This is a genomic window from Acinetobacter sp. 826659, assembly GCF_000588515.1.
GTDB lineage: Bacteria > Pseudomonadota > Gammaproteobacteria > Pseudomonadales > Moraxellaceae > Acinetobacter > Acinetobacter pittii.
On record NZ_JFYD01000001.1, the window covers coordinates 1 to 57,671 of the forward strand.

At 37.2% G+C, this 57,671-nt stretch carries 58 protein-coding genes and 2 pseudogenes (1 of these 60 running past the window's edge); 18 read left to right on the forward strand and 42 right to left on the reverse strand.

What is annotated here, in order from left to right:
- The 4 genes from J663_RS19520 to J663_RS00020 all read right to left on the reverse strand — a co-directional run.
- Positions 1 to 3,882 (reverse strand): Ig-like domain-containing protein (locus J663_RS19520; RefSeq protein WP_033847115.1); only part of this gene is annotated, 3,882 nt, incomplete at its 3' end.
- Positions 3,883 to 4,156: 274 nt separating this feature from the next.
- Positions 4,157 to 4,345: a type II toxin-antitoxin system Phd/YefM family antitoxin gene (locus J663_RS00010; protein ID WP_033847116.1), complete on the reverse strand. Its 189-nt coding sequence runs from the start codon at positions 4,343 to 4,345 to the stop codon at positions 4,157 to 4,159.
- Between the two features lie 61 nt (positions 4,346 to 4,406).
- A complete protein-coding gene (locus tag J663_RS00015; RefSeq protein WP_033847117.1) occupies positions 4,407 to 5,675 on the reverse strand; it encodes a DcaP family trimeric outer membrane transporter in 1,269 nt (422 codons plus the stop codon).
- Between the two features lie 156 nt (positions 5,676 to 5,831).
- Positions 5,832 to 6,509, reverse strand: coding sequence for an RraA family protein (locus J663_RS00020; RefSeq protein ID WP_033847118.1), 678 nt, complete (start codon positions 6,507 to 6,509; stop codon positions 5,832 to 5,834).
- Positions 6,510 to 6,708: 199 nt separating this feature from the next.
- Here J663_RS00020 and J663_RS00025 point away from each other — a divergent pair, with 199 nt between their 5' ends.
- Both J663_RS00025 and J663_RS00030 read left to right on the forward strand, forming a co-directional pair.
- Positions 6,709 to 7,698: a hydroxyacid dehydrogenase gene (locus J663_RS00025; RefSeq protein ID WP_081404584.1), complete on the forward strand. Its 990-nt coding sequence runs from the start codon at positions 6,709 to 6,711 to the stop codon at positions 7,696 to 7,698.
- 75 nt (positions 7,699 to 7,773) lie between these two features.
- Positions 7,774 to 9,093, forward strand: a complete 1,320-nt coding sequence (locus tag J663_RS00030; RefSeq protein WP_005074254.1) for an MFS transporter — start codon at positions 7,774 to 7,776, stop codon at positions 9,091 to 9,093.
- A gap of 61 nt (positions 9,094 to 9,154) precedes the next feature.
- Here J663_RS00030 and J663_RS00035 read toward each other — a convergent pair whose 3' ends face one another.
- From J663_RS00035 to J663_RS00045, 3 genes are all read right to left on the reverse strand, one after another.
- Positions 9,155 to 9,853 (reverse strand): IclR family transcriptional regulator, encoded by a 699-nt coding sequence (locus J663_RS00035; RefSeq protein WP_002113797.1) that lies wholly within the window; start codon positions 9,851 to 9,853, stop codon positions 9,155 to 9,157.
- 203 nt (positions 9,854 to 10,056) lie between these two features.
- Positions 10,057 to 10,515, reverse strand: a complete 459-nt coding sequence (locus J663_RS00040) for a DMT family transporter (RefSeq protein ID WP_033847120.1) — start codon at positions 10,513 to 10,515, stop codon at positions 10,057 to 10,059.
- Between the two features lie 9 nt (positions 10,516 to 10,524).
- Complete coding sequence (locus J663_RS00045) at positions 10,525 to 10,959, reverse strand: DMT family transporter (RefSeq protein ID WP_033847121.1); 435 nt, start codon at positions 10,957 to 10,959, stop codon at positions 10,525 to 10,527.
- A gap of 99 nt (positions 10,960 to 11,058) precedes the next feature.
- Between J663_RS00045 and J663_RS00050 the strand changes: the two genes are divergently transcribed.
- Positions 11,059 to 11,991, forward strand: coding sequence for a LysR family transcriptional regulator (locus tag J663_RS00050; protein WP_033847122.1), 933 nt, complete (start codon positions 11,059 to 11,061; stop codon positions 11,989 to 11,991).
- A gap of 82 nt (positions 11,992 to 12,073) precedes the next feature.
- Here J663_RS00050 and J663_RS00055 read toward each other — a convergent pair whose 3' ends face one another.
- Positions 12,074 to 12,289, reverse strand: coding sequence for a hypothetical protein (locus J663_RS00055; RefSeq protein WP_033847123.1), 216 nt, complete (start codon positions 12,287 to 12,289; stop codon positions 12,074 to 12,076).
- A 351-nt stretch (positions 12,290 to 12,640) separates the two neighbouring features.
- Between J663_RS00055 and J663_RS19395 the strand changes: the two genes are divergently transcribed.
- Positions 12,641 to 12,817, forward strand: a complete 177-nt coding sequence (locus J663_RS19395; RefSeq protein WP_171071502.1) for a hypothetical protein — start codon at positions 12,641 to 12,643, stop codon at positions 12,815 to 12,817.
- Between the two features lie 254 nt (positions 12,818 to 13,071).
- Here the strand turns inward: J663_RS19395 and J663_RS00060 are convergent, their stop codons facing one another.
- The 3 genes from J663_RS00060 to J663_RS19270 all read right to left on the reverse strand — a co-directional run bounded on the left by J663_RS00060 (position 13,072) and on the right by J663_RS19270 (position 14,398).
- Positions 13,072 to 13,308, reverse strand: a complete 237-nt coding sequence (locus tag J663_RS00060; RefSeq protein WP_033848005.1) for a hypothetical protein — start codon at positions 13,306 to 13,308, stop codon at positions 13,072 to 13,074.
- Between the two features lie 171 nt (positions 13,309 to 13,479).
- Positions 13,480 to 14,193 (reverse strand): DUF2314 domain-containing protein, encoded by a 714-nt coding sequence (locus J663_RS00065; protein ID WP_081404585.1) that lies wholly within the window; start codon positions 14,191 to 14,193, stop codon positions 13,480 to 13,482.
- Between the two features lie 91 nt (positions 14,194 to 14,284).
- On the reverse strand, positions 14,285 to 14,398 hold the full coding sequence (locus J663_RS19270) for a hypothetical protein (RefSeq protein WP_014206862.1): 114 nt from the start codon (positions 14,396 to 14,398) through the stop codon (positions 14,285 to 14,287).
- An 83-nt stretch (positions 14,399 to 14,481) separates the two neighbouring features.
- Between J663_RS19270 and J663_RS00070 the strand changes: the two genes are divergently transcribed.
- Positions 14,482 to 14,877: a putative four-helix membrane protein gene (locus tag J663_RS00070; protein ID WP_329958953.1), complete on the forward strand. Its 396-nt coding sequence runs from the start codon at positions 14,482 to 14,484 to the stop codon at positions 14,875 to 14,877.
- 92 nt (positions 14,878 to 14,969) lie between these two features.
- Here the strand turns inward: J663_RS00070 and J663_RS00075 are convergent, their stop codons facing one another.
- The 14 genes and pseudogenes from J663_RS00075 to J663_RS00135 all read right to left on the reverse strand — a co-directional run bounded on the left by J663_RS00075 (position 14,970) and on the right by J663_RS00135 (position 27,930).
- Positions 14,970 to 15,416, reverse strand: a complete 447-nt coding sequence (locus J663_RS00075; RefSeq protein ID WP_033847125.1) for a hypothetical protein — start codon at positions 15,414 to 15,416, stop codon at positions 14,970 to 14,972.
- Between the two features lie 128 nt (positions 15,417 to 15,544).
- Positions 15,545 to 15,685, reverse strand: coding sequence for a hypothetical protein (locus J663_RS18640; protein ID WP_000770264.1), 141 nt, complete (start codon positions 15,683 to 15,685; stop codon positions 15,545 to 15,547).
- Positions 15,686 to 15,954: 269 nt separating this feature from the next.
- The gene (locus J663_RS00085) at positions 15,955 to 16,272 is read right to left on the reverse strand and encodes a hypothetical protein (protein WP_033847126.1); all 318 of its coding nucleotides are present in this window, start codon (positions 16,270 to 16,272) and stop codon (positions 15,955 to 15,957) included.
- Positions 16,273 to 16,372: 100 nt separating this feature from the next.
- Positions 16,373 to 17,410, reverse strand: coding sequence for a hypothetical protein (locus J663_RS00090; RefSeq protein ID WP_033847127.1), 1,038 nt, complete (start codon positions 17,408 to 17,410; stop codon positions 16,373 to 16,375).
- Positions 17,411 to 17,508: 98 nt separating this feature from the next.
- Positions 17,509 to 18,096: a TetR/AcrR family transcriptional regulator gene (locus tag J663_RS00095; RefSeq protein WP_050598799.1), complete on the reverse strand. Its 588-nt coding sequence runs from the start codon at positions 18,094 to 18,096 to the stop codon at positions 17,509 to 17,511.
- A 234-nt stretch (positions 18,097 to 18,330) separates the two neighbouring features.
- Positions 18,331 to 18,492, reverse strand: a complete 162-nt coding sequence (locus J663_RS19275) for a hypothetical protein (RefSeq protein WP_154020721.1) — start codon at positions 18,490 to 18,492, stop codon at positions 18,331 to 18,333.
- 368 nt (positions 18,493 to 18,860) lie between these two features.
- Positions 18,861 to 19,763 (reverse strand): annotated as a pseudogene (locus J663_RS00100) (bile acid:sodium symporter family protein).
- Positions 19,764 to 19,836: 73 nt separating this feature from the next.
- Positions 19,837 to 21,477, reverse strand: a complete 1,641-nt coding sequence (locus J663_RS00105; protein ID WP_033847128.1) for an AMP-binding protein — start codon at positions 21,475 to 21,477, stop codon at positions 19,837 to 19,839.
- A gap of 137 nt (positions 21,478 to 21,614) precedes the next feature.
- Entirely contained in the window at positions 21,615 to 22,988 is a 1,374-nt protein-coding gene (locus tag J663_RS00110) for an outer membrane protein transport protein (protein ID WP_033847129.1), read from the reverse strand.
- Positions 22,989 to 23,144: 156 nt separating this feature from the next.
- A complete protein-coding gene (locus tag J663_RS00115) occupies positions 23,145 to 24,968 on the reverse strand; it encodes an acyl-CoA dehydrogenase (protein WP_033847130.1) in 1,824 nt (607 codons plus the stop codon).
- 9 nt (positions 24,969 to 24,977) lie between these two features.
- The gene (locus J663_RS00120; RefSeq protein WP_017399682.1) at positions 24,978 to 25,439 is read right to left on the reverse strand and encodes a MaoC family dehydratase; all 462 of its coding nucleotides are present in this window, start codon (positions 25,437 to 25,439) and stop codon (positions 24,978 to 24,980) included.
- Positions 25,440 to 25,441: 2 nt separating this feature from the next.
- Positions 25,442 to 26,353 (reverse strand): SDR family NAD(P)-dependent oxidoreductase, encoded by a 912-nt coding sequence (locus tag J663_RS00125; protein WP_033847131.1) that lies wholly within the window; start codon positions 26,351 to 26,353, stop codon positions 25,442 to 25,444.
- A 44-nt stretch (positions 26,354 to 26,397) separates the two neighbouring features.
- The gene (locus tag J663_RS00130) at positions 26,398 to 27,153 is read right to left on the reverse strand and encodes an SDR family NAD(P)-dependent oxidoreductase (protein ID WP_033847132.1); all 756 of its coding nucleotides are present in this window, start codon (positions 27,151 to 27,153) and stop codon (positions 26,398 to 26,400) included.
- A gap of 12 nt (positions 27,154 to 27,165) precedes the next feature.
- A complete protein-coding gene (locus tag J663_RS00135; protein WP_000190710.1) occupies positions 27,166 to 27,930 on the reverse strand; it encodes an SDR family oxidoreductase in 765 nt (254 codons plus the stop codon).
- Between the two features lie 179 nt (positions 27,931 to 28,109).
- Between J663_RS00135 and J663_RS00140 the strand changes: the two genes are divergently transcribed.
- The 3 genes from J663_RS00140 to J663_RS00150 all read left to right on the forward strand — a co-directional run bounded on the left by J663_RS00140 (position 28,110) and on the right by J663_RS00150 (position 30,868).
- Positions 28,110 to 29,045, forward strand: coding sequence for a LysR family transcriptional regulator (locus J663_RS00140; protein WP_032056047.1), 936 nt, complete (start codon positions 28,110 to 28,112; stop codon positions 29,043 to 29,045).
- 93 nt (positions 29,046 to 29,138) lie between these two features.
- Positions 29,139 to 29,708, forward strand: a complete 570-nt coding sequence (locus tag J663_RS00145) for a TetR/AcrR family transcriptional regulator (protein ID WP_017481053.1) — start codon at positions 29,139 to 29,141, stop codon at positions 29,706 to 29,708.
- Between the two features lie 140 nt (positions 29,709 to 29,848).
- A complete protein-coding gene (locus tag J663_RS00150; protein ID WP_033847133.1) occupies positions 29,849 to 30,868 on the forward strand; it encodes an MBL fold metallo-hydrolase in 1,020 nt (339 codons plus the stop codon).
- Positions 30,869 to 30,925: 57 nt separating this feature from the next.
- Here J663_RS00150 and J663_RS00155 read toward each other — a convergent pair whose 3' ends face one another.
- Entirely contained in the window at positions 30,926 to 31,294 is a 369-nt protein-coding gene (locus tag J663_RS00155) for a hypothetical protein (RefSeq protein ID WP_033848011.1), read from the reverse strand.
- Between the two features lie 408 nt (positions 31,295 to 31,702).
- Here J663_RS00155 and J663_RS00160 point away from each other — a divergent pair, with 408 nt between their 5' ends.
- Together J663_RS00160 and J663_RS00165 are read left to right on the forward strand one after the other, a co-directional pair.
- Positions 31,703 to 32,251: an RrF2 family transcriptional regulator gene (locus J663_RS00160; protein WP_033847134.1), complete on the forward strand. Its 549-nt coding sequence runs from the start codon at positions 31,703 to 31,705 to the stop codon at positions 32,249 to 32,251.
- Positions 32,252 to 32,409: 158 nt separating this feature from the next.
- Positions 32,410 to 33,615, forward strand: a complete 1,206-nt coding sequence (locus tag J663_RS00165) for an NAD(P)/FAD-dependent oxidoreductase (protein WP_033847135.1) — start codon at positions 32,410 to 32,412, stop codon at positions 33,613 to 33,615.
- Positions 33,616 to 33,709: 94 nt separating this feature from the next.
- Here J663_RS00165 and J663_RS00170 read toward each other — a convergent pair whose 3' ends face one another.
- Positions 33,710 to 34,402, reverse strand: coding sequence for a type 1 glutamine amidotransferase domain-containing protein (locus tag J663_RS00170; RefSeq protein WP_033847136.1), 693 nt, complete (start codon positions 34,400 to 34,402; stop codon positions 33,710 to 33,712).
- A gap of 156 nt (positions 34,403 to 34,558) precedes the next feature.
- Here J663_RS00170 and J663_RS00175 point away from each other — a divergent pair, with 156 nt between their 5' ends.
- On the forward strand, positions 34,559 to 34,975 hold the full coding sequence (locus J663_RS00175) for a MerR family transcriptional regulator (RefSeq protein WP_017481049.1): 417 nt from the start codon (positions 34,559 to 34,561) through the stop codon (positions 34,973 to 34,975).
- 232 nt (positions 34,976 to 35,207) lie between these two features.
- Here J663_RS00175 and J663_RS00180 read toward each other — a convergent pair whose 3' ends face one another.
- The 3 genes from J663_RS00180 to J663_RS00190 form a co-directional block, all read right to left on the reverse strand.
- Positions 35,208 to 36,275, reverse strand: coding sequence for a saccharopine dehydrogenase family protein (locus J663_RS00180; protein ID WP_033847137.1), 1,068 nt, complete (start codon positions 36,273 to 36,275; stop codon positions 35,208 to 35,210).
- A gap of 15 nt (positions 36,276 to 36,290) precedes the next feature.
- Complete coding sequence (locus tag J663_RS00185) at positions 36,291 to 37,529, reverse strand: NADH:flavin oxidoreductase/NADH oxidase family protein (protein WP_033847138.1); 1,239 nt, start codon at positions 37,527 to 37,529, stop codon at positions 36,291 to 36,293.
- A gap of 197 nt (positions 37,530 to 37,726) precedes the next feature.
- Positions 37,727 to 38,149 (reverse strand): MarR family winged helix-turn-helix transcriptional regulator, encoded by a 423-nt coding sequence (locus J663_RS00190; protein ID WP_033847139.1) that lies wholly within the window; start codon positions 38,147 to 38,149, stop codon positions 37,727 to 37,729.
- 191 nt (positions 38,150 to 38,340) lie between these two features.
- Here J663_RS00190 and J663_RS00195 point away from each other — a divergent pair, with 191 nt between their 5' ends.
- Positions 38,341 to 39,351 carry an alpha/beta hydrolase gene (locus J663_RS00195; protein ID WP_033847140.1) on the forward strand — a complete coding sequence of 337 codons (1,011 nt, stop codon included), beginning with the start codon at positions 38,341 to 38,343 and terminating at the stop codon, positions 39,349 to 39,351.
- A gap of 77 nt (positions 39,352 to 39,428) precedes the next feature.
- Here the strand turns inward: J663_RS00195 and actP are convergent, their stop codons facing one another.
- The 10 genes from actP to hchA all read right to left on the reverse strand — a co-directional run bounded on the left by actP (position 39,429) and on the right by hchA (position 50,147).
- Positions 39,429 to 41,081 (reverse strand): cation/acetate symporter ActP, encoded by a 1,653-nt coding sequence (gene actP / locus J663_RS00200; protein WP_033847141.1) that lies wholly within the window; start codon positions 41,079 to 41,081, stop codon positions 39,429 to 39,431.
- Complete coding sequence (locus J663_RS00205; protein WP_005131622.1) at positions 41,074 to 41,385, reverse strand: DUF485 domain-containing protein; 312 nt, start codon at positions 41,383 to 41,385, stop codon at positions 41,074 to 41,076. Before J663_RS00205 ends, actP begins: the two co-directional genes overlap by 8 nt.
- Positions 41,386 to 41,412: 27 nt before the next feature.
- Positions 41,413 to 43,044, reverse strand: a complete 1,632-nt coding sequence (locus J663_RS00210) for a long-chain-fatty-acid--CoA ligase (protein ID WP_033847142.1) — start codon at positions 43,042 to 43,044, stop codon at positions 41,413 to 41,415.
- Positions 43,045 to 43,188: 144 nt separating this feature from the next.
- On the reverse strand, positions 43,189 to 45,072 hold the full coding sequence (locus J663_RS00215; protein ID WP_033847143.1) for a sigma 54-interacting transcriptional regulator: 1,884 nt from the start codon (positions 45,070 to 45,072) through the stop codon (positions 43,189 to 43,191).
- 23 nt (positions 45,073 to 45,095) lie between these two features.
- Complete coding sequence (locus J663_RS00220) at positions 45,096 to 45,863, reverse strand: SDR family NAD(P)-dependent oxidoreductase (protein ID WP_033847144.1); 768 nt, start codon at positions 45,861 to 45,863, stop codon at positions 45,096 to 45,098.
- 18 nt (positions 45,864 to 45,881) lie between these two features.
- Positions 45,882 to 47,042 (reverse strand): acyl-CoA dehydrogenase family protein, encoded by a 1,161-nt coding sequence (locus tag J663_RS00225; RefSeq protein WP_033847145.1) that lies wholly within the window; start codon positions 47,040 to 47,042, stop codon positions 45,882 to 45,884.
- On the reverse strand, positions 47,039 to 47,767 hold the full coding sequence (locus tag J663_RS00230; RefSeq protein ID WP_033847146.1) for a histidine phosphatase family protein: 729 nt from the start codon (positions 47,765 to 47,767) through the stop codon (positions 47,039 to 47,041). The genes J663_RS00225 and J663_RS00230 overlap by 4 nt, the downstream gene beginning before the upstream one ends.
- Positions 47,760 to 48,104: a hypothetical protein gene (locus J663_RS00235; RefSeq protein WP_033847147.1), complete on the reverse strand. Its 345-nt coding sequence runs from the start codon at positions 48,102 to 48,104 to the stop codon at positions 47,760 to 47,762. The genes J663_RS00230 and J663_RS00235 overlap by 8 nt, the downstream gene beginning before the upstream one ends.
- On the reverse strand, positions 48,101 to 49,090 hold the full coding sequence (locus J663_RS00240) for a phosphotransferase family protein (protein WP_033847148.1): 990 nt from the start codon (positions 49,088 to 49,090) through the stop codon (positions 48,101 to 48,103). Before J663_RS00240 ends, J663_RS00235 begins: the two co-directional genes overlap by 4 nt.
- Before the next feature lie 178 nt (positions 49,091 to 49,268).
- Positions 49,269 to 50,147, reverse strand: coding sequence for a glyoxalase III HchA (gene hchA / locus J663_RS00245; protein ID WP_033847149.1), 879 nt, complete (start codon positions 50,145 to 50,147; stop codon positions 49,269 to 49,271).
- A gap of 323 nt (positions 50,148 to 50,470) precedes the next feature.
- On the opposite strand from hchA, the gene J663_RS00250 reads away from it, so the two are divergent.
- The 4 genes from J663_RS00250 (at position 50,471) to J663_RS00265 (ending at position 53,403) form a co-directional block, all read left to right on the forward strand.
- Complete coding sequence (locus tag J663_RS00250) at positions 50,471 to 51,364, forward strand: LysR family transcriptional regulator (RefSeq protein ID WP_033847150.1); 894 nt, start codon at positions 50,471 to 50,473, stop codon at positions 51,362 to 51,364.
- Positions 51,365 to 51,466: 102 nt separating this feature from the next.
- Positions 51,467 to 51,871 (forward strand): DoxX family protein, encoded by a 405-nt coding sequence (locus J663_RS00255; protein WP_033847151.1) that lies wholly within the window; start codon positions 51,467 to 51,469, stop codon positions 51,869 to 51,871.
- 75 nt (positions 51,872 to 51,946) lie between these two features.
- Positions 51,947 to 52,546 (forward strand): alpha/beta hydrolase, encoded by a 600-nt coding sequence (locus J663_RS00260; RefSeq protein WP_033847152.1) that lies wholly within the window; start codon positions 51,947 to 51,949, stop codon positions 52,544 to 52,546.
- A gap of 92 nt (positions 52,547 to 52,638) precedes the next feature.
- Positions 52,639 to 53,403 (forward strand): isochorismatase family protein, encoded by a 765-nt coding sequence (locus J663_RS00265; protein WP_033847153.1) that lies wholly within the window; start codon positions 52,639 to 52,641, stop codon positions 53,401 to 53,403.
- A 579-nt stretch (positions 53,404 to 53,982) separates the two neighbouring features.
- Here the strand turns inward: J663_RS00265 and J663_RS00270 are convergent.
- Together J663_RS00270 and J663_RS00275 are read right to left on the reverse strand one after the other, a co-directional pair.
- Positions 53,983 to 54,645, reverse strand: a pseudogene (locus J663_RS00270) (catalase); the annotation flags it as partial.
- A 75-nt stretch (positions 54,646 to 54,720) separates the two neighbouring features.
- Entirely contained in the window at positions 54,721 to 55,551 is an 831-nt protein-coding gene (locus J663_RS00275; RefSeq protein WP_033847154.1) for an alpha/beta fold hydrolase, read from the reverse strand.
- 422 nt (positions 55,552 to 55,973) lie between these two features.
- Here J663_RS00275 and J663_RS00280 point away from each other — a divergent pair, with 422 nt between their 5' ends.
- Together J663_RS00280 and J663_RS00285 are read left to right on the forward strand one after the other, a co-directional pair.
- The gene (locus J663_RS00280) at positions 55,974 to 56,867 is read left to right on the forward strand and encodes an acetoacetate decarboxylase family protein (RefSeq protein ID WP_033847155.1); all 894 of its coding nucleotides are present in this window, start codon (positions 55,974 to 55,976) and stop codon (positions 56,865 to 56,867) included.
- A 53-nt stretch (positions 56,868 to 56,920) separates the two neighbouring features.
- Positions 56,921 to 57,671: the 5' portion of a coniferyl aldehyde dehydrogenase gene (locus J663_RS00285; protein ID WP_033847156.1), read on the forward strand. Its footprint extends 695 nt past the window's final position; the window shows 751 of its 1,446 coding nt (coding positions 1–751); its start codon is at positions 56,921 to 56,923; the stop codon falls past the right edge of the window.

The following is a 57,671-nucleotide window of genomic DNA, read 5'->3' on the forward strand; positions in this document are numbered from 1 at the left end:
AAAACGTATTGTCGATGCTGAATCATTGAAAGATATTATGATGAGTGAATCCGACTGCTTAAGTGAAATATCACTAGAGGATACTGATTTTAATTGAAGGGTATTTTCTTCAGCTGCATTATCTAAAATATGAATAGAGCTTGATGAAGTAAGTAATGCTTTATCTACAATATAAGTATCATTCCCAGCTTGACCTTGTAAAGCCGTATACACATTGGAATTACCGCCATAAATCAACGTATCATTACCTGCACCACCATACAAATAATCCGAACCTATATTAGAAATTAATGTATCGTCTCCATCACCACCATACAGATAATCATTCTGTACACCACCTTGAATCGTATCATTGCCTCCCAAACCATAAATAGTTGAAATCTCAGCATCTGCTTGAAGATTATCTGCTGCATCAGTACCTAATAATTTACCAATAGTATTAGCTTCAATTTGTGCTTTATTCCAGACTGTTCCATCGTCAAATACAATAGAAGATAATTGTCCCTCACCAAAACGTATTGTCGATGCTGAATCATTGAATGATATTATGATGAGTGAATCCGACTGCTTAAGTGAAATATCACCAGAGGACACTGATTTTAATTGAAGGATATTTTCTTCAGCTGCATTATCTAAAATATGAATATAGCTTGATGAAGTAAGTAATGCTTTATCTACAATATAATTATCATTCCCAGCTTGACCTTGTAAAGCCGTATACACATTGGAATTACCACCATAAATCAACGTATCATTACCTGAGCCACCATACAAATAATCAGAGCCTGAATTAGAAACTAATGTATCATTCCCATTGCCACCATAAAGATAATCATTTCCTATAGATCCTTTAATAATTTGAATAAATGTAGGATCAGTTGGCTTATAAGTTCCCGATGCAGTATTAATTATAGTGGTTAGTGGTTGAGAGCTATTCCCAGCTAGATCTTTAGCAGTTACCCTATATTCTACATTTAACCAATCGAATTTTTCCTCAACATTTACCTGAACCCAAGCATCACCAATTTTTTGTTCAACAATATAACTATCACTTGGCGCATTAAAAATAATTTTATCTGTACTAACATCATAATTAAACAAATTAGCTAATATAGGTGCTGTAGTATCAGGTGCATTTATATTAATTGAACTTTCATTACCTTTAGCATCCGCAGCAATTACTTTTAATAGTTCACCATCTTCATAAACTGTATTCAAAATTACATTATAATACCCGGATGCATCAGCTATTGCCGAACCGATTACATCACCTGCATTATTTTTAACAATTATTGTGGCATTTGCTTCAGTTGTACCTTGTACTGATTGCCCTTCAGTCCATCCACCTTGAATAGTTGGTTGATGCAAAATTGGTGGCGTACTATCTGGTGCAATAACCTCTTTCACTTCAGTTTTATTATCCGATTGATCTGCTGCCGTTACACTTAAGCTTTCGCCATTTAAGTAAGCTTTATCAAGAGTAATAGAATAATTTCCTGCCTCATCTGCATTAGCTGCGCCTACAACTGTTGTTTCGTAATGATCTACTTCTAAAATAGTTTTTGGCACTTCTTGCGTTACATTTACATTTATAACGGGGACTATTGAACTAGAATAATTTACTGTCAAAGTATAGGTTCCAGATGCTAATACTGAACCTTGTGCTAGATCAATACTGTAATTTCCGTTTCCAGCTTGAGAGATACTACCAGTTAGACTTGTATTTAAACTCGCACCAGAAAGTGTTGAGCTATAACTACCAGAAAGTGAATTAGTCGAAGAGCTCAAATTTAAAGAAACATGTGCATTTGTACCTGTAACTTCGAAAGAATATGTTTTCGATAAATAATTTGACTGTACTGTCTCATTCAAAACAGTTTGGGTTTCTAAAACAGTTACTTCTTTATAAACAGCAGTTACTTGTTCTACTGTCACTCTTGCACCTACTTCAGTCGTACCTGTAATCACTTTACCTGCAGCATCTATAAATGCAGTTAAACTTGAAGGCGCTGTAGTGTCCGGTGCAGCTATTGTTTTTGGTGCGGTAGCATTACCTGATTGATCTGATGCTGTAGCACTTAAACTTTCGCCATTTAAGTAAGCTTTATCTAGGGTAACTGAATATTTACCTGTAGCATCTGCTGTAGCTGTACCGACTACAGTTCCTGCAGCATTCTTAACCGTTACAGTAGCTTCTGCTTCAGTCGTACCTGAAACCAATTTACCTGATGAATCAATCGTTGCAGTCAGACTTGAAGGTGCTGTAATGTCTGGCGCAACTATTGTTTTTGGTACTGTAGCATTACCTGATTTATCTGCGACAGTAGCACTTAAGCTTTCACCATTTAAATAAGCTTTATCTAAGGTAACTGAATATTTTCCTGTAGCGTCTGCGGTAGCTGTACCGACTACAGTTCCTGCAGCATTCTTAACTGTTACAACAGCATTCGCTTCAGTCGTACCTGTAACCACTTTACCTGCAGCATCTATAATTGCGGTTAAGCTTGATGGTGCCGTGGTATCTGGTGCAACAAGGGGTTTCGGCGCTGTAGCATTACCAGACTGATCTGATACTGTAGTACTTAAGCTTTCGCCATTTAAATAAGCTTTATCTAAGGTAACTGAATATTTACCTGTGGCATCTGCGATAGCTGTACCAACGACAATTCCTACAGCATTCTTAACTGTTACAACAGCATTCGCTTCAGTCGTACCTGCAACCACTTTACCTGCAGTATCTATAATTGCAGTTAAACTTGATGGTGCCGTGATATCTGGTGCAACTATTGTTTTTGGTGCGGTAGCATTACCAGATTTGTCCGCAGCCGTTGCACTTAAACTTTCACCATTTAGATAAGCCTTATCTAACGTAACTGAATATTTTCCTGTAGCGTCTGCGGTAGCTGTACCAATTATGGTTCCTGTCGAATTCTTAACTGTCACAACAGCATTCGCTTCGGTTGTACCTGTAACCACTTTACCTCTAGTATCAATTGCTACCGTCAAACTTGTTGGGGCAGTTTTATCGTCAGCCAAAATTGTTTGAATTATTGATTTATTACCAAATAAATCTTCGGCAGAAATAGTAAGATTTTCACCATTTAAATAAGCTTTATCTAGTATGACTGTATATTTTCCATCATTATCAGACTTTGCAGTACCAATGATTTTTCCAGATAAATCTTTGACGGTGACAGTTGAATTAGCCTCTGTCAAACCTGTAATAGTCTTACCATTAGAAGAAATAGCATATGCTAAAGTAGGAGCCGTAATATCAGAAGCGATAAGCTCTTGTTTAACTGTACTATTACCAGCAGCATCTTGAGCAGAAACTTTTAGTGTTTCACCATTAATATACGCTTTATCCAAATTAATTAAGAATGTCCCATCTGCTCCAGCTTTAGCAGAACCGATCACTTGGCCAGCTATATTTTCAACTGTAACAGTTGCACCAGCTTCTGTTAAACCAGTTACCGTTTTACCATCTTTCGACAATATTTTAGTTAAACTTGCTGGAGGAGTCCGATCTGAAGGTGCTGAGCTATCACTACCACCACCACTTGATGCTGCTACCGCAATACCACCAAGGGCTATCGCAGCACCACCCCATAACATTGCTTGTGAATCCAACAAACTCTTTTCTTTTAAAACTTCGTCCTTTTCAACTTTCTCCTCAGCCTCAGAATTATTTTCTACTTGCTGACTAGAAACTTGCTCTATGAACTGTTTATTTGGACTAATACTATATGATTCAGCTTGAATTACCTCACCACTTTTAAGAGTAATTTCAAAACCATTTCCACTATCTTTTACACTTTGAACTAAAGAAGCATCTAAAGTAATTTTTTGACCATTTTTAATAAAAGTAAGTATGTTTTGCATTTTTGTAAAAACCTATTTATAACGCAAAAAATTTACCACAAAAAATAATAAAATCCATAAAAATTCATAATAATAATTTTATTAATCGATATAATTTACCTCACCAAGACTATATTTAATTAGCACAATAATTTGATCTTAATTTTAATAATTTGTAAAGCTACACTAGCTTTCATGGCTTAAAACAAAAGTAAATGATGATAGAAGAAAGGCAAAACCATAATATTATTTTTAAAACTTTTATGGAGATGCTTGAGAAGCGGATCATTGCGGGTTAAAAATCTTTGTTTTTTAATTTATTGAGCTCAAATATTGCATTTTTATATTCAAGGTATGCCTTTTCACTAATTAGAACCACAGCATCTTTCTCTTTTCGTGTAATTTTTACGGCATAACCTAACAGCACTCTTTCCATAACCTTTGAAAATTGTGATCTTGCATTCGCATAATTAATTTGTTCCACAATATTAGCCCATCTCAAATAAAAGAAAGCCACTTCTGATATTAAAGTGGCTGTGATTACATTAAAAATTGTATCGACCTAATAAGTTGATTCGAGATAATTTCCCTTCTAAATCTGAAAATGTTTCTCTCTTTCCATAGGTGTATTCAACACCAAGATCGACTTTCTCAACAGGCGTCCAAAATAAATTGACGCTTGCATTGATGAGCCTTTTATTTTGATCAGGGTTATTTTCTGAAAAATTTGAATCTTTATAGATAAGGCTACCAGCAGATAAAGAAGAGCGTAAATTTTCATTCCATTTACGCAGATACCCTAACTCAATAGAATCAAATTCACTTAAATACATTCGATTTTGATCAAAGTAGAAGGCATCATTATCTTTTGAATAAAGCATGTAACGGTTATCGCCAGCGATGTGATAGTAATTAAACACAACTGAGTCGTTTTCAGAAAGCTTATACTTTGTGCCTAATCCAGCACCCCAAGCAAGTTTAGTTTGCTCTTCATTCGTGTCAGAAACTGCTCGATTTTCATGAACCATACCATGCAATTGAACCAAGAAATCTGGATTCTTAAATTCATACCGCATAGTTAATGCAGGAAAACGGCTTCCACCTTCTACATTTTTATTTTCAACATCACCACCTTCCAAAGCGACTAATAATTTTTGTTTGGCATCAACGATGTGCTGATAACGGATTTGGATATTACGCTGAGTTCCAGTACCCATTGCTCCTGTAAAATCAACCAAACTTGGAGCTGTATCACTATTCACAAAAGGTGAAGTGGTTTGACCAATCAACCAATTTCCTAGTGAAATATAAGCATGTCTAACCCGAACAGAACCATTACCGTTATCTCCACCATTTCCCATGAAGTCGGCTTCTAGCTTTCCAACCAAATCTCCTTTCGAGGTCGGCTTAACGATATTCACCCCTACACGTGAAGTCGCAGCAGAAACATTTAATGATTTACTTGTTGAGTTTGAATTGTCTAATGGTATTGATCCTGTCTTATTCGCAATTGAACGCGTTGAACCTTCAAAATCATATGCAGCATCAACACGTATATTTCCATAAAATTTAATTTTAGTCTGATCAGTCGAAATAGGCTTGTCAGTGTTTAATGTTTTGCTTTGGCTCAATTCAGGAGCTTTATTCAATCCGTTATTTTGATTTAAATTCTGCCTCTCCATGAGATAGTCTATTTGCTGTTGTAATTTAATTATTTTTTCATTTAGCGCCGAGTTATCTTCGCTTTCAGCTTTGGCTTGCTGCAAAGTAATACTCATTAATAATGATAAAGAAATTATCCCTTTATATTTCATGTCCTTTTCCTTTAGACGAAATCACATAGACCGAATTGAAATTTCCTATTTTTCAATCAGTAAAATAATGATTATTGAATTAACTTTAGATAGGCTAACGAAGCTCAATCATTGACTTCGCTAGTTCCCTTTGTGTTTGAATGGTTTTGAATAACCTTATTCCGGTAATTCACATCCTTTTTGTTTTAAGCTGTTAATCACCCAACTACGATCATTTTCACCTACGGCGATTTGCTCTAATTGCTTTTGTTCAGCGGCATGTTTGGCGCTTGCTTTCAGATAAACTTCTTCAACTTCCGCATAAGGCACGCTTAAAAGCCCATCTTCATCACCTAAAATCAAGTCTCCAGGTTCAACCACCATTCCATTAATCGCGATAGGAACATTAATTTCCCCAGGTCCGTCTTTATAAGGTCCTCGATGTGAAATTCCTGCCGCAAAAAGTGGAAAATCTCCCTCTCCAATGACAACCGAATCACGTATAGCGCCATTAATAACGATGCCGGCTATACCTTTCTTAATGGCATACGCAACCATCATTTCTCCAATTAATGCATTGGTTAGATCGCCACCAGCATCAACCACAATGACGTCCCCCGGCTGGGCGATATCAATAGCATAGTGCAACATCAAGTTGTCCCCCGGACGAGCCTTAACTGTAATGGCAGGCCCACAAAGATATCCCTTTTTATGCATTGGTCTTAATTGAGTCCCACCTGAAGTCATTCGATTCATTGAGTCACTGACATTAGCGACTGGTAGATCTCGATATTGCTCAATCCATTTTTGCTCAACTTTTTTGTCGTTTTTTAGCACTCTAAAACCAATTGCCATAACTTTTCCCTTAGATCAGTTTTCTTGTGCAAATTAATATGACAGCATTTTTTTGAAATGTCATTTCATTTTTAATTAAATTTAAACTAAAATTTACACAATTTTTAAATTTAATTTTTTCTATTGACTATTTTTTTGAAATGACGTTTTAATAATGTGGATTATTAAGGACGTATTTTGCTCAAAATACTTAAATGGAGTGCAAGTCAAAATGAAACGTAAAGTTCTTATCACGGGGCCAACATTAACTTCAGATGCGTTACTGTATGCTCAGTCCCATGATATTCAGTTGATTCCAACTGAACCCTACATGGCAAAAGATGAAATGGAAAAACTCATCCATGATGAACAGCCTGATGCAATCATTGTTCGAACAGGCAAACTTTCTAGAGATATGATTTTTGCTTCTGATAATTTAAAAGTGATTGCAAAACATGGTGTTGGGTTTGACACAATTGACACTCAAGCTGCTGCTGAACGAAAAATTCCTGTCACTATTGCAGTAGGCGCAAATGCACAATCTGTTGCCGAACACGCTTTTGCACTCATGTTTAATGTTGCGCGACAAGTCACATGGTTAGACCAACGTATTCGAGAAGGTCATTGGGACAAAGCAAGTGCAAATGGTGTGGAGCTTTATGGCAAAACGTTGGGCTTAATTGGTTTAGGGGCAATCGGTAGCATACTCATGAAGTTAGTGGCTCCCTTAAACATGAAAGTAAAAGTATATGATCCGTTTTTACAAAATTTGCCAGAGCTCGATTATGTAGAACAGGAACACGAATTTGAAAAACTTTTAGAAACCAGTGACATTATTAGCCTACATTGTCCACTTACAGCAGAGAATAGACACTTATTTTCTCACGCCCAATTTGAAAAGATGAAACGCTCAAGCATCTTAATCAATACAGCACGTGGTGAATTAATTGATCAAGCTGCATTAGTTGATGCACTAAAAAATAATAAAATTGCTGGTGCAGGTTTAGATACCTTTTCTTCAGAACCGCCAGAAAAAGATAATCCACTATGGGAATTACCTAACTTGGTTGTGACTCCTCACATAGGAGCAAACACAACAGATTCACGTAATCGCGTTGGTCTTTTAGCACTTGAACAGATTGTGAGTATTTGGAATGGCCAATTACTAAACCCACGAGCTATCGCTAACTGGAAGTTACTCAATAGCTAATCATGGAACTCAATTGTTTCTAAGCTTTTAGATGCGAGAACAATTAAAATACTGAATATAAAAAAGGATTTTTTTATGTCTACAGAATACTCTCAACCGAGTGCGATTGAACGTGAAACAATGCGCAAGGTGGCGTGGCGATTACTGCCATTTTTAACACTTTGTTATGTCATCGCTATTATTGATCGTGGCAATATTGGTATGGCTTCATTACAAATGAATGAAGATCTTGGCCTAACAGCTACTGCTTTTGGTTTTGCCAGTAGCTTATTTTTCTTTGCATATTTTCTATTTGAAGTACCCAGCAACCTCGCCATGCAAAAATTTGGAGCAAAAGTTTGGATTGCTCGAATTATGGTGACGTGGGGAGTGATTACAGCCGCAACAGCTTTCGTTGAAAGCTCTACATCGTTATATATTATGCGATTCTTACTCGGTGCTGCCGAAGCAGGGTTTTTCCCGGGTGTCATTTTATATTTAACCTATTGGTTGCCTGCAAACTATAGAGCCAGAATGGTCGCAATATTTATGGTGGCGATTCCGGGTGCAAACTTTATCGGTTCACCACTATCGGGACTTTTATTATCGCTAGATGGCTGGATGGGCATGCGTGGGTGGCATTGGCTATTTATTTTAGAAGGTATCCCTGCCATTTTATTAGGTATTGCCTGCCTATTTGCACTCACAGATCGACCAGAACAAGCAAAATGGCTTAATAGCGAACAAAAAGCTTGGTTAGTTGAAAGATTACAGTTTGAACGTCAACAAAAAACCCCAATTGGCCATATTTCACTATGGCAACTTTTAAAGAATAAATATATCTGGTTTATGATCATTATTTATTCTGGTGCTTCTGCTGCTGGCAGTACAATGAGTGTTTGGGCGCCACAATTAATTAAATCATTTGGTTTGAGTAATTTAGAAATCGGTTTAGTGAATGCGATTCCTTATGGCCTAGCTTCTATTGCAATGATTTTTTGGGGTCGTAGCTCAGATCGTAAAAATGAACGCCGTTGGCATACAGCAATCACACTATTGATGATCTCATTTGGTTTATTAATTGCTTTGTTCACGTCTTCACTTATTGGCACAATCTTTTTACTCAGTGTCGTATTAATTGGTGCTTATTCTATGAAAGGTCCTTTCTGGGCTTTAGCATCCTCATGGATGTCACCGACTACAACGGCGGCAGGTCTAGCAGCCATTGGTGCATTTGCCAATCTGATTGGTGGCGGGTTGATGGTAAATATCTATGGCGCAATTCATGATGCAACAGGAAGCCACGCTATTGCCTTACTTCCACTTGCAGCACTAAACCTTGTGTCGGCTATTATGGTTTTCGTTATGTCTAGAAAAAAAGCTGTTTTGTTTAGCCAACCACAAAGTACTTCATAAACAATATACATAAAAAAGGGGCTAACGATTTAGCCCCTTTTTTATATCTACAATATTAGAATTAATTACGAATACTCTTACCACCTAAACTTTTCGTTAAATCATCTGCAATTTTGAAGAAAAAATCCCCCACAGATTTTGCAATTTCCGCAGTAAAACGACTTGATGGCCCCGAAACGACTAATGCTCCAACTACATCATTTTGAGCGTCAAATACTGGCAATGCCATTGAAGCAGCATGTGGCTCCGTTACACCTGTTGAATAAAAAGGTTCAGTTCTTGCTAAAACCTGTTCGTGTGTTGATCGCAATGCTTGAGCGCCTGCTGCCCCATCCATTGGTCGAACTTCGCCCGGCTGAATATGAACACGCAGTCGATGGGTAGAGTTCACTCTATATTGGCAAAGACGATATGCCCCATGTTTAACGTAAAATGAAGCAGTTTCACCAGTTTCATCAACAAGTTGCTGTAAACACGGCACCACATGTCTTTCTAGATCTAAAGCATCTTGATAAATTGTATTTAAACGCATAACTTCACTGGCAAGCGTATATCTGCCATCCGAAAGACGGTTAACAAAACCAAAATCTTCTAGCGAAACGATTAAGCGCATGATGGTTGCTTTATTTAATTCTGTTCGTTCTGCGAGTTCTGCTAGGGTTAAAGATTTATCACCTATTCTAAAAGCAGTTAACAAAGTTAAAAGGCGATCAGCCGATGCATTTCCGCTTGTTGCTGGGTGAGGTTTAATTTTAACCATGTTTTTCCTACAATAGCTTGATATCAATTTTAATGTATTGAATTAGGTTTTTAACTTTACCATATTTCTTATATTTTGATTCTATCTCTCGACAGCAACTTCTTTCATTTATCAAAGTACTTAAAATATGAAGCATAGCCTCATTATTAGTATGCTTTACGACTAACAATGAGACCTATATTAATTTCAATTTTAAGCCCGTATTACGCTTCTATCTTTTTGTCCTTACTACTTGAATAGATAAAATATAAAGCAATCGCTAGGCAAATTAGCGCTCCTAATCGATACAGTGAAAAAGGAAGCATTTCATTACCAAACCAGCCAAAGTTATCAATCAAGATACTCATCAAAAGTTGCCCAAAAATTACAGCTACCGTAGCAACCGCGGCTCCGATTCTTTGCACGGCCAGTACCATAATGACAATATAAGGCACTCCACACATAGCACCTAACAACTGCCATTTGGGAACATCTAACAAGGTTAAGGTTTGTTTTGGTTCAAAGTAAAAAATAAGGAGCGCCGTAATTAGAGCACCGACTGAGAAAGTCAAAAAAGCACTACGAAATACACCAACTTTTGCTCCAAGTTGACCATTAATTGCAGCCTGTACACTCAATAAAGCACCACCAATGACGGCGAGAAGGATCATTAAAATTGTCATGCGGGTCTCCTATGCTTTTGCGACAAGTACAAGTGCAGCAACAATAAAGATGAGTGCCAAAATTCGTTTACGGTCTACCTTTCGGTGTGGAGTCCCCAACAAACCATAGTGGTCGATGATCAGGCTTTTAGACACCTGACCCGCTAAAATGCCTATCATCGTCATGGCAATACCGATAATTGGAGTGGTAATGGTCAAAATAATGACGTAAGCAGGCCCAAGAACACCACCGAGTAATTGCCAAGATGGAAGCGTAAAAAATGAAGGGCTATTACGTGGACTAAAAAACAGCATGAGTAAAAAGGTAAGTGCTGCACCCACACCAAAAATACTAAAGGTGGCCCATAACTCACCCACTTCCTTTCCTAACGGCCCTAAAAGCCCTGCTTCAACCGATAGCCCCATACCCCCAAAAATGGTTAGGAGTAGTAATAGAATTTGCATCTATATTGCCTCATCTGTATCTAGGCAACGAATACTAAGGTAGCTAATTCATCTGAAAAACAGCATAATCCATGAATCACTTTTGCAGAAATTGCACAAATGGATTTAACAAATTCGATTGATATCCGCACGCTTCGCTTCTTTATTAGTGTTTACAATGCTCAAAACTTCTCGAATGTAGCGCGGAAAGAAGATGTGTCTGCATCTATGATTTCTCGAACCATCCAGCAGCTTGAAGATGCGTTGGGGCAACAACTTTTCTATCGAAATACACGAGCAATCACACCGACCGAATCGGGCAAATTATTTTTTGAATATGCAAAAAGAATTACCGAACAATTTGATGAAGCACAAAAGGCTTTACAAGATAAAACCATAGAACCATCCGGACTCGTCCGCATCAATGCCCCTGTATTTTTTGGTCAACGGCATATTGCGCCGTGGTTGGCAGGTTTATCAGAACGTTATCCAAGGCTTTTAATAGAGCTAATTCAAACCGATGAATTTATAGATCCGTTACGCGAAAGCACCGATTTAATATTTCGCATTGGAACGCTGACCGACTCATCATTTCATGCACGTATTTTTGGTACACAAAAATATCATTTGGCAGCGTCTCCTCAGTATGTTGCCAAATACGGTACTCTTAATCACCCAACAGAACTTAATCAACACAAATGCCTAGTCTATAAAGGTTTTGAAGGTCCTAACCGCTGGTTAGTGAGAAAGCCTGATGAAGAATGGGTACATTATCCTCTTACTCCCTTGCTGTCTTCAAACAATGCCGAGAGCTTAATGACAGCTGCGCTTCATGGTATGGGTATTGTTTTATTTCCTGATTGGTTGATTGGCGAAGCTTTAAAACAAGGTCATTTAGTCAAGCTTTTACCTGAATATGAAGTCGCGATTAAATCACAACCCCAGCATATTGCAGCCATTTATCCAAATGTCCGCCATCCGCCTTTAAATATTCGAGTAGTGATCGATTATTTTGCTGAAATCTATGGAGACACACCGTATTGGCAGAATTAATTTTTTTGAATAGAGTAAAAAGAGACCAATTAACTGGTCTTTATATATATAAGATCACTCATAAAAAACCCACAGAAGTAGGTCATTTATATTCTATATAATAGCTGTTGCCATCAGAACTGTTGAAAACCATATTTAAAGTAGGGTAAATAAATTCACCTCTTAACAAAATATATTCAACTTTAGTTCTCTGAACTCTAGATGAATGATTGATTTTATTAGTATTTTCCTCTGTATAGTTTGCCTGTGCCCTTGTTTCTTTTCCTTGGTAATCAATAATTGTAATATCTTTTAGCATTTATATGCTCCAATTTAATTAGACATATTATGCTTAACAAATTTTTTATACTATCAATATTTTGTAGGCAACTAATTTAAATTAATTTTTAAAATTTAATCATCTGTACCTTGAGAAAATTTATATATGTGTGCTTTATGTACCCCTACTTGAAATTGAGATAGGATATTTTCAAGTTTTAAAGGATAAGACTCAACAGGTTACATATAATTGATTTTATTTACGAAATATACAGTCGAAATAAAGTCCATTTCTATGACATATCAACACATATCAGTCTTAAAACAACCGTAATGTAAAGTGATTTAAAGCGTAGTATGAACTTTCCCTAGTGAAGATAAGAAGATAAAAATGTCAGGTTTTAAAAGTTTTTCTCAAAATACAACTAACAACGCTAATGTCATTAAAGCCCAAATGAATAAGCATTCTGCAACACAACCACCTACCGAAACTCAACCATCAGAAGTTCCTGGCACCGTAAAAGATTTGCCTGAGAATAATGATCAACCTGATCCAAATAACAAATAATTTCTTATTAACAGTGCCTTGGAAGTTATTTTGAGGTCCTGCTACTATTAAGAATAAATTAGTGCACTGATTTATTATATTATTAACTACTTTTATCAATTTGATTTGTTTAGTTATTTTACGAAATTTCAGCCATTCATTCCAGAAAATTGATATGACTAGTCTCTCAGATATGAGGGGCTTTTTTAATTGTATTTCTACTTAACCAGTACTTACCCACTCATTAAAAAGAGCACCTAAGTGCTCTCTCATCCTTATTGATTTTTGTATAAGGCAAAATTTATTGCCCTTTCATATGCCTGTTCCTGTAACTCCGTATATACATAAAAGTGCTGTTCTGCTTTGGTCACAGGGTTAATAAGTTTCATTGGTTCATAACTATGAGTATTTAAATCATTAGGATCAACATCAAAAGCTTCTAGTTGCTGCTCTTTCCATTCTCCACTTAGTACACCACCTACACAAAGCCATTTCGTTGTATTGTCTGACATATCTAATCCATATTTTTGGAGGTGTTTACATACCATATCACGCTGGTCTTTGAGCTGTATTATTTTTTTCATGACTAAAAATCGATCATCTAATTAAATGACTTCTTCAGTAAAGTGACTTTAGGATCCATCAAAACAATAAAGCCCTCCATTAGAGGGCTAGATTCAAAGCTACTTAAGTAAACTTACAATATTGGTCCAACCCATCTTATGAGCCAAATCTAAAGGAGTCATTGATTGATTATTTACCTCCAACTTATTCGTATTCAACCTTAAAAGCTCTTGAACAAATAAATAATTACCCGCTATAACTTCACGATGTAATAATTGATTACCACTTTCATCTTTTTCAGTAATGATTGCAGGGCCTGTCTTTATAATATTTATGAACTGATCCAAAATATTCTTACACATGGGGTGTTCATCTAGGTTTTCGGGACAATTTTTCTGCTCATAAACTAGAAAAATTTCATCAGGATTACCAAAATCAATCCCCCATGCCTCATCATATTCTTTACGATCTGATGCATTTAAGGTCTTACGATGTTCTTGAATCGTAAACCCACCATGAACAGTGCCATTAGATAAAAACATCCAATCAACTATAGACTCAAATTGAAGCCTTACAGTTTCACCAGCTTGCACATTATCAATAATATAAGGTTCGTTTAACAAAGTTCCTGAAATTGTACTCCCATCAAAATCAACTTGATCAATCCACATATACTCAATTAAAGGTTCATTTTTATCTTCAAGGTTTTCTTGGATAAATGCACACTTCACATAAGCCAGCTCTAGAGCAGGAACAATTCGTCGATATTCCCAATAAAGTTCACGCCAGAAATATTTAAATGTACTTTTAGCACTCTCAAAAGCTAGAATCATTTCTGGAGATTCATTCTTATGCAATTTATTCATATAATCCATATTACAGTTAATTAATATTGAACTTGCTTATAATAACACTATGATAAATTTAAATATCTTTAAATTTCTTAACAATGACACTAATATTTATAAAAAAATAACGGCCAAGGCTAAGACCAAGCCAAAGTAAGATTCTTGAGAAAAAACCTCTAGCAAAGCCCATTCAAACAGGTTACCTTTTATATAAATTAAATTTTGCAGTTAGTTAATTTCCTAAAGTTTAGGTTTAGTTCAGTTATATTTATTATGATCAAAAAATTAAGTACATTATTAATATTATTGTCTCTATCACTTCATGGATTAGCTGCAATACATATGAGTCCAAGAATTGGAAGCTCCTCTTATAGTGGCCCCCTCGACACACTTATATTAATGATTGTGGGGATTGGAGCTTTATATTTTTATTATAAGTCATTCTTAAAATGGATTAAACGAAAATCAACTGGTGAAAAACCAGAACGTAAACTTGGTCTTGATGACTGGGGCATTACACTTGCAGGATATGTAATGGTATCAATATTTGCATGTGGACCTATATTTGAAATACTACAAAGTATAGGCGACTATCAACTTGTAAGAGACACTTGGTATATTGTATTTATATTTTGTTTTGGATTATTGTTTTTTTTAAGAAGAACCTAAGAAGCTGTCTAATATATAAATTAAAAATCCCACTAATAATCAATATTCAGTGGGATTTCTATAGCGAAACATGTTCGACTAACTTAGATACTTCAGTACTGATACTTATAATTAAGATATAGAAAATAGAGAGCGTACATTACTCCCGCGACAATGAGAGTAAGAAAGAATGAAACTAAACATATGATTTTCATTTCAAATGATATATTCGCTTTAATTCCTGTCTCTTGCTCTCTTCTTTTTATAGAAAGATAACCTTTCATATTCCAAAAAGTGAAAAATATAATCGTAATAATTATGAGACAAAGCAAAAGATAGTATTCTGATGTGAAAGGATTATTGATAGCGTCATTGCATTTTTGCTTTTCTATTATTTCTGCTTGAGTTAATTCAGTTTTCACTGAAACACCCCATTTCTGACTATCAGGTAGAAAATACTTATATTCACAATAATCTATAAATTTTTCTTTCTGATCACGTCCGTCTCCTCTAGTGCCAGAAGATGAGGTGTGATTAAGCCTTACTGTAGTAGTTGTCATTTGCCATTAGTATTTAAAAATTTGGTGCAATTATAAATACCGACTAGCTCTAAACTCAATAAACACCACTACAACAAAAAAGCCCATCTTCCGATGAGCTTTTTATTTAATTAAGAATATTAAATGCATTAGGCTTTAAATTCTGCTAATACAAAGTTTTTTACTATTTCATCAAAATTTGGTTTTAGAAGAGTTGGCTTGCTATCTTTTATAGTTTTATACCAATAACTCGCTGCAACTCCCATACTAATCAAAGCTAACAATTTCATTGCTCACCTCACTTATTGGGAAGAGTGAAACTTAAAGTATCATTCGCGTTTGTAGCGTTCCAACTCGTTTTAACGAGGTTTCTGTATGTTTTTTAAGCAATGTGTAATAAAAAAAGCTCACATCTTTGTGAGCTTTTTAAGCTTCAGAATGAAAATATCTGTATATTAATTCAAATCATATTAACTGCACATTCTATAAATAACATACCAGAAACTAGCCTATTTGTAAGCTCATCCTTTCTACAAAGAATGTTCCCGTTCTATTTAAGTTAGTCTTTACACTTAACTTTTAAAATTGCCGCTTTCGTATTCACCGGAATAATCATTCCTGAATTGTAGGCAGTGTGATGGTTTACAATTTTGTTATTACTATCTAACTCATCAAAGCCTTTATTCTTACATATTTCTTCAGCCTTATTGATGAGCTTTGACCGTAAAGCATCCCTTGAACCAAATGCATTGCTTTGAGCATGAAGTTGATAAATTCCAGGATTTATCTCGGCTACGGTAGGCGGAAACATTTGTAAACAACCTGTCAGCATTAATGGAACTATACCCAGAATAGTTATTAATTTAGTCTTTTTCATTTATCTGATCTTCAAAAATAATTAAGCAAAATAAATCTTAAAAATGACAATATAATTTCAATAATTAAATTCTCATTTTTGAGAATAAAATCATCTGAAATTAATTCAATAAACTCTGATTAATCAATGATTCAATTTTTTGAGATGCAACTGAATTATAATAAGTACACTCATTCTTTGCTTCCTCAATTGCACTTTGGAATGAAATTACATCAATATTACTATTAAATGAATCAAGCGATCTTTCATAACCTGCAACTAGAGTCTCAATTGAAGTATTAGGATTTTTTTGCCAATAACCTGAAGCTAATTTATTGTCTATATTCATATAAACCGAAATCGTATAATACTTTGGATCATTTGCCTCAGTATTTAAATAAGCCCACTGTATATTGCCCCATTTTCCAGTAACGGCATTACTTCCAGCTAAAGAAATATAATTTGAAAGGTTATTAACACTGACACCATTAATAAAAGCCAAGCTGTCCTTATTTGTAATTACATAATAAGGTACTGAATAACTTGTTCTTTCAACTTGAAAACATTTCGCTCCTGCTGGAAATGTATTTTTCTTAGTTAACGCTAAAAAATCTTTAAACTGATCACCAATAAGTTCTGGATGAAAAAATACACTTGTAGGAATTTTCTCTACAAGAAGATTCCAATATACAGCGGTTCTGTCACTTATCCTGACATTTTTTAAATCAATCCAGCGTCCTTTCTCTTCTATAACAATATTTTTTAGACCATCTTTGTTATAAGGGGTTTTTCTAAGTGTCGTTCCATCTTGTGAAGTAGATCTCAAAATGTAACGTCTATAACCCAATGGATACTTCGTCTCATCTGGTCTATAAAGGCCATCTGTACTTAACATTAAGCGTCCAATATCTGGTTCTGTACCTTTATCTAACCTAGGATAATCAGTATACCAAATATTTCCATTTCTTGAATTCTTTGTAATCTCAACGAATGTTGTATCAAACTGAATAGATCCCCATTTATAAGAAGTAGTATTATCAAATTCTGTATTAAGAATTTCATCTTTTGTTGTGGCAACAGTTTCGTTACTTCCACCACCACCACAGCCCACTATAAGACCTGAAAGTAGAAAAAGAAAAATAGTTTTATTAAGTGTCATCAAATTTACTCTTTTTTATTGACTGGTATAAAATACTTTTAAATATAATAATTTAAAAATTTATTTTATGAAATAATTAATTCTCAGTTTTAACTTCTTTAATAGCAGACGTGATAATAGAAAACTATTAACGGCCTATCCCACCCAAAAAACCTCTCCACCACCACATCCCTTTCATCCAAACTCTTTGAGCTTAAAATCTGGAACATCAAGCCATCGATTAAGTTTAAAACCAAATTGGCATTGGGCTTTAATGAATGAGTTTCCAAACTAAAAACCAAATCAAAAAGTTCTTTAAGCAACCATTTTCTATATTCAAGCGCTATGCGGTAGGCCTGAGGGTAAATCTGTTTAGTTTCAAAAATGGCTTTAAGTAATAGATAGTACAGGCTATTAAAATTGACATGTAAAACAATAATCTCTTTAAGTTTGTCGCTTGAGGTTCGGTAACAGCTTGAGTAAATAATTGCCAGCACTTCTTCTTTGAGTTTGCTTTTTTGAAAAGATACGCACATTTCAATAAGCCGCTGTTTTGAGTGAAAGTAATTATAAAAAGTGGCCTTAGGAATTTTGGATTTTTTGACAATTAAGTCCACGCCCGTATTGTGAAATCCATAGAGATTGAACAACTCTATTGCTATATGAATAACCTGTAATTTTTTGGAAGATCTTTCTAAAGTTGGCATCGTTTTACCGTTATAAATTCTTGTTGTTGCTAAAAGAGATTAAAAAGCCTGTGCCTTTTCTGGGAGAAAAAAAGGCACAGCAAAGCCGTAAAGACTGTGCTTGGCACATCTCAAGTTTTATTGTTGCTAAGTTTTAGACGTAATGATTTAAAGCCTGAAAAGCCTATAGCTCATCAAACTGGTTTAAAACTTTAAGTTGTGTCGAGATAGTTTTTGACAGTGACTGCCAATAATTTATGAATGTGCATAGCCAACTCCTTCTTTTGGGAGTTCTGCCAAAGCATTATAAATTATGGTGGCAGAACGGAAGCAGGTTGACGGACTGGTTTGAACTCCAGCACACCCGAAGGTGTCCCACTCCCGCCCTACCGCTACGGGAGGGAACGAGGTGTGCACACAAGACTACTCCTCAGAAGAAATAATCCTGATGTGGTTCAAATAGCGGTCCGTCAAAACCGGCTGGCAATGTAGGCCAGCCCGCAAATGGTAATCTTCAATATTTGAGCTGTCAATGTGAAATTGGCTAGAAATTATTTAATTAAATTATTGTTTTTCATTTAATTACATAATTAAGGAAAACCTTAAATATTGGCTTAACAATTTGCTTTTATAACAGCATTCTAAAGCTTTCTTTTTATTGTGACCGCGCTTACTCGACCATAAATATTTTAAAATTTTGAGGCTAAAAAAGGAGGCATTGGCCTCCTCTTTTAATTCAAACTATAAACATCTGGTGGTAGTTAAATACCTTTATCTGTCCGATATTATTGAAGATTCTTTGAGTATGCTTTAGGTGATATTTGTGTGATCTCTTTCTTTTCTAGACGATTTAACAATGTGCCAAAGATAGCTGCAACAATGTACATAAATAATGAATAAACGGCTGCTGGCATAGCGGCCATACTGCTTGCCATTACTGTAAAAGCAATGGTCATGGCTAAGGTACTGTTATGAATTCCAATTTCAAATGCGCAAGCTTTTGCCTGAAAGCTATTTACACCTAATAATCTTGGAACAAAATAGCCAACCATTAAACTACATACGCAGAACAGCAAAGTTGCCAATCCAATTTGCCCAATATACGTCATCAGATTTTGGTAATCTCGTGCAACTGCTAATATGATGATTGATACGAGAAAAATGATAGCAAAGATACGCACAGGTTTATTGAGCTTTTCAGCCGTATGCGGCGCAAAATGACGGACTAGCATCCCGATCCCAACGGGAACTAAAATAATAAGAAAAACCTGTATGATTTTCGAGAATTGCAAACCTACATTTTGTCCATTTTCCATAAAGTGTTGTATTGCAAAATTCACAATTAATGGAAGTGTAAAGGCAGCAATGACCGAATTTATAGCCGTTAAAGTAATATTTAAAGCGATATCTCCTTTGTAGAGATAACTAAATAAGTTAGCTGTTGGCCCTCCCGGTGACGCAGAAAGGAGCATTAATCCAACAGCAAGCATGGGTGGTAAAGCAAGAACCTTACAAATAATAAATGCAATACCGACTAAAATAACCAGTTGGCAAAATAATGCGATAAAGACGGCTTTGGGGTGTTGTCGCACGTTTTAAAATTCTTTTATGGTCACCTCAAACCCCAACCCTGCCATAATAATTGCGAGTGCAATTGGTAAAAATACGGTAATTAATCCTGAACCCATAATCTCATTCCTTTTTCATTTATTTATGGAGCTTCTAGTCCCATACGCTTATGTTTTTAATTAAAAGTTCTTATTAAACCTTTAGTTCTTTTCTTAAAATTTTACCCACATTCGACTTGGGTAATTCATTGATAAATTGAATATAGCGTGGTTGTTTGTAGCCAGTCAGGTTTTCTTTTGCATAGATTTGGATTTCTTCAACCGATAAAGAGTCATCCTTTTTGACAATAAAGGCTTTCGGCACTTCACCCGATTTTTCATCTGCAATACCAACCACGGCGACTTCCAAAATTTTTGGATGTTGGGCTAAAACTTCTTCAATTTCGTTCGGAAAAACATTAAAGCCTGAAACTAAAATCATGTCTTTTTTACGGTCAATAATTTTGGTATAGCCTTTTTCATTCATAAAGCCAATATCACCCGTTCTAAAGAAACCATCAGCAGTCATGACCGCTTTCGTTTCTTCAGGTAAATTCCAATAACCTTTCATGACCTGCGGGCCACGAATTGCAATTTCTCCAGTTTCACCGGGTGCTAATTGATGACCTTCATCATCCAAAATTGCAATATCCGTGCTCGGTACAGGAATACCGATCGTGCCACTAAAAGTATTAGAGATTGGCGGGGTAAAGGTCGCAACAGGAGAAGTTTCTGATAAGCCATACCCTTCACGGATAATACGTCCTGTCAGTTTTTCCCATCCATCGGCAGTAGATTTCAAAATTGCCATACCGCCGCCTGTGGTAATTTCTAAACGGCTATGGTCCAGCTTATTAAAGCCTTCATGATTAATCAGTGCATTAAATAATGTATTTACAGCAGGAAAAACCGTAGGACGATATTTTTCAAAACAATGTACAAGAGCATCTAAATCACGCGGATTTGGAACTAAAACAGTGGCATAACCTTTATTCATTGCACTGTGCAATAAACAGACAGTAAAACCAAAAATATGATAAAGCGGTAAGGCACAGATCGCTATTTCATCTTCGAAAGCATCTCGGTCACCAAAGTAGCTTTTAAAAACCACATTATTTTGTAATAAGTTGGCGACAATATTTTTATGGGTTAATTCTGCGCCCTTGGATACACCTGTTGTTCCACCCGTATATTGCAAAAGCACAGTATCCTCAAGAACAAGCTTAGGACGTATATAGTCTTGTGCATTTGCCTTCAATAAGATTTGCCTAAAAGCGTGTTTTTTAGAATCTAAGGTGTCTAATTCAGTAGGTTGATCGACCAACATTTCAGTCATGGTGGTGGTAATAATTTGTTCAACCGCCACTTGCTCTTTGACAGCGTCATAAACAGGTAAAAGTTGTTCTAATATAAATAAGACTTTTGCGCCTGCATCATTTAATTGATGCTTTAACTCGCGGGCTGTATAGAGGGGGTTAATATTGACCAGAATGTAACCTGCACGAATGACGGCAAGTGAAATAATTGGGTACTGAATAATATTGGGCATCATCACGGCAACACGTGTACCTTTTTCTAGCCCTAAACTTTGCAAGAATGTTGCTACTTGTCGACTATATAAATCGATTTCAGCATAAGAAAAAGATTGATCTGCAAATATAAAAGCCTTTCTTTGCTGGAACTTATTAAAACTGTTGTCCCATAAATCGAGAAGTGAAGTTTGTTCATCCGGCAATGTAATCGTACTTTCTATATTCCATTGCTTATATTCGTCTAACCAGATCTGTTTTGTCATCTTATCGTCCTTTTATGAGAGGGAGAAATGGAACTGTTCCTACTCCACTTTTTATATTTTCTTTAATCTTTTAATCTGCTTACTTTCGTGCAGAAATAAACTGTTTATATAACTAAGCGATCCATCAAATAGTTGAATTAAAATTTATAACCAATTTTCAAACCGTAACCGATTGAATAGTTATTTTTATATTCACCCACATAATATTCACTGCCTGCCTGAGCACCAAGCTGACCTTTGGCGTCACCAAGCCATAGATACTTCATTCCACCTGAAATAAAGTATTTTGAAGTTGGACTATATTGCGCACCAAGACCAACACTGTAATAACCTTTAGCTGGTCCGCCTGTGGATACGCGCTCACCAGCTCCCGAGTCCCAACCTACAGAAACTGAACCCGACCATTTATCGCTTAGGCGTTGTCCAATTCCAAGATTGGCAGACCATTGATCATCATAATAACGAACCAGATTAAAACCGTTTGGACGACTTGGCGTTGATAGAACCCCAACAACTTCTGAAATTTCACCAAAACGGTATGGTTTAAACTCAAAATCATTCCAGTGAACCCAACGCACGTTACCGAACAATAAAGTACCTTTGCGTAATCCGGTCTGAAATTCCAAATTTACTGACTCCGGCGCTCTAAACTTAGTTGAGCCTGATGTGCCTGCTTCGGGTAAGCCCGCAACAATATGATTGAGTACCTCCCTCCGCGATTCAGTGAGTTGTCCTATAGAAACCATATACGCCAAATGCTGATCAAGAAAATCACGGCCTTGTTGTGTACTCAACATATCAACCAGTGGCGCATTTTCATTGGCAGTCACTTCATGCATAATTTCTGAACGATAGGTTAATGAGGCTTTTATGGCTTTTTCGGGAATTTGATAACCAAATCCTGCCAGCCATCCCCAATCTCCAACTTCTTTGGCATTAAAGTCATAGCCATTATATAAACTGAAAACTTGACCTCTTAAATTGACGTTACTTTTAAATGTCTGATAAACAGGACCTGCATAAAAATTCCAGTTCTTATCCGGTTGATAACCCAATATCAGACTAAAATTTTGCATAACAAAATTCGATTTGGTGTTCCCTGTTACGACTTCTCCACCGGTCTTTTGGGCAAGTGTTGCTGAATCAATGCCCGGTACTAAAATCATATCACTCGGCTTAGCAACAAAGCTGTTATTTCCATAATATTCAGAGTCGGAAGTAAATGGCTGATCGTAAAGAAAACCAAATGAAAACTGAGGTGCTAACTGTAATTTCAAAGCCGCACTGGGACGATAATCAGAGTTTGCAATATCAGAAATACTATTACGTGTTGGGTTTGTACCCGCTTCTTGTCCTTCTAACGAAGTGTCTGAAACAGATAAACTTGCCTCAAAATAATTACCAGGTTGTAGAAATGCAGAAATTGATTGTCCTGTTCGATCAAATGCTGCTGCATAGATTGGGCTCGTACAAAATGAAGCCATAACCATGACTAATGTTTTCTTTTTCATCTTTTAATCCGTCCTAGATTTTTATTTTTACTTATTAGGGCACTCTTTACTGAACGCCTGATGTTTATTTTTACATAGTGATTCTTATTAGGTATTTTCTATAAAATCAGGTTGTTCTCCTTTACATTCAACGGCGCGGTTAAGGAATGGTTCTTACTAGAACCATTCTTCTGACATATTGAGTGGAGTCGTCTCTACCGGATCAAGTACCGCTAACCAACTCATAATTTTCGGCATTTCCCAGCCAAAGAAATAATCACACGCGGCAAGCTTCCCACGTAGAAAATCAGGGTCTGTTGAGTTCGGCATGAGTTTATGAATGACTACCGCTTGATCAAGCCATAACCATCCCACCACAAGATGTCCAAAAGCTTCCAGATAATTGGCGGCATTTGCCAGTTGAAGTTCTACATCGGTTAAGGCATGTAATTTCTCTGTTACATTTCGGATGAGTTGCCACTTTTGGTCTAATTGATCTGCATGATCTTTTAAAGAAGGCTCTGCCTTGGCTTGTTCAACCGTCTTCATGATTTTTTCATGTAATAGCTTCATCGACAGTCCCTGATTAAGACGAGTTTTTCGTCCTAATAAATCGAACGCTTGAATGCCAAATGTTCCTTCATGAATCGGGTTAAGTCGATTGTCTCGATAAAACTGTTCAACATTATATTCACGGGTATAACCGTAGCCGCCATGAACTTGAATGGCTAAATCATTTGCCACAAGCCCCCATTCAGAAGACCAGCTTTTCACCACTGGTGTTAATAGATCAAGTAATTGATGGGCTTGATCGCGCTGCTCAGCATCTTCAAGCGAGTGGATATCATCGGTTAATCGGGCTGCATATAGACACAGTGCCAACGCACCTGAGACATATGCTTTTTGCGCCAAGAGCATACGGCGAACATCCGCATGTTGAATGAGCGGAATTTGTGGAGAACTTGGATTGCGTTCACTACGAGAACGACCTTGTACTCGAGTTTTTGCATAATCTAAAGCATGAAGATAACCTGTATATCCCAATGCTGCTGCCCCAAGCCCAACCGAAATTCGGGCTTCATTCATCATATGGAACATATAGGCCAGCCCTTTACCAGCTTCGCCGACTAGCTCACCAATAGCACCTGCTTCTCCTTCGGGTGTGAAACGACCTTCCCCAAAATTCAGCACACAATTCACTGTTCCTCGATAGCCCATTTTGTGGTTAATGCCAGCTAATACCACATCATTACGTTCACTTGGCTGTCCATTTTCATCGAGTAATTTGCGCGGTACGGTAAACAGAGAAATGCCCTGCACACCTGCTGGTAATTGTCCATTTTCATCTGGAATTTTTGCCAAAACCAAATGAACAATATTGTCAGAGATATCGTGCTCGCCACCTGAAATCCACATTTTGTTTCCAAACAGACGATAACGACCATCTTTTGTTTTAATCGCACGTGTACGAATATCAGCCAGACTTGAACCTGCTTGCGGTTCAGATAAACACATCGTTCCGAAGCATTTGCCTTCCATCATGGCGTTGACATAGGGTTTAACTTTTTCAGGTTCTCCATGAGCCATTAATAAATTTGCATTACCAATGGTTAAAAAGGCGTAGCCCGCTGTTCCTGAATTGGCACCGAGTAGATATGCCATACCTGCACGCTCGATGGTATTGGGTAAGTTCATCCCATTCCAATCTGACGGAAACGCTGCACTCATCAAACCTGCGTCAGCAAAGGCCTTTAGCGCTACCCCGACTTCAGGATTGACAGTTACACGTTCGCCATCAAAAACAGGTTCGTTACTGTCATTTTTTTTATTATGAGGAGCAAATAAATCGGTTGCCAAAGCCTCGTAAATGTTTAAAACAGACGTATATTCAAAACGGTCCTGTCCTGCAAAAGAATTGCGTTGGCTGAGTTCTTCGACTTTTAGCCAATCAAATAGCAAAAAATCGACATCACGGCGAGAGAGAATTAATTCATTGCTCATGGGTTATTCCTATACATTTACAAGTGTAAGCCACTCGGCCACAAGTGCCGGTTTTGCCTGATCTTCGATTTCAATCGTGACTTCCATGATCAACTGATAACTTCCCTTATTTTTTTGGGAAACATTTTTTAAGTGAAAATTTCCACGCACCCGCTTACCGCTATGTACAGGACTCATAAAACGCAAATTATTGATGCCATAATTCACGCCAGATTTCTGCCCCTTTACAGTCGGCAAGACCTGAGCGGCCATCGCTGAAAGTAAAGAGAGTGTTAAAAAACCATGGGCAATCGTGCCACCAAAAGGTGTCTGGCGAGCAGCTTCTTCATCCACATGAATAAATTGATGATCTTGTGTGACATCTGCAAAGGTATTAATCATGCTTTGATCAATGGTCATCCATTGCGAGCTACCTAATGCTTGGCCTTGCAACTCAACCAGTTGGTCGATGCTTAATGTATTTTTTGTCAAAATTATTCTCCTGCCATTAATGAAGCTTTTTTCAGCTCAAGCTCACCCTGAGCACCTCCTCTGACAGGCACAAACTCATCTGTTCGATCTGAAACATCAGCTAAACGTTGTGCTAAAACATGCGGAACTTGTTCATCCGTACCTAAATAAATTCCTTGCGTAAGGGTAATGTGGGCAGCTTCAAAACTACCTGCGCCAGCACAAAGAATCATACGGGTAGGTGCATCTTCGCTAACCAAAGTCGCGATTGCAGGACTGACCGCACTTGGAGCAAGAGCTTTAAGGGCTTCTTCGGGTAATAATCCTTCAAGCATACGAGTTGCAGCTGTTGGTGCTAGACAGTTCACCCGAACATTAGATTTTTCACCCTCTAAAGCCAGTGTCTGCATGAGTCCAACCAATGCCATTTTTGCAGCACTGTAGTTGGACTGCCCAAAGTTGCCATATAGACCAGAGGATGAGGTCGTCATAACAATACGACCATATTTTTGCTCGCGCATGATATCCCATACCGCTTTAGTGCAATTTACTGCCCCCATTAAGTGGACATCAATCACGGTACGGAAGTCGTCTAGTGACATTTTACTAAAAGTTTTATCTCGAAGAATCCCAGCGTTATTAATTAAAATATCTACACGTCCCCAACGGGCAATTGTTTCATCTACCATCTGTTGTACTTGTTCAATATCCGTGACTGAAGCACCATTTGCTATCGCCTGGCCCCCAGCCGCAATAATTTCATCCACGACTTTTTGGGCCGCCATGGTTGAGCCACCTTTTCCGTTCACATCACTACCAAGATCATTCACGACCACTTTTGCACCCAAACGAGCCAGTAACAATGCATGTTCCCGCCCTAGACCTGCGCCTGCACCTGTAACAATAGCCACTCGATTGCTTAAATTAATTGTCATGATTTTTTCCTAAACATATGAATAAGATGTATTTAATAAATGTTTTAATAAGCTGTCACGCCGCCATCAATTGCAATGGCTTGACCTGTGAGATATGAGTTTTCTTTGGCACACATCATCAGCATCATTACCACCACTTCGCTTGGATGGCCAAGACGCTTCATTGGCGAGGCCTGCGCTAAAAAGTCTTGTTTTTCTTTGAGTTCACTGTCGACCACCATCGGAGTGGTTGTATAAAATGGACAAATTGCATTAACTCGAATGCCTTTATTTGCATATTCAACCGCTGCTGTTTTGGTTAATCCCACCACAGCATGCTTTGCCGCAGAATAGGCAGCCAATTTGGGAGCCGCACCTAAACCTGCAACAGAAGCAACATTCAGAATAATGCCACCCCCTTGTTGCAACATCTGACGAATTTGATGCTTCATTCCAAAGAACACGCCTTTGGCATTGACGGCAAAACTCAAATCCAGATCTGCTTCATCGGTATCAATAAAGCTTTTCATAGGCGGACTCATACCTGCATTATTGATCCCGACATCGATTCTACCAAACTGAGTAACTGCACTTTGCACCAAAGCCTGTACATCTGCTTCAGAGCTGACATCACACACTTGCGCAACCACCTCCACTCCTGCTTGGCGTAGCGGTTCAACTACAGTATTTAACCCTTCAATATTCAAGTCACCCAACACTAATTTTGCACCATACTTTGCCAGTTGCTCTGCCAGCAATGCACCAAATCCACTCGCCGCACCTGTGATTAAGACCACTTGACCTGAATAATGTTCGTACATTGCTATTCCTCCCTAAATAGTTAAACCGCCATCAACCACAATACATTCACCATTGGTGTAGCTCGCAGCATCTGACACTAAATAAAGTACAGTTCCAGCCATTTCACGCGGTTCTGCGTGACGGCGTAATGGAATTGTGTCCATCCAGCTTTTATAAATATCTTCATTTTCAAATAGTGCCGAAGCAAATTTGGTCTTGGTAAGACCCGGCAATAAAGCATTCACTCGAATGCCCAATGGTCCACATTCTTTTGCAAAGGCTTTGGTCATATTCACCACCGCAGCTTTGGTAATAGAATAAATACCTTGTCGATCTCCAGGTTGCAGGGCATTTACAGATGCGGTATTAACAATTGCACCGCCACCCTGTTCTTTCATTAATTTACCTGCCTCGACAGACATGAAGAAATATCCACGAATGTTGACTTCAACCGTTTTGTTATAGGCCCCAATATCTGTATCTAGAATATGACCAAAATAAGGGTTGGCGGCCGCATTGTTGACTAAAATATCTAAACGACCGTGTTCTTTACGAATATATTCAAAAATTGCTGCAATATCTTCGAGTTTACCTACATGACAAGCGGCTGCCTCCGCTTTACCATTTGCTGCAATAATTTCATTAGCAACGCGTTGGCAATCTTCAATCTTGCGACTAGATACAATTACATGTGCGCCTTGTTCTGCTAAAAGTTTGGCAATTTCCTCACCAATACCACGACTTGCACCTGTAACTAAGGCTATTTTTCCAGTCAAATCAAATAAATGTGTTGCCATATCATTTCCTTATGTTCATAGGTTTTATAAAAATTTGTTGTAATCAACGCTTTCTAAATGCTATTACCACAAGCACTACATTCAAAATTCACAGTATTAATCACTCTATTTCTTATGCTATTTCCTGACCATATCTAACTTGTTACAATGAATAAAATGAATTGTTTGAATAACAAACTATGAATGAAATGAATAATAATATTGCCTCTCTTGCTCGTATTGATCTGAATTTATTTCGTGTATTTGTGGCAATTTATAAAGAAAAAAATCTAACACGGGCTAGTGAACAACTTTTTCTAAGTCAACCTGCTGTTAGCCATGCATTAGCTCGTTTACGCGATCATTTTAATGACCCATTATTTATTCGAGATGGACACGGTGTTGTTCCATCACCTTTAGCCAAACGTTTATGGCCTAAAATTGAACAGTCATTACAACTTATGCATCAAGCAATTCAAAGCACGCATGACTTTGTGCCAGCACGAGATTTAAAGCATCTCACAATTGCTATGAATGATGAGTATGAAGGAATTTTTTTACCCTCTATTATTCAGCACTTAACTCAATTTAATCCTAATTTGCAGTTAAATAGCGTACGCATTGATCGTAAAAACTTAAGACATGAGCTTTCTACGGGGAAAATCGATTTTGCGATTGATGTGCAACATTCGGTTGAAGATAGCATTGGTTATGAATGTCTTACAAAAGATCAATTTGTAGTAATAAGTCGCAAGCAGCATCCCTTATTATCCAAAACAAACCTAACCAAAGAAATTTATTTAGAAGCTAAACACATTACAGTGTCCTCTCGTCCTACAGGTCGTGTTTTTGAAGATTTTTTCTTATCTAAACAAGGTATCAAAAGAACGATTAGTTTCCGCTGCCAACAATATGAAACGGCAATCCGATTAATTACACAAATGGACCATTTACTCACGATTCCTCAATGTCAAATTGCTCATTTTAAAGATACTTACCCTCAAATTAAGGTGCATCCGCTACCGATAGATATTGTTGGATATCAGATGAATTTATATTGGGATCAGCAAAAGTCTCATGAACACCAAATCGTATGGTGCAAGAGTCAAATATTGCAGCTTATGAATAGTTTATAAAATAGTAAATTTATGACAATAAAATTCTATTTCGCTTGCGCTGCTCATATTTTTATGTATGATTGAGTAATCACTCAATTAATATTTTTGTATATGGCTCGTCCTCGTAGTGAAGATAAACGTAATGCAATTTTAAGTGCTGCTATCGAAACATTGGCAGAGCTTGGCGAGCGTGCGTCTACCTCAAAAATTGCCAAAGTTGCTGGCGTGGCAGAAGGTACTTTATTTACCTATTTTAGTAATAAAGAAGAACTGCTGAACCAGTTATATCTTTCACTAAAGGCTGAACTACGTCAGGTCATGATGCATGGTTACCCGGCTGACTCAGACCTGCAAACACAAATGTCACATATTTGGCAAAGCTATTTGGACTGGAGTTTAGAAACTCCCCTTAAACGTAAAGTAATGGCGCAGCTTTCAACATCGGAACAAATTACTGAGCAAAGCAAACAAATTGGCATGCAAACCTTTTGTGACCTCACCCAAAACATTCAAGAATGTATTAATGACGGAAAATTAAGAGATTACCCACCGTTATTTATTGCTTCAATTTTAGGTGCGCTTGCCGAAGTTACACTCAATTTTATTGCCCAAGACCCTTCTCAAGCCGAGCGTTACCGCAAATCAGGTTTTGAAGCCTTTTGGCATGCAGTTTCAATATAGATAAAAGATAAGGATGCACGGCATCCTTATTTTTGAATGAATTAATGAGTGAGTAAATACTCATTTAAATAAATCGAAATAAGCACTTAGCTCAAGTTCTTATTTGTACATATAGGTTTGTTCCAATAAGGAAAAACAAAATGACTATTTCAAACACAACAGACTTGCCTGCTCCCTCAATGCCATCTCAACAACACAATGGCAAATTTAGAAATACGCGTCCAAACCAACACAAGCCTTCTTTTGGCAAAACGCTTCAACTTATGTGGAAGTTTCTATTTAACAAACCTAAAGACACTGTTCCAAACAGAGAAATTCCTGTTTTAAGTTTGTCAAAAGAACAGTTATTAAGTGCGCCTGACCGTTCTCTATTTCGTTTGGGCCACTCAACTATCTTGTTAAAACTTCAAAATGAATTTTGGTTAACCGACCCTGTTTTTTCAGAGCGTGCATCACCTTTTCAATGGCTTGGACCAAAACGTTTCCATCAGCCGCCGATTAGCATTGCCGAATTACCACCCATCAAAGGCGTGATTTTGTCGCATAATCACTACGACCACCTCGACTACCATGCAGTCATGCAACTTAACGATAAAGTTGAGCATTTCTTAACACCGCTTGGTGTGGGTGATACGCTCATTAAATGGGGAATTCCAGCAGAAAAGGTTCAGCAGCTCGACTGGTGGGATACCACACAGGTAGATGGGCTAAAATTGGTGGCTGCCCCTGCTCATCATTTTTCAGGCCGTGGTATGGGCGATAGCAATGCGACACTTTGGGCTTCTTGGGTGATTATTGATAATGATCTACGGGTATTTTTCAGTGGAGATACGGGCTATTTTGACGGGTTTAAAGAGATTGGACATCGTTATGGCCCTTTCGATCTCACCATGTTAGAAACTGGCGCTTACGACCCCGAATGGCCCGATGTTCACATGCAGCCAGAGCAAACTTTACAAGCACATATCGACTTAAAAGGACGTCATTTGTTGCCTGTGCACAATGGTACTTTTGATTTGGCACTTCATGCTTGGGATGATCCATTTGAACGTATTGTCGCTTTGGCTCAACAAAATGAGTTAGCGATTAGTACGCCTCAAATGGGTGAACTCTTGAATCTTAATGAACCAAATGTCGAAAATTATTGGTGGCGTTCGTAAGTTTGAAGAAATTATTTGGAGAGTAAAAGAATGCTTTTTCTCTCCAATATTTAAATTTTAACTTTTCTTATGTGTCTTCCAAGGAAACTTAATTGTGCACACAACAAAAACCAGAAATAAAAATTGGGAAATATACATATAGTTGAGCAAGTCTCGCCCTACCTTTAATGTAATCCAAGTGTTGTGAATGACATCACTAAATATAATAAGAAAAGTTAGAATTAAGCCGATACGAGGTCTATAAAATAGAAGAATTGCTGCAAGTGGATCAATAAACGTTAAAGATGTCCAATAAATACAAGTAAATAAAGGCGCCTTGTTATAGTCCCAAAACAAACCATGCATCAAAACTGTTTGTAAATGGTTGAACCCTGCACCAATAAGGCAAAGTGCATAAATACATCTAATAGTAAATTCAGTTTTCAAAATAACTCTCTTATTCATTCATCATGCTATATAAAAAATATTTTTATTCAGATAAAGCTATTTAATATTTTAAGCAAAACAATCTACTTAAATATAATTTAAATAACTCTATAAATAAATGATGAATACATAATTCCCCCCCTCTATCTCACTTATAAAGAGTAAATCCTTTCATTAAACATCTATCAGCCTCTAATTACATTCAAGAGACTCATTAGCATAATTTTTTGTAAAATATTAAAATTCTTTTTATTCATTAAATTTTAAATTATTCATAGAGATAGAATTATAAGTAACGCATTAATATAGCTCAAATAAAACTAGGACTATCTTTATCTTAGTTTTATTGTTGACTTAAAACACAGACTACATTAGTCTGTGTTTGTAGTTGATCAATTATGAAATTAAATGGCTTATATCACTAGTAGTGTCGAGTATGCGATTCACTGTCTTCTTTTTCTTGTGAACAATGAAGATAAACCTTTGAGTAGTAAGGATCTTGCTGAATTACAAGGAGTCTCTCCGAGTTTTATGGCCAAGATTTTTCCTAAACTTGAAAAGGCAGGTCTCGTTATTGCTCAAGAAGGTGTTCGTGGTGGATATTTACTGGCTCGATCTGCTCACGAAATCAGTTTTTTAGATATCGTGAATGCAATCGAGGGTGAAAAACCGCTTTTTGAGTGCCAAGAAGTTCGTGGAAAATGTGCAGTCTTTAACAATGCCCCACCAGATTGGGCAACCAGTGGTGTGTGTGCAGTCCATGCCGTCATGCTACAGGCCGAAAAAGCCATGAGAGACGCTTTAGGTGCTCATACACTTGGTGATATTGCAGACCGTTTTGGCCGTTATGCACCCGACGTATTTTTTAGTGATGTAAATGGCTGGATCAATGAACGCATCGAAGGAAGAACAGCAAAAATGCGGAAAAACAAAATCTCACGGGATACCCTCGACTAATGAACTGAAAGGGTCTCAAACTCTAGAGCAATAACACCCCCTAATCGTTTTAAACGCCTTCTCAGATTTTTCGGACAATCAGGGAAAGGATTCGCTCACCTTAAATTTTGTGATGAGCAGGAATGTGTTGTCCGAAAATCTATCAAAAGGATAATCAAATGAGTAAGCGTATTATTATTGCTGGTTCTGGCTTTGCTGGGTTATGGGCTGCACTTGCTGCACAAAGAGCAATTCACTTAGCTTCGCAAGAACAAAACATTGAAGTGGTGATGGTTTCCCCTAGCCCGAATGTTGGGATCCGTCCTCGTCTTTATGAAGCTGTGCTTGAAAACATGAACCCTGATATTTCAGAGTTATTAAGTGTGGTGGGAGTTAAATTTCTGGCAGGTTGGGTAAATAAAATTGACTCAAACCAACAGACCATCGAAGTTTCAACCATCGATGGCAACAAACAATCCTTAAGCTATGACCGTTTTATTCTGGCAACGGGAAGTACCACTTTTATGCCCCCGATATCAGGTCTTACCGAATATGGCTTTAGCGTAAGCACACTAGAAGATGCTGAAAAACTAGATCAGCATCTTAAAAACTTAGCCAATAAACCTGCAAATGCAGCGCGTAATACGGTGGTCGTTGCAGGTGGTGGTCTTACCGGGTTAGAAACCGTGACCGAAATGCCTGAACGTCTGCGTAGCATTTTAGGTGAAATTGATGTCCGTGTAGTTTTAGTGGATTCCTCAACAGAAATTGGCGCGGCGATGGGTGACCAAGCTGCTACTGTTATTCGAGAAGCGCTTACTGAACTCGGCGTTGAGGGCAAAGCTGGACTACGCGTGACTGCACTTGATGCAACTGGTGTGACACTTTCTAATGACGAAAAAATTGAAGCAGAAACCGTGATCTGGACTGCGGGCATGCGAGCTAACTCACTCACTTCTCAAATTGCTGGTGAAAAAGATAATTTGGGTCGTTTGATTGGGGATGCTTATTTACATGCACCCGAAGCAAAAAATATTTTTGTGACTGGCGACACTGTAAAAGTTCCTACCGATGATTTAGGGAATTTTAATATGATGTCGTGTCAGCATGCTATGAGCTTAGGCCGTGTAGCGGGTTACAATGCTGCGGCAGAATTAGTTGATTTACCCCTTCATCCATACAGCCAACCAAAATATGTAACTTGTGTTGACTTAGGTCCTTGGGGTGCACTTTATACCGAAGGTTGGGATCGACAAGTTCAATTTGTGCGTGAAGAAGCGAAAAAAATTAAACAGGAAATTAATACTGTCTGGATTTATCCACCAGTTGCAGACCGTGAAGCAGTTTTTGCAATAGCAAACCCTGATTTTGTGATTGTTCCTTAAATTTAACCTCGTAGGATCAATCCATTTATTTAAAAACCCTAAAAGTAAGCCCATCGCTGGTCCTACTTTTAGGGTTTATATTTGAATTACTAAATTATGACTTTTCTAGCTCTTCTATTATCGCTAAAGCCGTCTTTTTAGCTGAAAAAGGGTTTTGACCCGTAATTAATTTGCCGTCTTGAACGACGTATGGTGCAAAAGGAATAAAAGCTTTTTCATAACGAGCGCCATATTCTTTCGCTAACTCTTCGGCATTGTACGGCACTTTTTTTGCCACTCCTGCCAAAACCTCTTCACTCCATGCAAAGCCTGTTAACTTTTTACCTTCTATTAGTCGTTTGCCATTGGAAAGTCTGACATTGAGCAAACCACAGTAGCCATGACAAACACTCGAAACAATACCGCCTTTTTCATAAATATTTTTGGTGATTTCTTGAAGTTCAGGGTTATCTAAAAAATCCCACATCACACCGTGACCACCTGTGTAGTAAATCACGTCATAGTCTTGCCAATTAATATCGGAAGGCTTAAATGTATTAGCCAATAAAGTCATAAAGGCTTGATCATCTTCCCTCGCTTTTACAGACTTGTCAGAAACCAAAGCTCCTAATGATTTTGGCTCTATCGGAGTTTTTCCGCCATTGGGGCTCACTATATCTTGCACATAACTTTGCTTTTCAAATTCGTCATAGGCATGGGTGAGCTCGCCTAACCACAGCCCTGTTGGTTCATCGACATCCTTATAGCGTGAAACATTAGTCACCACGTGTAATATGCGTTTAGACATTTTCTCACCTCATTTTTCATATTTATAATTCTATTCTTTCGTCTATCAAAGCATAGAAAGTTGTTACTGAAAGTGTGTGCTTGGTAAAGTTATGAACCTTGCTTTTGTGTTACTATAAGTCTAAAGTTAGCTTGAATGTCAAGAGAGTATGTAGCTATGAATATTAGCGAGTTATCGAAATTAAGTGGTTTAAGTACCCCTACTATTCGTTATTACGAGCAAATTAAACTCTTGCCTAAAGCCAAAAGAAAATCGAATGGCTATCGTGAATATACCGATAACGATTTGAAACAACTTTCTTTAATCCAGCAAGCTCAACAAGTCGGTTTTTCTTTAGCAGAAATTAAAGCATTTTTGCCGTCGAAAGTTGTCGCTTGGGACCATGATGCTCTCATTCAAACGATTGAAACCAAAATTCAGGAAATAGAACTTTTAGAACAAAAGCTAAAAGTCAGTAAGCAAAACTTACATACCATGATTGAAGCTATTAATAACAAACCAGATGAAATTACATGTGAGCAAAATGCAGAACGTCTGATGAATCTCTATTTTGACAACGCAAAAACACCGTAATTTCAATTTCAATTAGAGTTAATCGCTCTCGCGTTGTATAGATGGATACTGGTATCAACTAAGTAACCAAAGCGTTTAAGTATCAATCTATAAATCTAAAAAAGCGAATTACGGACCAACGCTGTAATTCGTTTTTTCATGCAAATACTATAGAAAAAAATCAGCCAATCTTTTGATAGTGAAAACCTTATTCGGGACCATCAATAAATGTGCTGTTTTAATAAAGGCTTTATTAATTAATGACCAGTGGACCAGAACCCGGTAGTTCGGTCACTAGCTTATAACCCATCAATTTTGCAGGTGTGTATGTACCACCCTTAACGGTATTTTTGAGCAAATAATTCACTACAGTCAGTGAACCATTTACCGTAAGGCTATAAGCGTTTTCCGTTTGGATACGGGCGGTTTTGATTTCCCCACGCGTATTTCTTGCTTCACCCCAAACATAGGTGGGTACTTTTGCGCGAAGTTCCTCATTTGGCCCAACAACCGTTTTTTCAATACGCGATTTAATAAACTTCTGTACAGCATTTAGTTTTAATACTGGGCGTAAATAGTTCATCATTTTCGCACCAAAAATCATTTTGGGAAATGCGGGTACAAACACTTCAATGTTTGGAATACCTGTTGTATAGAACGCTGTAGATACGTCTCCCCATGGAACACTCATGGCACTTTTTTTACCATCACCAAAATCAATGGTACGCACATAATGGGCTAATGGAACGGTGGTAATTTTTCCGTTTTTACGAATTTTCCCACCTTCGGCCATGCCTTCTGTACTTGTTTTAGCTGTACCCGGTGAAAACCCTGTTCTAGAATCAAAACCAAGCGCTAAATGGGTCGCATCTGGCAATGCTTCTTTCAGTACAGCGGCAACACAATCTGTCGGGATCACATCGAAACCGACACCCGGACAAAGCACAATATCGGCTTTTTCAGCTTGACTATTAAGTGACTGTGCCAATTCAAATACAGCGATTTCACCAGTAATATCTAGATAGTGAGCACCAGCCTTTATACAAGCTTCCATCATGGGTTTTGATGTTGCTGAAAATGGCCCTGCACAGTGCATCACCAGTTTAAAGCCTTGCAGTTGCTCACTGACCGCATCTACGTTATCGAGCCCAAAAGCTTTATAGTCGAGTCCCAACTCTTGAGCTAATGTTTCAACCTTAGCTTTGTTACGACCAGCCAGAGTTGGTTTTAGACCTTGGCGTACAGCTTCACGAGCGATTAACTCGCCCGTGTAGCCATTTGCTCCATAAATTATCCAGTTTGAATCGTTAGGATTTGTCATAACACAACTCACTTATTAAGAAGCAAATGAATAGTCACGCATGCCTTTTTTGTATTGGCGGGTACGGCATGACATCGCTGATTGTTGCAAAATTAAAGCCCAAGCTGGTGAAACATTTGGTTTTGTTTTTTTACCAGAGCTTAAATTACGTAACTGGAATTTGACCACCGACATATTGGCAAGTGAAGCAAGTGTTTTGTTCTTCCAAGTAATCGGTTTTAATTCAGGAGTAAGATTCTGGCCTTGTTTCCAAGCATTTGGCAAATTAGGTTCAATTGCTAGAGCTGTGGCAATACCGACCATATCTACACCGCTTTCAACTACTTTTTCTGCTACCTGCTTACGGCGTATGCCACCTGTCACCATAACAGGCATTTTGGCAACTTTACGAATTTCTTGTGCAAATTCTAAAAAGTAAGCTTCACGAGCAAGTGTACGGCCATCACGTGCTTGACCTTGCATGGCAGGTGCTTCATAACTACCGCCTGAAAGTTCAACCAAATCTACAGCGTGTTCATTTAGCATTTTAACTACTTGTTGAGCATCTTCAGCGCTAAATCCACCGCGTTGGAAATCGGCTGAGTTCAGTTTTACTGCAACAGTAAACGTAGGCGAAACGACTTTACAAACTGCTTCCACAATCTCAATTAAAATACGAGCGCGATTTTCTAAAGAACCACCCCACTGATCTTGGCGTTTATTACTCAGTGGTGAAAGAAACTGGCTTAATAAGTAACCATGTGCTGCATGAATTTCTACACCAGTAAACCCAGCTTTTTCACCTAGACGCGCTGTGTTTGCAAAACGCTGAATCACCTCTGCAATCATAGATTCAGTCATTTCAATTGGTGTATTAAAGCGATTTGACAATTTGCCAAGATCAAGTGAAATAGCCGATGGTGCCCAAGTCTGCTGACCAAGATTTGCTTGCATTTGACGTCCTGGATGGTTAATTTGAAGCCAAACCTGAGCACCTTTTGAACGACCAATTTGTGCCCATTTTTTAAAAGTATCTAGATGCTTTTCATCTTCTAATACTACACCGCCCGGTCCAGTCATCGCTCGGCGGTCTACCATCACATTTCCAGTAATAATTAGACCTACACCACCATTTGCCCAAGCTTGATATAAACGCATTAATTCTTCTGATGGTGCGTGGTTTAAATCAGCCATGTTTTCTTCCATTGCCGCTTTAGCAATACGGTTTGGAACATATGAGCCATTTGGGAATACTAATTTTTCGAACACTTTCATTGGAATGACCTCATTCAGTATGGCTTTACTTTAAGATTAAAGCTAACTTTAATGTCAATACCTTTTCCACTTCTATATTTAATTAATTGAATTTATTATTTTTATATAAAAAAAGAGGCACTCAATGCGCCTCTTTTTGAAAAGATTAAAGCTTCAAATTATTCGCAGATAAAAATTATTTTCAGTTAAAGAAAACTTTATAAATCTTCCAATAACTTCAAAGAAAGCTTTCTTAGCATAGTCAGCTCCTCATCATTCATATGCATTGAGCATCGCAACTGATTCGGTAGGTCAATCACTTTTTCTTTTATCTCTAAAGCTTTATCCGTCAATATTACTTTTTTTACCCGCTCATCTTCTTTGATCGATACCCTCTTCAGAAACTCTTTTGCTTCAAGTTTTTGAACCAATGGCGTTAAGGTGCCTGAGTCAAATAAAGTCTTTTCACCGAGTTCTTTGAGAGAAATATCATCTTGTTCGTACAAAGCTAAAAGAACGATGAATTGAGGGTAAGTTAAATCGAAATCTTTAAGTAATGGACGATACTGGCGCGTAAGTGCATTCGCTACGGAATAAAGCGAAAAGCAGAGTTGATCACCTAATATATTGTTTTCTTTCATATTTAAACCAAAAATTAAATTTATCTAAAAATTATTATAAATAATTCTTGACCATAAGTATCTTGCGTGCAAGTATTATATACACAAGATACTTACTGAACTGAGTTTTCGATAGAACCAGCTTCATATGGGACACAAAGCATTGGCTCAAAGTTGTATTTAAAATTTCTAACTTAAAGTGAGTTTTCACCATGAAAATCGCAACAGCTTTATTAACATCTGCTCTTTTCACTACCGCTGTTTCAGCTGAAGCTATCAATACTCCTGCTCCTACTGCGGGTGTACAAGCATTCCTAAACGTACTCAATTCGGGCAACGGCAAACCAATGGAATTGATGACTCCAACCGAAGCTCGTCAAGTTTTAATTGGCGCACAAAAGGGAGCGAAACTTCCACCAGCACAAGTTTCAGAGAAAACAATTCAAATAAATGGTCAAAACATTCAGCTAAAAATTGTTAAACCAGAGAATGCTAAAGGCGTTCTTCCTGTATTCATGTTCTTTCATGGTGGCGGTTGGGTGTTAGGCGACTTTGCTACTCATGAACGCTTAATTCGTGATTTAGTTCGTGAGTCTGGCGCGGCGGCTGTATATGTTAACTATACGCCTTCTCCAGAAGCTCACTTCCCTATAGCAATTAATCAGTCATACGAAGCAACAAAATGGGTTGCTAAACATGGTAAAGAAATTGGTGTTGATGGTAGCCGCCTAGCTTTAGTAGGTAATAGCGTTGGTGGCAATATGGTTGCTGCTGTTGCCCTTCAGATTAAACAATCTGGTGGTCCAAAAGTACGTTACAACGTAATGTTATGGCCTGTTACCAATGCTGGTTTCGACAATACTTCTTACAATCAGTATGAAAAAGGATACTTCCTGACTAAGAACATGATGAAATGGTTCTGGGATAACTACACAACCAATGCCAATGATCGCAACAATATTTTGGCATCACCACTTCGTGCTACAAGCGAACAGTTAAAAGACTTCCCACCAACATTAATTCAAACAGCTGAATTAGATGTATTGCGTGATGAAGGTGAAGCTTTTGGCCGTAACTTAGATAAAGCTGGTGTTTCGGTGACTGTAACTCGTTATAACGGTTTGATTCATGACTATGGTCTTTTAAATCCATTAAGCAACGAACCATCAGTGAAGACTGCATTATCACAAGCTGGATCTGAACTTCAAAAGCATTTGAAATAAAGCTTTAAGACAGTACTAATAAAGAAAGCATGATTTTTTAATCATGCTTTCTTATTTTTTCGAAGTCTTTAATAAACTTAATGCAAAGGCATTTTTTCAAACGAACCTTGTTGAGCGCCAAGCTCTGAACGTACCACCTGTAACTCAAAGCCTTGTCTGTCTAACTCAGCTCTTTTACTTTTATCGGTTAAAGAAACAACGATACTTACCAAAAATGCAAGTGGCATAGAAAACAAAGCTGGATTATCAAATGGGAATATTGCTTTTTCATGGCCTAATACACCAACCCAAACTGTTGGTGATAAAACCACAAAGGTAATTGCCGAAATGATTCCGACAAACCCACCAAATATGGCGCCGCGGGTAGTTAAGTCTTTCCAATACATAGAAAGAATAAGTACTGGAAAATTAGCGGAAGCAGCAATACCAAATGTGAGTCCCATTAAAAAAGCGATGTTCATTTTTTCAAATAAGATTCCACATGCTATAGCAATCACACCTAGAATTACCACTGAAAGTCGAGATACAACCATTTCTTGCTTTTCTGTTGCTTTACCTTTCTTAATGACTTTTTGAAATAAATCATGGGAAATCGCTGAAGCTACAGCAAGTGCCAAACCAGCCACCACAGCTAAAATCGTTGCAAATGCTACAGCAGACAAAAAGCCAAGTAATAGATTTCCTCCAAGGGCCTTTGCTAGATGCATTGCAACCATGTTACTGCCGCCGATTAAGTCTCCGCCTAATTGCCCATCTACAAAATAATGAGGATTAGTGCCTACTATGGCGATGGAAGCTAAACCTAAAATACAAACCACAATAAAGAAGTAACCAATATAACCAGAGGCATAGAAGACTGAACGGCGTGCTTCAGCAGCATTTGGAACCGTAAAAAAGCGCATCAGAATATGTGGTAAACCTGCCAAACCGAAGATCAAACCAACAGACATAGAAAGTGTATTAATCGGGTTGGATAGCATTGGACCCGGTTCTAAGACCTTTTGTCCTAATTTATGTGCATTTACGGCAGCCGTAGCCATATTATTTAAACTAAAACCAAATGCTTTAAATGCCAGAAATACTAAAACGGTTCCGCCAAAGAGCAAAAGAATAGCTTTAACTATTTGTATCCAAGTAGTTGCAAGCATTCCTCCAAAAATGACATACACCAGCATTAAACAACCGACCAGCATGACGGCAACTTTATAATCTAGACCAAACAGTAATTTAATGAGCTGACCAGCACCCACCATTTGCAAAATTAAGTAGCAACAAACCACGATAAGTGAACCACAAGTTGCCAAAATACGGGTGCGCTGCGGATCTAATCGGTACGAAACAATATCTGCAAAAGTATATTTACCAAGGTTTCTCAGTCTTTCGGCCATTAAGAAAGTTAAAATGGGCCAGCAGACAAAAAAGCCCGTCACATAGATAAAACCATCATAACCTTTGAAGAAAACCATACTGGAAATACCAAGTAAGGTTGAGGCAGACATATAGTCTCCAGCAATCGCCAAACCATTTTGCTTTGCTGAAATGGCATTGCCTGCTGTATAAAAATCTTCTTTTGATACAGTTTTCTTGGCAGCTTTAAAGGTAATAAGCAATGAAATACCGACTACACACGCAAACATGATAATTGCAGTCCAGTTTCTTGGCTCGCTTTGTGAAGCCCAAGCACCTGAGCTAAACAAGGTTAAAATAGTAAAAGTAATATATTTATTCATAATGATATTCCTTTCTTAGTTTTTCTTTTTGTTTGTCAAAATATTGATTTGTAATAAATATATATAAACCCGTTATGACCCAGCTCGATACAATCACAATTGCAGCAATCGGTAAACCAATTGTGACTTTGCTTGCTTCTAGTGGCAGTGCAAGCAATTCAGGGCGAAAAGTAGCGGTTCCTATAAAAATAAAGTAAATGCTGAGCACAATTAGACTTAAAAAAACAGCGAATCGATTTCTCTGCTTTACCATCTTTTTAAATTTCATATCTAAAACGATATTTGCTTCCTGAGGATAGTTCATATAAAAAGTCCTTTTTTATGTTGATCATTATTTACATTCAGCAAAAGCACTATTGGTGAAATAGTCGTGATAACGTTCTCTCAATATTTTTTTACTGATTTTTCCAGTAGGTGTATGCGGTATTTCTTCAACCAATATGGTTGCTGACGGAATGGCCCATTTATGTAATTTGGATGATAGAAAAACGACAATTTCTGAATGTTCAATTTTTTCTTGTGGAGACTTTGGCACCAATATTAAAAGTGGGCGTTCTCCCCATTTCGGATGATTGGCGGCAATAACAGCGGCTTCGGCAACCTTTTCATATCCCATCGCTGCATTTTCAACTTCAACACTACTGACCCACTCTCCTCCTGACTTGATCATATCTTTGGCACGGTCTGTAATATGCATATATCCATATTTATCTATGCACGCGATATCTCCTGTATCAAACCATTTGTCTTCTTCTACTGCTTTGGTTTGATTGATATATTGCTTGGCAATTGTATGGCCGCGTACTTCTAAAATACCTTCATGCATCCCATCGTGAGGAAGCAATTGATGGTTCTCATCGCGCAATCTCATTTGAACGCCGAAAATAGGTTTGCCGCATTTAATTGATTGGGTTTCGACATTATTTTTGATTTGATTTACTCGATTACAGACTGCCATTGAACTGGTTTCAGTCATTCCCCAAGCATTTTCAACAGAAATTCCATAATGGCTCAAAGACTCAATAAGCGAATATGGCGCAGCTGAACCACCAGATATCGCCCGTTTTAAACTGACTGATGAAATATGGTGATCTTCAAGATAATTTTTAAATGAATTCCAGATGGTAGGAACAGCCATAGAAATATCGACGTGTTCAGACTCAATCAGATTAAAAATTTTCTCGGTTTGACCCGCAAATGAATGGGGCCAAACGATTTTTGCTCCCGATAAAACCGCATTAAATGGCATTCCCCATGCACTAATATGATAAAGCGGAACCAAAGGCATAATGCAGCTATCATGCGTTAGCCCAATCGCATTTGGCATAGCGAGTATTAATGCATGCAATACGGTACTACGATGTGAGTAAAGAACACCTTTAGGGTCACCTGTTGTCCCCGATGTATAGCAAAGGCCACTTGCACGTTCTTCAGGGATATCTGGCCAATCATAATAAGATTGCTCTGGAGCAATGAGTTCTTCATAAAAGACAAAATCAAATTGTGCTTTTAGGTTTTTATTCGCATCACCAAGCACAATAAAATGTTTAATGACTTGCTTTATATTGTCATAAATAGAATCAACTAATGCCAAACAATCTGGTTCAATAATGAGCACTTCATCTTGAGCAGAATTGATAATTTGAATGAGCTGTTCAGGTGCCAATTTAGGATTAATTGTATGGTAAATTCTTCCCGTACATGGAATAGCATAGTGCAATTCAAAATGCTGATATGTGTTCCATGCCATCGTTCCGACTTTAGCATCAGAACTTATATTTAATCGGTCTAATACATTGGCAAACTGAGCAACACGTTCGAAAGCATCTTTATATGTATATCGGTGTTTAGTTATCCCATCTGCTTTCAAAGTCACAATTTCTTGATCTGCGTAAACTGTCAAAGCATGCTGCATTATTGAAGTAATATTTAAATTACAATGCATCATTAATCCATTCGTCATTCTTATTTCCTCACACAATTTAGCAACTGATTCAGATGCTTATATGAGTCAATGCAACTATGATGCCAAATTATTTTATTATTATTTTCAATTACTTAATCACTTTTATCATTTTTCTTTTTTGAAAAAATTTCAATTTTGAAATTAGTTATTTATGAGTTTCATTCTACGCCATAAGGTGGTTCGACTAATCCCAAGTTTTTGTGCAGCAAGATCTAAATCACCATCTACTTCTGCAAGTGTTTGCTCAATTAAACTCAACTCTTGATTAACTTTTACTTCTTTTAATAAAGGTTGCGCCGTATAGTGATTTTGAGATTGAAATAGCTCGGGTAATTGTTGCTTTAAAAACTCTGGAGTTAAAATTTCATGATCAAGCTGTAATAGCACATTGATTCTTTCAACAATATTTTCAAGTTCGCGGATATTGCCCGGCCAAGAATAATGTAAAAAAGCCTTCTGTAAAATATTTGGCAAATCATCCAATGATTTTCTATATTTCTCTAGAAAGGAATTTGCTAAATACAAGATATCTTCTTTTCGTTCTTTTAAAGACGGCGTATACACTCTTAAAATATTTAAACGATAGTAGAGATCTGCCCGAAAGCTTCCATTTCGTACTAACTCTTCTAAGTTCGCATGAGTTGCAGCAATCACACGTATGTCTAAATGATGACTTACCACTGAGCCTAAGCGGTTAATTTGTCTTTCTTGTAAAACTCGTAAAAATCTAGTTTGTAGATGTAATGGCATATCTCCAATTTCATCTAAAAAAAGCGTCCCGGTATGTGCCGCTTCAATGAGACCAATACGCCCATTTTTCTTAGCCCCAGTAAAAGCACCTTCCTCATAACCAAATAATTCGCTTTCTAACAAGCTTTCTGGGAAAGAAGCACAATTGATTGCAACAAAGGGGGCTTTATAACGGCTGCTATGATTATGAATACTTTGTGCTAAAACTTCTTTACCCGTACCACTTTCACCCGTAATAAGAATGGTACTATCGGTTTTTGCATATGCTTTGGATAACTTGATGATTTGTTGGAAATTAGTATTTTTCGTCAAGATCTGATCAAAGGTATATCTTGTATTGAAATTCTTTGATGAAACCTTTCTAAACTGACTATTAGACTGCTCTAATGCGTTTAGTTCCTGCACTCTTAAGATATAGCCATCTATGTAGTCATTTTTTAGTTTGGAAATATATACAGCAAGTTTTAAATTTTTAAATTGAACGAGTTGATGACTGTTTTCTTGGTCTATATCAAAGTTTAACCCTTCAAAAATTTCTAATGCTGATTTATTTAAAACATCTGAAGAGTCTTTTTCAAGTAACGAACTCATTGAATTATTAATTAAAGAAATCTTTTTTTGCTTTGTAATAAAACAAATACCTTCATTTAAGTGATTAAAGATCTCGGTCAAACGTAAGGTTGAGTACTGTTCTCTACGAATCTTTTCAAGGGTACGTAAGGCATTTTGTAGAAGGTCTTTTAAAGACGGCACACTAATCGCCAAATGTCCAACTAGGTTTTCATTCAGAGCTAACTCTACTGCAACTGGTGAACCAATAATGGCATCAAAACCTTGATTTTTAATTAAATGAATTGTTTTTTTAGCGTCTAAATATGAATCATAGTTAAACTGTTGTATATCTAAAGCAAAAATATCTGAGTAGTTCTCAAGATCAACTGTGGACGTATTACCCACCAAAGCAATGCGCTTATACTGTTTTAAGTTTGATATGGCCTGAATGACATCAAAAGTACCAGTTCGAATAACCTGTATATCAATGTTTAATTTCTTTTGTAGAAAACTCGCGGTCGCTCCCGTACATAGAAGAATCTGACAGCCATTTTCTACTAAGCTTTGAGCAACATCTTGTACATCGGAAATATGGCATTCCACCAAATCGATTTCGTTCGACTCTACTTCACTAATCGCCTGCTCAACCAAAGATCGAAAACCATTAATATTAGGTTTTTTAATATAGGTGACCAAAATATTAATTGGTTTTCGATTCAGCATTTTTTACTCCATTAAAAAACGTTTTATATAGGCGCAGCGCTATGACCGCCATCGACTTTAATTTCAATACCTGTTATGCCTTGACCTGCTTGAGAAGCAAGTAACAGTAAAGGCCCATTTAAGTCATCAAATTCTACAAACTTCCTTGTTGGAATTTTCTTTAAAAGCTGTTGGCCTGCCTCACTCGTTAAATATTCTTCATTAATTTCAGTAATCATATAGCCTGGCGCGATAGCATTTACATTTATACCAAATCTAGCCAGTTCTACTGCCATAACTTCTGTTAAATGGCGTAATCCAGCCTTCGATGCACAGTATGGGCTAACACCAAGGTTGGTAGACTGAGACAGAATTGACGTAATGTTGATGATCGATCCTTTACGATCAGCCTTAATCATATGCTGCACAACTTCTTGTGCACAATGCCAAGGGGCTTTGAGGTTAGTATCTACAATCTTATCCCAATCCTCATCGTTATAGTCTAAGAAACGCTTGGTATCACTCACCCCAGCATTATTAATTAATACATCTACTGTGACTCCTTCAGTTTCTAGATTGTTAATCATATCTTTCACAGCGGAACGATCATTTACATCTAATGCAAAGGTATGAACTTGTACACCATATTCATTTTTTATATGCGATTCTAATTCCTGCAATCGCTCTAACCGTCTGGCACAAATAATGATATTGGCACCTTCTTTTGCAAATAATTCAGCTATGTGATGCCCCAAACCACTTGAAGCACCCGTAATTAAAATATATTTATCTTTTACATCAAAAATATTCATTCTCTTATCCCTATTTTATTATGCCTGTTTCCCTAGTAGTTTCTTGGCAATGCTCATGCGGTGAACTTCATTTGCGCCATCATAAATTCTAAAACCACGCGCATCTTTAAAAATCTTGCAGACTACTGATTCATCCGTCATGGCCTGTCCACCTAAAATCTGAACTGATCGGTCCACCACACGCCAGATACCTTCAGAGCTGATCACTTTGACTAGACTTGACTCATAATTTCCTTTCTCACCCAAGTCTAAAACCTGCGCACAATAATGAACGGCTAATCGAGTTGTTAAAATATCCATTTCATTGTCGGCAAGCATAAAACCAACGCCTTGGTGGTCTCCTAATCTCTTACCAAAAGATTGGCGCTCTCGTGCATATTGAGTAGCAATATCATGTGCTCTCCTTGCTTGCCCCAACCATCTCATACAATGTGTTAAACGTGCTGGTGCAAGGCGAACTTGAGCATATTTAAAGCCTTTACCAATTTCACCCAACACATTTTCTTTAGGTATACGTAAATTCTCAAAGCGTAAAATGCCGTGCCCCCCTGAAAAGCATGAGTCCATAGCATTCATATTTTTTTCTAATATAAAGCCTTCAACATTAGTTTCGGTTAGAAACATTGAAGCGGAGCCATCTTCCATTTTTGCCATAATAATCGCAACGCTCGCGCCATCGGCTCCTGTAATTAACCATTTACGGCCATTAATCATATAGTCATTGCCATCTTCAATTGCTGTTGTTTGAAGCATGGATGGATCCGAGCCAGCTCCCGGTGCCGGTTCCGTCATGGCAAAGCACGATCTAATTTCTCCAGCTACCAATTTTTTTAACCATCTTTCTTTTTGTGCATCATTTGCAACAGCATCTAAAAGATGAATATTTCCTTCATCTGGTGCATGAATATTTAAAGCGATTGGGCCTAAAGCAGAATATCCTGCTTCTTCGAAAGCCACAGCCTTTTGCAGATGCGACCATCCAAGCCCTCCCATTTCTTGACTTGCATGGGGAGTTAGCAGCCCCCAACGACGTGCACGACTCACCAATTCTTGGCGTAAAGCTTCACTAGGGCCATGACTATCTTGACGAGGATCACTTTCTAATGGAATCACCTCTTGTTGAATAAATTCTCTAACTTTCTGTTGTAGTTCTAATAATTCATTAGATAGTGTGATCATGAGCTGAGCTCCTTTAATTTAAAGCCTTGAGTCGCGATATAAGTTTCATACACATCATCCATAGCGCTATTAAATAGCTCATTTTTAATCAGATTGTACGGCGTGAAATTTTGAAGCTTGATTCGTTTGCTTATTACTTTTTGATTTTCAATCGTTAGATCAAGAATATTTAAGCAGCCATAATCTTGTTCCTGCGAATAGACATCTTTGAAGTCATGTCCATATACCCAATTAATGAGTATTCGATTTACAATATCGTGTGAAGAAATCAGAATATTTTGATCTTTGTCTGCTGTTAAAATCATGTTTTCAAACCATGTCAGTACACGAGTAATAAAGAGCGACCAACTTTCGCCTTGTACAAATAATTCAAGATTATTTTTATGGAACTGATAGGCCTTTTTGATTTCCAGCTCAGCACGATCCAATGAAATTTCTCTTAAACGTCCCGCTCTTATTTCTCGAATATCATCGAATGACTGAATGTCTGTATGCTCGTTTTGATAGCGCTTCAAAATTTCGGCTGTCTGAATCGAACGAGGCATAGTAGACGAGTAAATTTTTTCAAAACTAATATCTCGTAATTGATGGGCCAGCTGTTGTATTTGTTCTATGCCTTGTTCGGATAACTGAGCAAATTTCGGATTAATCGGATTATTAGCTGCATCAAAGTATGAAACATGCCCATGCCGAACCAAATAAATTCGTAGCCGATATTTATCCATGTTGTGCTGCCTTTGGTTCAGTAATTTTTAAGTCTTCCGAATTAAGTGCTTTTAATATCTCAAATGTTTGATCCGAGTGTTTACCTTCACGTATATCGCTAATAAACAATTGAATAGCCTCATCAACATCTTTAATTGGAAAAGAAAAATAATCTTGCACAATGCCTGAACGATGCAATGTAGAAATATCCTTTTGCAAAATATAAGCCTGCAAAATTTCCAAGCTTCTCATGAGCATTAACAAGTTATATTTCTGACTGCCCGATTGCGGTAAAAGCTCATTCTTAATGACGGCTTGGCTGGCTTTAATCAGGTCAATTATTTTTTGCTCGCTCATTCTTTTTCTCCCAATATTTCCAAGATATTTTTTTCAAGGCGGGGAACTAAAAATTCCGTTAGGGCTAGTTCGAGTGATGGGGTATCCATTTCGTTATTTCTGTCAGACTGCTGCATCGCAATAATTGCCCATCGAACATGAGACAGTACATGCCAAAACTTCATTTCAAATTCAGGGACATAAATATCTGAAATTTCAGCGTAAGCTTTTGCAAAGTCTTTATATGAACCTATTCCCCCCGCTATATTTTCATCTTGACCAAAACGCCAACATTTAGAGGTAAACCACCCAAGGTCTTCTCTACGATCACCCCATTGAGTAAATTCCCAATCTAAGATTCCTGAAATTTGATCGTCATTAACCATGATGTTACCAATGCGGTAATCACCATGGACTAATACCAAATCATCGACTTTTGGAAGATTGTTAAACATCCATTGAATAGCGTACTCTAAGATTGGACGATGTCTTTGTAAGTGATCTAGTTGCTCCAGAAAATCTGTAAGCTTTTTTTCTAGATATTGATCTTTATCTGGCTTAGGCAGTAGTTTCTCTAACACTTCATCTGATTGAATGGCATGAATTAAGGCAAGTTGTTTACCAATGTCTTGAGTAATCTTTTTACGTTTTTCTTCTTCTGCAATTCGAACTAATTTATGGCCTTCTGTGACACCTTCAATTTTTTTCATAATGAAGAAATCACTGTTTAAAAAGTTAGGTGACTTTTCAAAATAAAGTGGCTCTGGCACTTTAATGCCAAAGTGATATAACCGATCTAAAAGTAAAAATTCTTGCTCCCGATCTGAGCTAGCCTCTACACTAGATTCGGCATTTTTACGCAGTACTAATGCAAAATCTTCAGATTGAACTAGCCAATTTTCTTGGATAGCCCCACCACTCATTTTTTTTAACTGAATTTCATGAGGGATTAGCCCTAGATTCTGCTGCAATATTCCACTCAATTGCAGTATATGATTCGCATTCATTATTTACTCCTTGTAGCTAACCCTACTGGAGCAAATTACATGCCATTATTTTTATATTTAAATTCAACAACTTAAAAATTAACTATTATTTCAAATATGAAATTTATTTCATATTTGAAATAATAATACTATAGACAATAAAAAAACCTCTCACAGGAGGCTTTTTATTTAGAGTAAATTAAGTAAATTCTGGGTCAGATAAAAGTGTTTCAGCCGCTAATTTACCTAAATTATGCGAAGCAAGAGGGCTATCACCAGTTAATAACTTTCTATCTTTATGAACTTGACCAGTAATACCCTTATTAAGAATTTCAACTCCTAATTTTTCTAGATTTTCTCCAACCAACCATTGTAATTCTCCTGGCATATAGCCAATTTCAATATTAGGCCCTTTATCTAGAAAATCTGGAAATACACAAATCTCATAACCTTTAAAAATGTAATCCTCTGGTTTTTCGTCTACTGAGGCAGCTAATAGAGAGGCCGGACCATGACATAGAGTAATAATATATTTATCATTATCAATGGCCCATTTTAAAACTTTTTTTACCTCCTTACTTTCAGGAATTTTGGCTAACACACCATGTCCACCAGGAATAAACACACCTGCATAAGGTGAATTTTCACCAACAGCAACTTCAATAATTTCAGAAAGTTTCAAGGGATTCTTTAATTTTTCTAAATATTTATTATATGTATCTAAAACCACTTGTTCTTCTTTCGGCATAGCCCACATTTCAAGCTTAACCGGATTACCAGACAATGTTGCTATATCGAATTCGAATCCAGCATTATCTAGATGAAAAACAGGAAGTAACATTTCAACTGGATGATTTCCTGTAGAGAAAAACTTTTTGTTTTGCATAAGGATATAGCGTTCATCAGTCGCTATCATTAATATTTTCTTATCTCCTTTATAAGGATTTTGATAAGTCGTTCCATCATAATCTGTTTTGGAGGAAGTATATTGACTCAAAGAATAGGGAGATGGGAAAAAAGCATTATCTTCTGCTGGATCTGGAGTTGGTACTTTATCTTCGGTTAATTCTTTAGTCATAAAAAATTCCTGATTATTTAGTTAATTTAAAATTATTTGTACAACGATCAACTTTTCTAGATATAAATTATAAATAAAATAACTACAATATTTTTTAATCAAAAAAACAAAAAATATAGAATTAGGCAAAAATGATATTGTAATTTTCACATTTTTTTCTTTTTTTTACTTACCAACTTATATGAATTTTCTATTAATTGAGTAAATCTAAGATTTTTTAAGTTAATAATATTTAACTTAGACTTATAACCTTTTTATGCTAAAACTAACCTTTGTAATTAAGCTAAAAATAAATTTATATGAATAGACTTGAATGCAATCGAATGTTTATTTCGATCATTGAGCAAGGAAGTTTTGTTAAAGCTGCCGAAAATTTAAATACAAGCGTCGCACAAGCATCTAAGCTCATTTCAAAACTAGAGAACGAATTAGGCGTACAGCTTCTAAAAAGATCGACACGCTCATTGAAGCCTACAGAACTCGGATTAGCTTATTACCACCGAATTAAGCAACTTATGGCAGAGTTTGATGAAATTGAAATTAGCATTAAAAATCAATCTCGTGCCCCAGTAGGCAAACTAAAAATAAGTGCTCCTAACTCTTTTGGAACAGTGCAATTAAGCAAAACACTGGTTAACTTTGCCCAAAAATATAGTCAAATTGAATTAGACGTGAGTTTTACCGACCGTACGGTGAATGTCATTGAAGAAGGATTTGATATTGCCGTTCGAATTGGAGAGCTTAAAGATAACAATTTAATTGCGACTCATTTATCTCAAATTAGATTTGTATTGGTCGCATCTCCCCTTTATTTAGAAAAATTTGACTGCCCTCAAAGCCTACAAGACCTAGAAACTCATTCCTGCATCATCGATACAAACTTTAAAGATCCATATGAATGGGCTTTTTTTGAAAAATCACCTTCGAATGTATTACATACCATAAATGTGAATGGTCGGATTCATTTTGCGAATACAGAAGCCTGTTTAGCTGCAACCATAGCAGGACTCGGTATCGCAAGATTACCCATGTTTATTTTAAAAGATGCACTTATCGACAAAAAGATTATTCCTATTTTAGAAAACTATGAATTACCGCGAAGAGGTCTCTATGCGGTTTACCCTCCTGCAAAACATCTAGCCAATAAGGTCAGAACTCTGATTGATTACTTAAAAGAGCAATATGCATATCCTGCCGAATGGGAAATTTATGAGTAATTATTTCCAAAATAGAAATAAATATTCAATTTTAGCCTACTTAATCACTTAAAAATTCAACAGTAGTATGTATTCATCAAGTTAATTCTCATCGAGATAAAAATGAATACATCAAACACCGCTCCTTATGCAGCATTATTACTCCGTATAACCTTAGCGCTTTATTTCTTTGCCCATGCTGGTCTTAAACTATTTGTATTTACACCAGCAGGTACAGCACAATTTTTCCAATCTGTTGGAGTTCCGGGATGGATGGCATATGTGACTATTCTCTGGGAACTTTTAGGAGCAATATTATTATTGATTGGTTTTAAACCTCGAATTGTTGCCGTTACACTAATTCCAGTCTTATTAGGTGCAATATTTACTGTACATGGTGCTGCCGGTTTCTTTTTTACAAACCCTAATGGCGGCTGGGAATTCCCATTTATGTGGATTATCTCTTTAGTTGCTCTCGCACTCATTGGTGATGGACCTTTTTCTCTAAGTAAATCTTTTAAAAACTAAGCTCGTTAATAGATGAGATGCCATTCACGCAATGGCATCTAAACACCAAATATTCAGCTCATTCAGGATATTAAAATGAAAGATCTATTTATAATTTTATTACACGGTGTAGGTAGTAATGGTGAAGACTTAGAAGCAGTTGGAGAATTTTTTAAGGCTAATCATTCTAATTTGAATTTTGTCGCACCCAATGCTCCTTTTAGCTTTATGAACAGTAAAGAGGCCTATCAATGGTTCAGCATTACTGGGGTTAATAATGAGAATCGCTTTAGTCGGATTAAAGAAGCCAGAGCTCATTTTGATCAAAAAATCCAAGAGATCCTTACCCAAAACCAATTAGAAAATCACCTAGATAAAGTTGTTTTCTTAGGATTTTCTCAAGGTTCAATAATGGCTTTAGATGCTGTCGTTTCAGGGCGTTGGCCTATTGCTGGGCTGATTAGCATTGCGGGAAGATTAGCAAGTCCAATCAATAATGAAATTAATAAAAATACTAAAATTTTATTAATTCATGGTGAATCAGACACCGTTATTTCTCCAACCGAAAGCCAAAGTGCATATCAACAAATACATACAGCAAACTTAAATGTTGAGTTGAATATTTTACCCGATACGGGACATACCATTTCGCATTCAGCGCTTCAGTTAAGTCTTGATTTTTTAAAAACTATTTAATCCATTTGGCCTAAACATCCAAATCTGAACTTAGATCTTCCTAAATCTAAGTTCCGTACTTTCTCGTCTCAAATTATTCTTCGGAGTTAAAAATGAATACATCAATCCGTGCAGAAGATATTATCAGCCCTATTACTGATACTATAAAAGCGAATAAAAACTCACCAAAAGAAGCAAAAAATCTAGGTTTATTTGCTTACGATAAACCAACCCCAGAAAATGCCGTTTTATTACTTATTGATCATCAAGTTGGTTTAATGGCTAGCGTTCGTGATACATCGAGCCTCGCTGAATTAAAAAGTAATGTTCTTGGGTTAGCGCGTACGGCTAAAGCTCTTAATATTCCAACACTCATTACATCATCAAACGCACAATGGCAAAATGGTGACACTCTCTCAGAAATTAAGTCATTGTTCCCTAATAATTCAATTTATCGACGTACAGGGATCATTAATGCATATGAAGATCCGACTTTTCGTAAAGCACTTATTAATTTATTAGAAGCAACAAGTCGAACCCATATTATTATTGCTGGCGTAACCATTGGTACTTGCTGTACTTTCCCGACACTATCGCTATTAAATGATGGATATAAAGTTTACCCAGTCATTGATGCATGTGGCGCATGGAATCAATATGAAGTTCAGGCCGCTACATTACGCATGGCAAATGCAGGTGCAGAACCAGTAACCACATTTAGTCTAGCTTGTGAATTACAGGCTGACTGGAAAAAGCCTTCAGCAGATCAAATGCTTGACCCTTTCAAAGAGAACTTATCGGAATATGGGTTTGTATTACAAAACTTCTGGGATAATGTCGGCACCCAAGCTGTTGAAGATCCTTTTAAAATCAAATAATTGATTTTGCTTAAGCTTTGTATCTTTGATTTTCCTTTAAATCTAAAGATACAAAGCTTTAATACTTATACATTTTTATATTGGGTTCCTGTTTATTAACTATAAGGTTAAATTTATCTATTGATATTTTATAGTATAATGTTTATAAGCCACTAAATTTAGTAATTCTTAAAATTACCTACTATTATAATTTCCAGACATAATCAATTAAAAACTTGCTTTACCTTGCTAAGTTTAGGTTCTGAAGTTGGAATGATTGCCCAAATTATAGTCCTCGATGTAATTCTTGTTTGAACTCGCAGATTGTTTGAAGCTGAACGATGTTTCGTTATGTTTATCTGGATTGATTCAGTTCTTGGTTCAATATATACCGAAGAAATTATTTAAAAAAATTAATCAGCTCTACTTGATGATGGATAGCAAAACAACGGCTCTAAATTGAGTCTTTTTCATATTTATTAAATAAAAATCCCATGCTGTTTAACGGCATGGGATCATGGGTGGTATAGGTTGAATAAGCGGTATGATGTAATCCGATTTCGACCTTTAGTTAAATTAATAAACATTTGGATAAATTTAATGAAATTTCACCCAGAAACGTTCATTCGCACTATTAATAAAACTATAGGTATGGCTACTAAAACCGTGCATATGACGATAAGAAGCAGGAATACCACGATCAGACATGACAATAGTGACCTGATGTAAAGCTTCAGGTAATAAAGTCCAGAAATCCCAGTTATTTGTTGCGCTACGTAAGTTAGTTTTAGGATCGCGTTTTACTGCTTTATTTAAATCTGGAAATTTACGTGGATCACGTAAGAAGAACACTGGTGTATTGTTACCCACCATGTCCCAGTTACCTTCCTCTGTATAAAATTTTAAAGCAAAACCGCGGATATCACGCTCAGCATCTGCAGCTCCGCGCTCACCAGCTACTGTAGTAAACCGAGCAAACATTTCCGTTTTTTTACCAATTTCGCTAAAGATTTTAGCGCGAGTATATTGAGTAATATCATGAGTAACAGTGAAAGTGCCGAATGCACCTGAACCTTTTGCATGCATACGACGTTCTGGAATTACTTCACGAACAAAGTTAGCTAATTTCTCGTTTAGCCATAGGTCTTGAGCAAGTAGAGGCCCTCTTGCACCTGCCGTCATACTATTCTGGTTGTCTACAACTGGAGCCCCAAAATCAGTAGTAAGTTGGGAAAAAGGACATTTTTTAGTATCGTCATTCATTAATATGCACCCGAAAAATAATCAATCGAATCAATATAAAAAGGGCAGTCAATTTTGGCTGCCCTTTTTTTAAACTTAACTTCTAATAAATGCTAAAAGATCTTTATTAATTGTTTCTGCTTCTGTAGTTGGCATTCCGTGAGGGAATCCTGGATAACTAATCAAAGTACCGTTTTTAACGAGTTCGGCAGATTTTTTACCAGAAATTTCAAAAGGTACCACCTGATCATCTTCACCATGCAAAATAAGAACTGGAACTTCGATCTTTTTGAGAGCTTCAGTGAAATCTGTTTGAGAGAAAGCAACAATTCCGTCGTAATGAGCTTTTGCTCCACCCATCATGCCTTGACGCCACCAATTTAACACCACAGGCTCTGATACTTTCGCTCCTGGGCGGTTAAATCCATAAAATGGACCTGCTGGTACATCATGATAAAATTGTGAGCGATTTTTAAAAAGTTGATTTTGAAGGTCATCAAAAACTTCTTTTGGTAAACCATCTGGATTACTTTCAGTTTTTACCATTAATGGAGGAACGGCACTAATTAAAACAGCTTTAGCTACAGGGTCATTAGGATAACGAGCAACATAATACGCCACTTCACCACCACCTGTTGAATGCCCCACATGTACCGCACCTTGTACACCTAAATGCTCAACAACAGCAGCAACATCATCTGCATAATGGTCCATATCATGGCCATCCCAGACTTGAGTTGAACGACCATGACCACGGCGGTCATGAGCAACTACACGAAAGCCTTCTTTAAGGAAAAAAAGCATCTGCGCATCCCAGTCATCTGAACTGAGCGGCCAACCATGGTGGAAGAAAATTACAGGAGCATCGCGAGGGCCCCAATCTTTATAAAAAATATCTACGCCGTCTTTTGTTGTGACATATCCCATTTTTGTTTCTCCTGTGTAAAAGTTACACTATCGATTTACTGTATATGCTCTAATTAATTCGTAATAAGTACATATAAAATTTTCAATCCTATCCTCTTGGATAGTCACCACATAGTAAGGTTAAAGTTAACTTTAAGGTCAATAGGTTTTAGTAAAAACAACGTTTAAAAAGTGTAAAAAAATAATTTCTACAATACTAAAAACTAAGGATTTTCTTTAGATCATTTAGAAGTTAATCGGCCCTCTCTATTCTTATCAAATATTATTTTAAATTCGTTACAACCAGTTTTTAATTCCTAGAAAAATAGCATATTGACATTCAAGTGAACTTTAAACTTATAGTAAACCTACAGGCAGAAAGTTGATATCTGCTTTTAAAGATTATCAGCTACTCAGCCGATCAATTTAAAGGTTAACCAATTATGAATACAAATAAAGCGTTCACTGAAGTTGAATTTGGTCAACAGAAAGTTAAAGTTCCAAAAGGTGGTTATTATGACCGCTTTAGAATGAATCCTGATTTAGATGAAGTTGCAAAAGATCCTGCAGCTGGAAATATAGATTTTTTCCGTAGCATTCCTAAAAAGTTAGTTGAATCAAGAGTCGGACCTGTCTGGGCTCCCAACTTTTATTATCGTAGCGGCAATGTGCAAGTTTTGATGCTTACTCCAGTTAAGCTGTTAAAGAAAAAATTACCTTCGCCTCTAGTACCCTTGGAAGCTTTTCCAGGTTATGGACTAGTTGCTCTCACCTTTTTCACTTATACAGTTTGTGATAATGATCCATACAATGAAGCATCTGTAGCTATTGTCGTGCGTAAACCTAAAGCGCATGGTCCGCACGCTTTGGAGCTGATTAACTCGATTCGTAAACGTCATTTTTATGCGCACGTATTAGCTTTACCTGTCGACACTGAAATAGCACGTGTACGTGGCGTAAATGGTTATCAACTTCCAAAATGGCTGGCTGAAATTGATGTAAAAATTGATAAGAAAAAAGTTGAAGCAACTCTTTCAACTTACAACAAATTAGATATCAGTCTAACAACCGCAACTCCGCCATTAAAAAGAGTTAAGTCTGAATCACGTATGGGTAAAGCCACAATGTTGCATTCAGTCGATGGTGAATGGCATCAAACTCTAGTGCAAACCAATATTCTCTCATTTGGTGAAAAACTTTTCCCACGCAAGGTAAAAGTGACACGCCATGGAGGCCATGTGAGCCAGCTTCTAGATCAGTTGGGCGCATCTACTATTCTTCGTCTCGATGTTATTGAAGATGCTCAGGTCGTATTAAATCTACCGACTAAACTTTAATCATCAGTCAGTTAATAAGCTTAGGATAGTTAAGCTATGTTTTGAGGTTTAAGATGAACACTCTCAATGAAGTAAGCAGTACTTTAAATGCATCAGAGATACTCTCTCGACAACGCAAAGCTTTTTTGAAAGCTGAACCACCAACACTTGAACAGCGTAAAGTAAGTCTTGCAAAGCTTCGTGCTGCTGTCATTGAATATCGTAGTGAATTACAAGTTGCTGCAAGTGAAGACTTTGGACATCGTTCATATCATGAAACAGATGTGATGGAACTTGTTGGTATTGTTCAATCCATCGATTATTTAACACGTAATTTACGCCGTTTCATGAAGCCCGAAAAGCGTCATGTTAGCTTATTCTACCGCTCGGCTAGTGCTCATATAGAATATCAGCCTAAAGGGGTTATTGGGGTCATGGCTCCTTGGAACTACCCTATTTCTCTTACGCTTATTCCTCTTGCTACAGCGATTGCTGCCGGCAACCGAGCAATGCTTAAACCATCCGAACTCACCCCTCGAACAAGTGAAGTAATTTCACGCATGCTTGCGGCAAACTTTTCTACAGAAGAAGTTGCCGTTGTTTTAGGTGGACCTGAAGTTGGTGCTGAATTTAGTGCATTGCCTTTCGACCATTTATTGTTTACAGGAAGTACACCTGTAGGTCGTAAAGTCATGAAAGCAGCAAGTGACAACCTTGTTCCACTGACTCTTGAATTAGGTGGTAAAAGTCCAGCTATTGTTGGTCGAGGCTATGTAAATTCAAGAACCATGACCAGTATTGCCTATGGAAAATTATCCAATGGTG

Excerpts from the sequence above, each read along its gene's own strand:
- J663_RS00015 (WP_033847117.1), bottom strand. The coding sequence starts at position 5,675 with ATGAAATATAAAGGGATAATTTCTTTATCATTATTAATGAGTATTACT.
- J663_RS00020 (WP_033847118.1), bottom strand. The coding sequence starts at position 6,509 with ATGGCAATTGGTTTTAGAGTGCTAAAAAACGACAAAAAAGTTGAGCAA.
- J663_RS00030 (WP_005074254.1), top strand. The coding sequence starts at position 7,774 with ATGTCTACAGAATACTCTCAACCGAGTGCGATTGAACGTGAAACAATG.
- J663_RS00035 (WP_002113797.1), bottom strand. The coding sequence starts at position 9,853 with ATGGTTAAAATTAAACCTCACCCAGCAACAAGCGGAAATGCATCGGCT.
- J663_RS00040 (WP_033847120.1), bottom strand. The coding sequence starts at position 10,515 with ATGACAATTTTAATGATCCTTCTCGCCGTCATTGGTGGTGCTTTATTG.
- J663_RS00045 (WP_033847121.1), bottom strand. The coding sequence starts at position 10,959 with ATGCAAATTCTATTACTACTCCTAACCATTTTTGGGGGTATGGGGCTA.
- J663_RS00050 (WP_033847122.1), top strand. The coding sequence starts at position 11,059 with ATGGATTTAACAAATTCGATTGATATCCGCACGCTTCGCTTCTTTATT.
- J663_RS00055 (WP_033847123.1), bottom strand. The coding sequence starts at position 12,289 with ATGCTAAAAGATATTACAATTATTGATTACCAAGGAAAAGAAACAAGG.
- J663_RS19395 (WP_171071502.1), top strand. The coding sequence starts at position 12,641 with ATGTCAGGTTTTAAAAGTTTTTCTCAAAATACAACTAACAACGCTAAT.
- J663_RS00060 (WP_033848005.1), bottom strand. The coding sequence starts at position 13,308 with ATGTCAGACAATACAACGAAATGGCTTTGTGTAGGTGGTGTACTAAGT.
- J663_RS00065 (WP_081404585.1), bottom strand. The coding sequence starts at position 14,193 with ATGATTCTAGCTTTTGAGAGTGCTAAAAGTACATTTAAATATTTCTGG.
- J663_RS19270 (WP_014206862.1), bottom strand. The coding sequence starts at position 14,398 with ATGGGCTTTGCTAGAGGTTTTTTCTCAAGAATCTTACTTTGGCTTGGT.
- J663_RS00070 (WP_329958953.1), top strand. The coding sequence starts at position 14,482 with ATGATCAAAAAATTAAGTACATTATTAATATTATTGTCTCTATCACTT.
- J663_RS00075 (WP_033847125.1), bottom strand. The coding sequence starts at position 15,416 with ATGACAACTACTACAGTAAGGCTTAATCACACCTCATCTTCTGGCACT.
- J663_RS18640 (WP_000770264.1), bottom strand. The coding sequence starts at position 15,685 with ATGAAATTGTTAGCTTTGATTAGTATGGGAGTTGCAGCGAGTTATTGG.
- J663_RS00085 (WP_033847126.1), bottom strand. The coding sequence starts at position 16,272 with ATGAAAAAGACTAAATTAATAACTATTCTGGGTATAGTTCCATTAATG.
- J663_RS00090 (WP_033847127.1), bottom strand. The coding sequence starts at position 17,410 with ATGACACTTAATAAAACTATTTTTCTTTTTCTACTTTCAGGTCTTATA.
- J663_RS00095 (WP_050598799.1), bottom strand. The coding sequence starts at position 18,096 with ATGCCAACTTTAGAAAGATCTTCCAAAAAATTACAGGTTATTCATATA.
- J663_RS00105 (WP_033847128.1), bottom strand. The coding sequence starts at position 21,477 with ATGACAAAACAGATCTGGTTAGACGAATATAAGCAATGGAATATAGAA.
- J663_RS00110 (WP_033847129.1), bottom strand. The coding sequence starts at position 22,988 with ATGAAAAAGAAAACATTAGTCATGGTTATGGCTTCATTTTGTACGAGC.
- J663_RS00115 (WP_033847130.1), bottom strand. The coding sequence starts at position 24,968 with ATGAGCAATGAATTAATTCTCTCTCGCCGTGATGTCGATTTTTTGCTA.
- J663_RS00125 (WP_033847131.1), bottom strand. The coding sequence starts at position 26,353 with ATGACAATTAATTTAAGCAATCGAGTGGCTATTGTTACAGGTGCAGGC.
- J663_RS00130 (WP_033847132.1), bottom strand. The coding sequence starts at position 27,153 with ATGTACGAACATTATTCAGGTCAAGTGGTCTTAATCACAGGTGCGGCG.
- J663_RS00135 (WP_000190710.1), bottom strand. The coding sequence starts at position 27,930 with ATGGCAACACATTTATTTGATTTGACTGGAAAAATAGCCTTAGTTACA.
- J663_RS00140 (WP_032056047.1), top strand. The coding sequence starts at position 28,110 with ATGAATGAAATGAATAATAATATTGCCTCTCTTGCTCGTATTGATCTG.
- J663_RS00145 (WP_017481053.1), top strand. The coding sequence starts at position 29,139 with ATGGCTCGTCCTCGTAGTGAAGATAAACGTAATGCAATTTTAAGTGCT.
- J663_RS00150 (WP_033847133.1), top strand. The coding sequence starts at position 29,849 with ATGACTATTTCAAACACAACAGACTTGCCTGCTCCCTCAATGCCATCT.
- J663_RS00160 (WP_033847134.1), top strand. The coding sequence starts at position 31,703 with ATGGCTTATATCACTAGTAGTGTCGAGTATGCGATTCACTGTCTTCTT.
- J663_RS00165 (WP_033847135.1), top strand. The coding sequence starts at position 32,410 with ATGAGTAAGCGTATTATTATTGCTGGTTCTGGCTTTGCTGGGTTATGG.
- J663_RS00170 (WP_033847136.1), bottom strand. The coding sequence starts at position 34,402 with ATGTCTAAACGCATATTACACGTGGTGACTAATGTTTCACGCTATAAG.
- J663_RS00175 (WP_017481049.1), top strand. The coding sequence starts at position 34,559 with ATGAATATTAGCGAGTTATCGAAATTAAGTGGTTTAAGTACCCCTACT.
- J663_RS00180 (WP_033847137.1), bottom strand. The coding sequence starts at position 36,275 with ATGACAAATCCTAACGATTCAAACTGGATAATTTATGGAGCAAATGGC.
- J663_RS00185 (WP_033847138.1), bottom strand. The coding sequence starts at position 37,529 with ATGAAAGTGTTCGAAAAATTAGTATTCCCAAATGGCTCATATGTTCCA.
- J663_RS00190 (WP_033847139.1), bottom strand. The coding sequence starts at position 38,149 with ATGAAAGAAAACAATATATTAGGTGATCAACTCTGCTTTTCGCTTTAT.
- J663_RS00195 (WP_033847140.1), top strand. The coding sequence starts at position 38,341 with ATGAAAATCGCAACAGCTTTATTAACATCTGCTCTTTTCACTACCGCT.
- actP (WP_033847141.1), bottom strand. The coding sequence starts at position 41,081 with ATGAATAAATATATTACTTTTACTATTTTAACCTTGTTTAGCTCAGGT.
- J663_RS00205 (WP_005131622.1), bottom strand. The coding sequence starts at position 41,385 with ATGAACTATCCTCAGGAAGCAAATATCGTTTTAGATATGAAATTTAAA.
- J663_RS00210 (WP_033847142.1), bottom strand. The coding sequence starts at position 43,044 with ATGACGAATGGATTAATGATGCATTGTAATTTAAATATTACTTCAATA.
- J663_RS00215 (WP_033847143.1), bottom strand. The coding sequence starts at position 45,072 with ATGCTGAATCGAAAACCAATTAATATTTTGGTCACCTATATTAAAAAA.
- J663_RS00220 (WP_033847144.1), bottom strand. The coding sequence starts at position 45,863 with ATGAATATTTTTGATGTAAAAGATAAATATATTTTAATTACGGGTGCT.
- J663_RS00225 (WP_033847145.1), bottom strand. The coding sequence starts at position 47,042 with ATGATCACACTATCTAATGAATTATTAGAACTACAACAGAAAGTTAGA.
- J663_RS00230 (WP_033847146.1), bottom strand. The coding sequence starts at position 47,767 with ATGGATAAATATCGGCTACGAATTTATTTGGTTCGGCATGGGCATGTT.
- J663_RS00235 (WP_033847147.1), bottom strand. The coding sequence starts at position 48,104 with ATGAGCGAGCAAAAAATAATTGACCTGATTAAAGCCAGCCAAGCCGTC.
- J663_RS00240 (WP_033847148.1), bottom strand. The coding sequence starts at position 49,090 with ATGAATGCGAATCATATACTGCAATTGAGTGGAATATTGCAGCAGAAT.
- hchA (WP_033847149.1), bottom strand. The coding sequence starts at position 50,147 with ATGACTAAAGAATTAACCGAAGATAAAGTACCAACTCCAGATCCAGCA.
- J663_RS00250 (WP_033847150.1), top strand. The coding sequence starts at position 50,471 with ATGTTTATTTCGATCATTGAGCAAGGAAGTTTTGTTAAAGCTGCCGAA.
- J663_RS00255 (WP_033847151.1), top strand. The coding sequence starts at position 51,467 with ATGAATACATCAAACACCGCTCCTTATGCAGCATTATTACTCCGTATA.
- J663_RS00260 (WP_033847152.1), top strand. The coding sequence starts at position 51,947 with ATGAAAGATCTATTTATAATTTTATTACACGGTGTAGGTAGTAATGGT.
- J663_RS00265 (WP_033847153.1), top strand. The coding sequence starts at position 52,639 with ATGAATACATCAATCCGTGCAGAAGATATTATCAGCCCTATTACTGAT.
- J663_RS00275 (WP_033847154.1), bottom strand. The coding sequence starts at position 55,551 with ATGGGATATGTCACAACAAAAGACGGCGTAGATATTTTTTATAAAGAT.
- J663_RS00280 (WP_033847155.1), top strand. The coding sequence starts at position 55,974 with ATGAATACAAATAAAGCGTTCACTGAAGTTGAATTTGGTCAACAGAAA.